Here is a 57,671-nt window from a genome sequence, read left to right on the forward strand (position 1 = left end):
GGCGTCGACAGCATCATGACGGCGGACAAGACGGGCCTGGAGGGCCAGAAGATCAAGGGCATCACCAACGTCGTGACAGGCGGCCTGGGGCTGGCGGCGCTCGCCGCGGGCTCGCCGCTGCTCGCCCTGGGCCTGGGCGTCGCGGGCGTGGGCATCAACGCCATCACCGAGCTCATCACCGACGACCAGCACCAGATCGCCAACCTGAAAATCAACGATCCCAACTACCGGCCCTCGCTGGAGGAGGCCGCTCCCCCCCAGCCCGACCCTGACGCCTGGAAGGAGTCGGACGAGCTGCCTTTTGACCCCATGATCGGAAATCTCTGGTAAACAGGCTTTACCACCTGTTCTGGAGATAAGACCATGTTTAAGCCTTTGGGGTTCCTGTTGCTCACGGCCGGCCTGCTGCTCTCGGGCTGCGGCGTTCCCGAGGAGGCCGTCGAGGGGCCTTCCGCCACCCCAGAGGCTCCCGCGGACGCCGAGGCCGAAGGCGACTACACGGCCTCGGCCGCGGCCATCTGGGAGAGCGTCCAGACGCCGGGGTACACGCCCTACACGCAGGTCTGTAGCGGGGTGATTGGCGCCGAGTGCGCGGTGCCGGGGGAGAAGTGCACCTGGTTCTCCGCCAACTACTCCTGGGGCCCCTACTCCGTCTCCAAGGTGTGTCGGCCGGTCAATGGCACGTACCGGGCCATCGAGACGGTGAGCCAGAACTGCGTCAGCGGCGGCCACACGGCGTGCCCGGATGGCGAGACCGCGGGCAAGCCCTGCGGGCACAAGGGCAGCTACTGCATCCGCCAGTGCTACACGTACCCCGGCCCCGCCATCACCGTGCGCGCCTACTGCCAGTGAGCCGGCCGCAGCGCGGACACGAGGACGAACCGCCCTACCAGCTCGATGGGCAGGGCGGACGCCGCCTCGTTGTAGAAGCTGCCCGTGAAGACCGCCGTCAGCCCGAGCGACGGGAACACGAAGAGGTACTGTCCGCCGTTGCCTCGCGCGAAGAGAGCCTCCACGGGTGTGCCACCCACGGTGAAGGTGTTGAGCCACCAGAGGTAGCCATACCGGGAGTCCCCCAGCGTCCGCGCGCTCGTGGTGGACTCCTGGAGCCACGCCGCCGGGAGGAGCTGCCGTCCTCCCCACTGGCCGCCGTTCAGCAGGAGCTGGCCCACCTTCGCGAAGTCGCGCGGGCGCAGGCGCAGGTGCCCGCCCGTGTCGGTGCGTCCCCCGTCCGCCGCCTGCCAGTCGAACCGGGTGATGCCCAGCGGCCCGAAGAGCGCACGGCGTGAGAACTCGGGGAAGGGCATCCCCGCCGCGTCCTCGGTCAGCGCGCCCAGGACCACCACGCCGCCCGTGCAATACACGGTGGACTGGCCCGGTCCCTCGGCCATCGGAAGGTCGAGGACGAACTTCACCCAGTCCTTTGAGTCATACATCCGCTCTTCCTGGCCCGGAGAGTCCGGGTTCCAGTCGTCGCACGCCCACCCGCCGCGCATCTCGAGCAAATCCCTGACGGTGATGCGCTCCTTGCGCTCGTCCGCGTTCCGGAAGGGCGCGTAGCGCTGAAGCAACGGCAGGACACGCGTTCCGGTGCCCGGAAGCAGCCCCTGCGCCAGGGCTGCCCCCACCAGCAGCGAGGTGATGCTCTTCGTGGCGGAGCGCAGGTCATGCGGCGTGTCGCGGTGAAAGCCGTTCCAGTACCGCTCGTAGACGAGCTTGCCGTGGCGGGCGATGAGCAAGGCATCGGGGGCTGGGTATTCCTTCGCCGCGATGCGCCGCTCCAGCTCCAGCAGCGGCTCCCGCGCCATGCCCTCCTCTTCCAACGAGGCGACCGGCCACCCATCGTCGAGCAGGCCAGGCGGGCTCCCCGGACCGTCCATCTGGAGGTGCCCACACGATGCGAGCGCGGCCACGGCCAGGAGCCGGGGCAGAAGCAGAGGCCACAGGTTCGACAGAAGCCGCATGGAACCCGGCCATACCACGTGCGGAAGTGTCCATTCATCCGAGGTCCGCCCTGGGCGGAGTGGCGAGGCCGCTCCGCGCGGCTTTACACTCGCCACGTCCGGCAGCCTGCCGGCAAGGGGGGAGCATGACATCTCGTGAAGGGTTCTCGCGTCGTGGGGCAGTGGCCATGTGGACGGCGGTGGCGGCGCTCCTGGGCGTTCCGGTCACCAGCTCCGCCCAGGAGGTGCTGTCCGTCGAAGACCGCATCCGCCTGCTGAAGACCATGAAGGACTGCTGGCAGACCGCCTCGACCACCCAGGCCGCGGGCTCCGCGGATGCCAGTACGTCCGCGCAGGCGGATGGGGCCTTCAAGAAGTTGATCAACGCCAAGGCCTCGCTCGATGTGGGCGGCGCGTTCAAGGCCCGGATGCGGGCGGAGTTCGCGCCCCTGACGGGCAACGCCGCCGCCGAGGCGGCCATCGAAGCGTGTTACCGCATGGCCTCGGGGGGGGACTCCCTGGGCTTGAATTCGGCCCGCCGGCCGCCCGAGCCTGTCGTGGTGAAGGCCAAGGCCCTCCGGCCTGCCGCGGTGAAGCCCCTGGCCCCGCCCCCCGAGTGGACCTGCCGCGCGCCCGCCGTCTTCCTCTCCGCGACGTGTGAGCGGGGTGGACTGGGCGGCAATGACCAGGACGTCATCGAAACCCAGGGCGTGGTCCGTGGCTGGAAGGAGGAAGGGGTGCGCCACCGGACGTCCTGCGCGCACGCGGTGCCCAGCACGGGCTCGGTCACGGCCCGGAGTGAGTGCCATGCGAAGGAGGGCACGCTGCGGATGCTGCTGGAGAACGCGGTCGAGGGCAAAGGCGGCCACAGCAGCCAGAAGGCGTGCGCCCACGGCGAGCAATGTCTGACATCTCTGGCCTTTCGCATCGACGAGGGGGGCGCCGACGTGCGCATCTCCCCGGAAGCCGCGGGGCGGTATGAGCTTCAGGTCGATTCCGTCGAGTGCTCCGACAGACCGGCGCTGGAGGACTCCGGAAAGGTCCACCTGAAAGCCCAGTTCCTGGGCAAGGGCATCCCGCTCACCCCCGGCGCCCGTTTCCCGCTGAACAGCCCGGGACTGGTGGATGTCCGATTTCATGGCAGGACCAAATACGAACTCAAGTTCGCGAAGGAGGCCTTCACGGGAACCACCCGCTGCGAGGTGAGTCTGTCCTTGCAGCCGCGCCGGTAACGTTGCCCCCTCAACGGGCCGCGCGCCGGAATTCCCTTACTTTCCATTCAAAGCCAACGCCTGACAGGGGGGCGGTCCTCAACCTGGCAGGTTGTCCGCCGCATGGCCAACGTGCTAGGTTGTGCTGGAGGGGGTCCAAACGGGGGCTCCCGAGGGAAATCGCAACTCCCCCGGGGCCCTTCCGACAATGGACTCAAGGACGAGGTGCGTTGATTTCGTCCGTTCCTTCGCCGTACCATCGCAACCGATTCACAGAAACCGGGGGATTCCGTGAAAAAGCCAAAGATGTCGGCGCTGCGTTGTCTGATTGCCGTGGCATTAGGCGGCGCGGTGTTAGCGGGGACGGTGGCCTATGCCCAGAAGCGGGAGTGCTGGGAGTGCAGACCCTGCGGCTGTTCGCCAGATGGGACCAGTATCCTCTGCTGCGGTGCCTCCAGCTGCTAGGCCGGAGCGCCCATGCGACGGAATCTCGCTCGAATCCTCCTGGTGCTGGCCATCTTCGCCGGCACCGCGGTCACGGCCGCCAAGGCGTTCACTTGGTTCCAGCCTGCCCAGGCGCTGAAGCCTCCCGCGGCAACGCATTCCTTGCCGGAAGCACCGGAGGCGCCGCTGAGCACCGCGGAGCTGCCCTCCACGAGCGCCCTGTCCCAAGCGGCGCTCCCCTCGCAAGAGGTTCCCGCGGCCCATCTGATCCGTTTCACCGGAGCCGCGGTCCGGGCCATCCCCGCCGCCCTTGTCCAGACGCCAGACGAAGTGCGGAGCCAGCCCACCGAGCCTGACTCGCGGCCTCCCGGACACGGACTTCCCGCCTCGGGCATGCTGTGCGCGCTCAAGGATGGCTCGCTGAACTGCGGGGCCTGCCGCAGTGACAGCGATTGCCCGGCCGGCACCGGCTGCGTGGCCAACCGCGAGACGCGCCGCTTCGAATGTCTGGCTTCCGAGTGCGAGGAGGATCCGCACTGCTTTCCGGGCCAGGTCTGCCGTCCCGTGACGACGGGCGCCTCGGGCCCGGTCATCCGCCGGTGTGTCCCCGCCGGGATGCGCCAGGAGGGCGAGCCGTGCGACGGGCTCTTCATCTCCCAGGAGGGCGCATGCCGCGAGGGCCTGTCCTGCCACCGGGGCGTGTGCAGCCGCCCCTGCCGGCTCGACGATGCGGCGAGCTGTCCCGAGGGCCATGCCTGCGAGGAGGGGCTCAACGGTCCCGCCTGCTTCCCCGACTGCCGCTCGCGAGGGTGCGCCGCGGGCCAGCGGTGCAAGCAATTGAATGAATCCGACTACCAATGCCTTTCCCACACCACGGGCACCTGCCCCGAGACGCCGTGCGGCGAAGGGGAGCGCTGCAACATGCGCCTGTCCCAGGACACGGGGGTCTTCTGGTGCGCCGCCTTGTGCAACCCTCTCCGCGCGGACAGTTGCCCCACCGGGCAGGTGTGCGGCGTGGGCGGCCCCACCGTCAGCACCTGCTACCGCCAGTGTGACCCGGCGGTGCTCGACGCCTGCGGCGATGGGTGGCAGTGCACCACGGTCACCGAGGACATGACGCAGTGGGGCTGCCGCCCCTCCGCGCCCTAAGCCAGGCTCAGCGGGGCCCCCCGTTCACGAGGGCATCCCACGTTTCCGGAGGGAGCCCCTGGAGAAGTGTTAGTCGAGGACGCCGAGGGTCTCGTCGCGGGTCACCGCCTCGCCCTGGACGGTGTAGCCCGAGTACCAGGAGGTATCCTTGGTGCCGAGCTTGTCCTGCATCAGGTGCGCGTGAGGGCCGGTGGCCTGGCCGGTGCCTCCCTCGTTGCCCACCTGGCAGCGGTCGCACGTGCGGTTTTTCGAGTCGGCGGTCTTGATGAAGTGCTTCTGGGTGAACTTCCAGCCATCCGCCCAGGTGTGGCTCGCCATGTTCGCGTTCTCGTAGCCGTTCCCGTTGCAGACCACGCCCGTGGTTTTGATCGTCACGGTCCAGGAGACCGAGCCCACCACGCCCGTTTCGGCCCCCCAGTAGTTGCAGCGGCCACTGGAGACGTCGATGGCGCCGTGGTACCCGCCGCTTGGGTAGTACGTGGTAGCCGTAATGGTACCGGGGAAGGGGGACTTGACCGTGTGCGCCGTCACCGTGGCCGGAATGAGCGCCAGGGAAGCCAGTGCCACCAGGACCGTCTTGCTCGTGTGATGCATTGTTGCTCCTTTCATCGAGCCTGCTGTAACCGCTGTTTCTCCCTCAGAATCAGGCTCCACTCCTGAAGGCCCATGCCGAGTGCTTGCGTCCACGCGTCGATCTCCGTCACCAGGCGGGGATCGACGCCGCGCAGCCGCTGGAGCTCGGGCACCGCGGCCGTGAACCCCAGCTGGGCGATGCTCTGCAGCAGCGCTTTGCGCACCGAGGAATCCTGCTCGCCGCGATACATGGCGAGGAGCGACTCCTGGGTGCTGGCCATCTGCGCCGAGGGCACTCCGCCCAGCGCGGTGACCGCCGCCGCGCGAACGTCCGCGTCACCGCTTCGCAGCAGTGACTGGAGCCGGCGCGCCGAGCCGTCGCTGATCGCTTCGGTCGAGAGGCTGCCGAGGATCTTCGCGGTTACCTTCGGATCCGTGGAGGCGGCGGCCGCCGCCACCGCCAGGTCCGCGGCCGGGCCGTGGTGGCCCGAGTAGACGAACTGGTTGTCCTCGATGAGGTTGGCTGCGGCCTCCCTGCGCACCTCGGGCGAGGCGTCCCTCACCAGACGCTCATACATGTCGCCCGTGCTCTCCGTGGCGCTGGTCCGCCGCATGGCGCGGATCGCGGCGGCGCGAACCTGCGGATCGCGATCCTCCAGGGCCCGCTTCGCCACGGCCTGCATGGCACTGGGGTCCACCCCGCGCTCGGTCCGCGCGACGAGGGCCGCCGCCAGGTGCTCGGCCATGACGGGCTCCGTCTCCCGCTCGAATGCCGCCCGCAGCTCGCTGTCGGGCAAGGTGACGGCGGACTCGCGCAGGAGCGTGCGCAGGTAGCGCTTGTACGCCTCCGACCCCGAGCCGAGCCCCCGCCGGATCTGGTCCATCAAGCCTTGCACCGAGCACGTCTCCCCCTGGTGGACGGGGGCCGGGCCCTGGGAGGCCGCCTGTGCGAAGGCCGGCGGGGCCAGCAGAGGGCACAGCATGAGGGCCAGCAGGCCGGGCGCGCGCAAGTGGAAGGAGGTGGAGCGGGTCATGGCGGGCTCGCGGGCTCAGTCGTGGCGGTCAAGACAGTGGTGAGGATCCTGATCGGGCAGGCTGTTCCACAGCCGCACGAAGTCCAGGGTGCCGCTGGCGTAGAGCCGCTCGAAGGCCTGGTAATCCGGCTGGAAGCGCGGGTCCGTCATGGCCATGTTCGCCATGACTGGGAGCGCGTCCCTGCCCGCGGCGCGCGCCGCGAAGCGGAACAGCGCCCAGCGCACGCACACGTCCTGCTCGGTCACGAAGGAGCGGCCGAACAGCTCCAGCACCTGGGCCTTGTCCTGGGACAGGGAGAGGTTGTGCACCGCCGCCTCCCGGCCGTCCTCGCCGCCCTCGGTGGCGAGGATCCGCGTGTACCGCTCGGTGGCCTCGGCGTCGAGGACGGGCGCCGCGTGCATGGGCATCGACAGCGCCAGGTAGCGGATCTGCTCGTCCGGCGACTCGGCGCCGATGGTGAGCAGCGTGTCCATATAAGGCGCGAGGCTGCCGCTCTGGTGGAAGTCCCGCTTCATGACCCGCGCGATGGTGCGGGTGGCGGCCCAGCCCGCCTCGCCTGAGACCGGATCCTTGGCGAAGTCCGCCAACCGCGTGAGCGCCGCGGGCTCGAGCCGCTTCTGGGTGTCCAGGGCCGACAGGAAGCCCGCGCGCTGATTGGGCGCGAGACTGCCGTCCAACGCCATGTCCGTGAGCCGCGCCGCGACCTGGGGCAGTTGGAGGGCCTCGGAGTCCCGGAGGGCCGACAGGTACACCTTGAAGTCCTTGGGCCCGGCCTCGCGGGCCCAGTCCATCACCTGATGGGCGCGGCCCGCATCATTCCCGATCAGCTCCGTGAGCCGCTCCTTCAGGTAATCCCGGACGAGCGGCTCGCGCGCGGCCAGCAGCGGCTCGGCCCACTCGCGGAAGTTCTCGATCGTCACGTGGCCGTCGAAGCGGTCCAGCTCCGGCCAGCACGTCGTGGCTTCGAACCTCCGAGGGGCTGCGGCGGCCTCCTGCTCCGCGCCTCCGGGGCCGGTCAGCCCGGCAGCGGCGCCCTGCCGGGAGGGCCCCGGGTTCGGGCTGCCCGGCGCGGCCGCCGGATGCGTCTCCCCCCTGCCCTCCGCCTCAGGAGGGCTGACGATCCGCGCGCCCCCCGCGAGCAGGACCACAGCGCCCAGGACCGTGGCACCGAGGATGAAGCGCCGGCGCGAAGGGCGCTGGGTGGGGGAGGTGGAGCGAGGCAGAGCGTCTGGAAGCATGGGGTCCGGGACCAAGGGGGTTCCACCTCTGTAGAGCCCCCGGCACCGAAGCCGTCCCAACGAAATGCTAGAAAACCGTTAACCGGGGAGGCCTCACCCGGCGGAGGCCTCGGGCAGGCTCTCCTCCAGCGTGGCGTCCGGGATGTTCAGCGGCGGGGCGATGTAGACAGGCCACTCGTTTCAGGCCCACGCCGGCAGCACGTGGGCGCCGGTAGCGCACGCCCCCGTACTACGAAGGCTCTGCTCAACACCCTGCCCGAGAGCATCGAGGAACTGCGCCGACAGGCGCGCAGAGAATTCCCACACCGGCCTGTCCCTTCACTCGACACGCTGAAGCTCAGGGGCCGGAGGCTCATCGCTCAGCGGCGTTTCGTGGGGGAATCAGCCCATCGACCGTGAGGAGCCGGGGCAAGCTGGGGTTCAAGAGCCGGTGCAGGAAGAGCCCCACGCCCGCGCTGCCCGCTCCAAAATCACAGCTAATGCGGAACAAGTCTTGCGAGGCAAAGGCAAACCCATTTTTCCGGGTCATGCGGTGCGGAAGAATGGCCTCCGCCAAGTGGAACGCATTGTTCAGGTACCGCTCGTCGCCCAGGAACAGGTACATGTCCAAGAGGAATTCGCCGTATCCGGCCAGCCCATACTCCCACCACAGCTTGTTGGTATGGCGCTCGCTGACGGTATTGGCACAGCGGTCGGCGAACTTGCGCAGCCGCTCGTCGCCCGTGGCCCGGTAGCCACGGAGCAGGGCTGTTCCCACTCCCGCCGAGCCGTGCCGCATGTGAGGGGATTTGGGCGCGGACAGAGGCGCGTTGACCCGGGGGAACCAAAGGACAGAGCCCTCCAGTTGCTCGCAGTTCGCCATCTCGAAGTCCAAGCCCTTGATGGCGGCATCCAGGAACCGCTCCTCCTTGCAGGCGGCGTGCAAACCGAGGAGGAACAGCGCGACGCCGCTGTTCCCGTGGCCAAAGCCCAGCGGCATCGTCCCGTTGAGTTCCCAGTAGGCCCCCTGTGCATTCTCGAGCTTGGTCCGCAGCATGTGCTCGCCTGCGTCCATGGCTCGCTTCAGGTACCGGTCCGCTCCGGTCCGGTGCCAGAAGGCCAAATTGGCCAGCCCCCAGCCGGAGGTGCCCCAAAAGAGGTCCGGGTGCTCATAGATGAGCGGCGAACCCACGGCGGCCTCCATGGCAGCCTCTGCCTGCGCCTGAAGCCCGAAGTCCAGGAATGCCCACGCGACGCCCGACAGCCCGCTGAACAACCCGGGGGGATAATCCGAGGGCTTGAAGTGGTTCACCATCCAGTCGAGCACGGGCCGAGGCACTTCTCCCATGGCCCTTTGGAGGAAGTAGGCCGTGCCCGTCGCACCGTACGAGAGGTGAAGCGGATTGGACCAATAGAGCTCAGGCCGTGTCGGCCAGAGCCGGTCATCCCGGTTGTAGTCGGCACTGTCGAGGATGAAGGTCTTCAGCCCTTCCACGGTCTTCGCAATCTCTTCGCGCAATTCCGCGGTGGGGGCGGGGCGGCTGGGAGGGGCGTCGCCTAGAATGACAAAGGGGCGGGTGCTCGATGGAACCCGGCAGGTCTCCAGGACCTTCAGCACGCGATCCAAGTCCCACCGCCGCTGCCGCTCGGGCTCCAGCAGCCCCACGGTGATGTCGTAGAGCTCGCCTGGCAACTCATAGTCCGCGAGCGTTTGCCGATAGGAGGCCAGGATTCCCTCCCGGTTCAGATCGAGCCCAGGAGCGCTAAAGGACACCATGTCCAGGATGAGCGCGCCCATGGCGTAATGGTCGTCAGCGGGATGCGGCCGGCCATTCTCTCTCTGCTCGGGAGAGGTGTAGCCCGGGGTCCAGTTCTCGATGGGCGCCTCGGTGCGATCCAGCTCGTAGGCGAACTCAAGATCGATGAACTTCACCTCGTGGGAGGCCGTGAACATGACGTTGTTGCGGGTGATGTCCCTCAGAACAACGTCATGCGCATGAACCGTCTTCAGCCCTGCGATGATCTTCCGGATGGTGTCCCGGATTCGAGTGAAGAGGTGCGAGGGGAGCAGCTCCGTCGAGCCATGGAAGAACCCCATGGAGTAGCCCCACAGCGACTCGGCCGAGAGCTGCTCTTGGACCAGGAACAGGTGCTCCCATTCCTTGAAGAGGGCGACGAAGTTCGCCGTGTAGCCGGTGGGCCCCAGCTTCGAGAGGATCCGGCCTTCCTTTTGGAGAAGGCGGAAGCCCTCCTCGTCCTCGTCGGTGCCGCCGAGGACAGGGCGTGCCTCGCGGATGATGATGTTGCTTCCGGTCTGCGTGTCCACGCCCCGGTAGATGCCTCCCGCCCCATGGAACTTCATGGCCGCCTGGACGCGGTATCGGTTCTGGAGCGGCACGCCGGCACCTTGCTTCGGGCGCTCGACGGGCTTCCAGTCCGAGAAGGGATCCGTGATCCAAGGCGGTAGCTTGAAGTACCCCTTGCGCTCGTCGGAGACCCACTTTCCCTCAGGCGAGCGGATGACGGCCGTCCGCCGCCCGGAGGGGTGGAGCACGTCGTACCCGTAGTGCTCGCCGTAGCGGTAGTAGACGACCTTGCTTGCCTTGTAGGGCCGGTCCGTCAGCAAGAAGGGCCCTTTCATTCCCTGGGTCGCCTCGTCCAAGAGCGCCAGGAGCCGCACGAACGACTCCTGACTGCTGGGATAGATGGCCACGAACTTGCCCGCGCCCGTGCGCGGCATGTTCTTGTGAGAAGACAGCTGGAGCATGCGGCGATCCGCACAGAACTTGAAGGCGACCTTCTCCCTGGCGAGGAGCGGCACGGTCCTTCGCAGCAACTCCAGATCGCTCAGCTCGGAAGCCGCCAGGTGGATCTTCCACCCCTCGGCGAGGCGAGGCGCGTCCGGGCCGAGTCTGCAATACGTCCAGTAGCCGCCAACCTGGACCCTCCAGCTGTCATCGAGATGGGGACGGACCTGCTCGAGGTACTCAGGGGAGGAGACGTAGGACTCGATGCTTTCGTAATAATCGTCGTCGAGCAGCGAGTAGAGGAAGTCGGGGCGGTCACTGAACATGCAAGCGCGGAGATCTTTCCCTCCTGTCACCAGGAGACGCGCAGGGTGCTGGAAAAGGACCGAAGGGCTCTTCTGGCCTCTCGCCAGCAGGCGCCCGGAGGACTTCTCCAGCACCCCACTAGGCTGAACCAGCGGCTAGGTCTTGCTGCGGTGCGACGCGCAGCTCGCCGTCGACGTACAGCTCACCGACGAGGTGCAAGCGTCGCCCGGGGCCTCGCCGATTTCGTCTTCCAGATACTGCAGCGCGAGAACCAGTTCCATGATTGAGCTCCTGGGGTGGGGGTTCACATCGGGCCTGGAAACTGCCTTGACCGCCCGTGCGATCAAGTTGCCCATTTGGCACTCTACTAGTAAAATTTTGACCGAAAAAGAAGGTTTTGAGGAGAAAGCTTTTGTTCGCGACTTCGGGTCGGCGGTGGGATTGGCACTGACATGAGAACAGCCGCCGAGTGGCGTGCAAGCCTGGCCCATGTACCGCAGACCCTGCGGCTCGTTTGGGGGAGCGCGCCCGGAGAAACAGCCGCGCTTGCGGGATTGACGCTGGCGGTGGCGGTGCTTCCCGTCACGGTGGCGTGGCTCGGCAAACAGATTGTCGACGCGGTGGTCACGGGTTCCCGGGAGGCTACCCTTCGCTGGGTTCTGGCAGAGCTGGGGGCCGTGGCGGCCCTGGTGCTTGCGCAGCGGCTCCTTGGGCTCGTCCGGAGCGGGCTTGGCTCGCGTGTCTCCTTGGACGTCAACGTCTCCATCCTTCAGAAGGCACGCTCGCTGGAGTTGCACCAATTCGAGGATCCCCACGTTCAGGATCAGCTCACGCGCGCCCGGCGGGAAGCCTCGTCCCGTCCCGTGTCCGTGGTCAGCCGGACCTTCGGCATCCTCGAGAGCCTGGTCAGTCTGCTGGGCTTCGCGGCACTGCTGATCAGCCTGTCCCCATGGGCGGTGTGCGCGCTGCTGCTCTCGTCGATGCCCGCCACGTTGGCGGAGATGCGCTTCTCGGCGCGGATCTTCCAGATGAAGAGCGGCCGGGCCCAGGACAACCGGCGGCTGTTCTATTTCGAGTACCTGTTGACTGCGGCGGAGCACGCCAAGGAGATCCGGATCTTCCGGCTCGGGGACACGCTGCTGTCGCGTTACCGGACGCTGGGCGAGCGCTTCTACGAGGAGGATCGCCAGGTGGCGCGCCGCCGCGCGCTCTGGGGATTCCTGCTTTCGCTGGTGGGCACTGGCGCCTTCTATGGCAGCTACGGGGTGACGGCGCTGGCTGCGGCCGATGGGCGCATCTCGCTGGGCGAGATGACCTTGTACCTCGCGGCCTTCCGGATGGGACAACAGGCGTTCCAAGCCCTGTTGGGTGCCGTGGGCGGCATGTACGAGGACAGCCTCTACATGTCAAACCTGTTTGGCTTCTTGGCCATCCCTTCCAGCCAGACCCAGGCCCGTCTGCTGACCGCGTCCGCGGCGCCTGGTGCCGAACAAGGCATCCGCTTCGAATCGGTGGGATTCCGGTACCCAGACTCGGAGGCATGGGCCCTCAAGGAACTCAACCTGTTCATTCCCGCCAGCCAGAGCCTGGCGCTGGTGGGGCACAACGGTGCAGGCAAGAGCACGTTCATCAAATTGCTGACGCGTCTGTATCGCCCGACCCAGGGGAGAATCCTCCTGGACGGCCGCGACCTCAACGAGTGGGAGGAAGAGACGCTGCGTCAGCGCATCGGCGTCATCTTCCAAGACTACAACGAGTTCCAGTTCGCCGTGCGTGAGAACGTGGGGTTTGGAAGCATTGACCACGTCGAGGATACGGCGCGGGTTCAGCGGGCCATCGAAAAGGGCGGGGCCGCAGAGTTTGTCACACAGCTCTCCAAGGGGCTCAACACCCAGTTGGGGCGCTGGTTCAAGGATGGCACGGATCTGTCGGGAGGACAGTGGCAGAAGCTGGCCATCTCTCGGGCCTTCATGCGCGAGGAGGCTGACATCTTCATTCTCGATGAGCCCACCGCCTCGCTGGATGCGGAGTCCGAGAAGGCTGTGTTCGAGCGTTTCCGCCATCTGGCGGCTGGCCGCACGGCCATTCTCATCTCACACCGGTTTCCCACGGTGCGTCTGGCCGACAAGATCGTCGTACTCGAAGGAGGACAGATCATCGAGCAGGGAGGCCACGAGGAGCTGCTTTCGTCGGGCGGACGCTATGCCAAGCTGTTCACGCTCCAGGCGGAAGGCTATCGCTAACACGGCTTGACGGGCGAACCGGGGAGGCCTCACCCGGAGGAGGCCTCGCGCAGGCTCTCCTCCACGCCGTGGAGCAGCTCCTCCAGCGTGGCGTCCGGGATGTTCAGCGGCGGGGCGATGTAGACCGTGTCCCCCAGCGGCCTCAGGTACAGCCCCCGCTTCAGCGCCGCCTCGTACACACGCCAGCCCTTGCCGGACAGGTACCCGCCCCCGCCCAGGTCCACCGCGCCCACCATGCCCTGGGCCCTCGGCCGCACCACGCCCGGCACCCGCTCCGCCATGGCCTCGAAGGCCGCCTTCACCCGGGGCGCCTTGCGCGCCACCTGCCCCAGCACGTCCTCGTCCCGGTACACCGCCAGCACCTCGCGCGCCACGGCGGCCCCCAGCGGGTTCCCGCAGTACGAGTGCCCGTAGTACAGCGCCCGCTCCCGCCCGCCCAGGAAGCCCGAGAACACCCGCTCCGTGGCCAGCGTGGCCGCGAAGGGCAGCAGCCCCCCGCTCAGCGCCTTCGCCAGGCACAGCAGGTCCGGCACCACCCCCGCCAGCTCACACGCGAAGCGCGCCCCCGCGCGCCCCAGCCCCGTGAACACCTCGTCGGCGATGAGGAACGTGTCCACCGCCCGCGTCGCCTCGCGCACCGCCCGCACGAACGCCGGCGCGTACACCTGCATCCCCGCCGCCCCCTGCACCACCGGCTCCAGGATGACGCCCGCCACCTCGTCCGGGGACGCCTTCAGCGCCCGCTCCACCTCCGCGAACGCCCGCTCCCACCCGCCTGCTTCCGCCGGCGAGGGCACGTGCACCACGTCGAACAGCAGCGGCCCGAACACCTCGCGGAACTCGGGCATGCCGCCCACGCTGGTGGCCCCCACCGTCTCTCCGTGGAAGGCCCCCGACAGGGTGATGAAGCGCGTGCGCCGGGGCCGCCCGTTCTGCGCCCAGTACTGCGCCGCCATCTTGATGGCCACCTCCACCGCCGTGCTCCCGTTGTCCACGTAGAACACCCGCGAGAGCCGCTCCCCCGCGGGCAGCGCCTCCTGCCCCGCCCCCGGCGCCAGCGCCACCAGCTCCGAGGCCAGCCGCGCCGCGGGCGCGTGGGTGATGCCCGCGAGCGACACGTGCCCCAGCACCCCCACCTGCTCCACCAGCGCCTGCACCAGCCGCGGGTGCCGGTGCCCCAGCGTGGACACCCACCAGGAGCTGTTCGCGTCGAGGTAGCGCCGGCCGTCCGCATCCGTCAGGTAGGCCCCCTCGGCCCCTACCACCACCAGGGGATTCGTGGCCTGGATGTAGGTCCCCATCGCGGTGTAGGGGTGCCACACGTGCCGCTTGTCCAGCGCGACGATGGCCTCCCGGTTCAGCTCCTCGCGTTTCACGCTCGCACCCTCTTTCCAGCCGGGTTGACGCATCGCACCGGCCCCGCGGCGCGCGTTCTGCCCCGGCCTCTGCCCGCTCGCAACCCCTCCAGGCTCAGGCCCCTTCCCTTTCCTGGCGTCTGGTATCTTGTGGAATAATCCCGGTCCGTTTCCTCAGGAGCCGATGTCCCCATGACTCAACGCAGCCCCTCGGCAGCGTCCCTCTCTCAGGCCATGGAGACCGAATACGCCCGGCGCATCGCCCTGGCCACCCCCACGGACACCGCCCGGGGGCTGTTCTTCAACGGGGTGCTGTCGGCCGTCATCACCTTCGGCGGTGAGCCCGCGCTGAAACAGTGCCACGCCCGGCTCAACGACAAGCGCTTCGAGCGGCGCTTCATCGACTTCTCCAGCTACCCCGTCTCGGACTTCCTGCGCCTGTCGCTCGCCGCCTCGCAGATTCTCACCTCGCAGTTCGGCAGCCCGGAGACGACCCAGCGCCGCCTGGGCATGCAGGCCACGCGCGACTTCCTCAGCTCCATGGCGGGGCGCACCGTGCTGCTGCTCTCGGGCGACTCGCCCAAGCGCCTGCTGGACAAGATTCCCAACGCCTACCGCTCCGCGGTGAGCTACGGCGAGCGCACCGTGACGATGATGGGCGACAAGGCCGCGCGCGTCGTCTTCTCGCGCGACTTCATGCTCCCGCACTACAACGAGGGCGTGCTGAGCGCCGTGCTGGAGTCCGTCAACGCCCGCAACCCCCGCGTCCTCTCGCGCGCCACGGGCCCGATGGACTCCGAGTACGAGCTGGCCTGGGACTGAGCGCGGGCCCGCCGGGCTGGATGGAACTCGGCACCCGGGGCCGGTCCGCGTTAAAACCGTCCCCGTGCTCGATCCATCCATCCGCGTTCAGGTGCTCGACTCCATCACCGACGTGCCCGCCGCGCAGTGGGATGCGCTGGCGGGTGCCGATGCGCCCCCCTTCATCCGGCACGCATGGCTGGCCGCCATGGAGGAGAGCGGCAGCGCCCAGGAGGAGACGGGCTGGGCGCCCCACCACCTCACGCTGTGGCGCGGGAACACGCTCGTGGCGGCCTCCCCCGCCTACTTCAAGTTCCACAGCATGGGCGAGTACATCTACGACTTCGCCTGGGCCCAGGTGGCCCAGCGCATGGGCGTGCCGTACTACCCGAAGCTGCTCATCGGCGCCCCGCTCTCCCCCGCCACCGCGCCGCGCTTCCTCGTGGCCGAGGGCGAGAACGTGAGCGATGCGCGCCACGCCATCATGGAGGCCGCCATCGAGAGCGCGCGCGAGGAGGGCTGCTCCTCCGTCCACGTGCTCTACCCCACCGAGGAGGAGGCGGACTTCCTGGAGCGCACCGGCATGGCCCGCCGGCTCACGCTGCAGTTCCACTGGAAAAACCCCGGCTACCAGAGCTACGAGGACTACCTGGCGCGCTTCACCTCCAAGCGCCGCAACCAGTTCAAGCGCGAGCGCGGCGCCGCGGCCGAGCAGGGCATCACCCTGCGCACCGTGCCGGGCAGCGAGCTGGGCCCCGAGCACGCCCGGCGCGCCCATGGCTTCTACGCCGCCACGTGCGAGCGCCACGCCTGGGGCCAGGTGCAGCTCACCCCGGACTTCTTCGCCCGCGTGTTCCGCGCCATGCCCGAGGCCATGGAGATGGTGGAGGCGGTGCGCGGGGGCAAGGTGGTGGCCGGGGCCTTCAACGCGGTGACGAAGGAGCGGCTCTACGGGCGGTACTGGGGCTGCCTCGAGGAGCACCCCTTCCTGCACTTCAACGTCTGCCTGTACCACTCGGTGGAGGAGAGCATCCGCGCGGGGCGCAAGGTGTTCGAGCCCGGCGCGGGCGGCGAGCACAAGGTGGCGCGCGGCTTCGAGCCCACCGCCGTGCACAGCGCCCACCTGCTCTTCGATTCCCGGCTGGACCGCACCATCCGGGACGCCCTCCGCCGCGAGCGCGCCCACCTGGCGCTCGCCGTGGAGGAGGCCGAGCGGCTCGCCGGCCTCAAGCCCTGGCCCCTGGAGGGTGTGTAAGAAGGTCTCCACCTCGCGGGGGGCCGGCGTACGAACGAAGTTGTCAAATGGGGGAAGACCTTTAGAGTCGGGCCGTATGAAAGCCCCCGAGACCGAAGAGGATTTCGTCCAGTGGTATGAGGACTGCTGGGCGGATCGCGACGAGGTGGAGTACCCGAAGCTGTTCGGGGCCATCAGCGAAGAGGTGTTCACGCTGGACCAGACGGACGCCCTGCAGGCCTGGCTCGAGAGCGACCTGTCCCAGGTGAAGGAGCTGGACCCGAACTGGGGCCCCATGGGCGTGCGCGTGGCGCCCCCGACCGAGCAGTACCCCTACTGGACCTACGTGACGAGCGGCCTGTCCAACCCCTTCACCGTGGCCCCTGGCGCGGAGGTGGACGAGGCGGCCCCCAGCGGCATCGGCTACGAGATGGTCATCCACACCGCCGAGGAGGCGCAGTGGCCGGTGCTCCGGCTGCTGGACATGATGGCCTACAACCTGGTGTGCCTGCGCGCCTTCGCCCTCAACCACCGCTACCCGGTGGAGGGCTCGCTCACCGGCGGCGAGACGAAGCTCAACGGCTTCGTCTTCGTGCGGGACACCTCGCGCCCCGCCGAGTTCACCCTGCCCTCGGGCAAGGTGCAGCTGCTCACGCTGGTGGGCACCACGCGCAACGAGATGGCCTTCAGCCGCTCCAACGGCATGGACAAGCTGATGGCCAAGCTCCATGAGGCGGGCGCCGGCCTCGTCACCCGCCCGGAGCGCGAGGAGGTGAAGCTGTAGCAGCCCCTCCGCGCGGGGTGCGGTCCTCGCGTCCCGCGCGGATGAGCGCCCCGCCGCCCACGAGCAGCAGCACGCCGAAAGCCAGGAAGCCCAGGTCCCACGCCAGCGCGTGCGGCCCGGGCTTCACGTGGTGCACGCCGAGGAGCTGGTGGTCGATGAGCCCCTCCACGGTGTTGAACAGGCCCCAGCCCGCGAGCAGCGCGCCCAGGAGCGTGCGCGTGGACCAGGGCACATCCGCGCGCTGGCCCGCGCGCCACAGCAGCCCCAGGCCCCCCGCCGTCATCAGCCAGGTGAAGGCGTGGAAGAGGCCATCCCAGAACATGTTCACCTTGGCGCGCACCAGATCATCCGGCGGCAGGATGCTGGAGAGCATGTTGTGCCACTGCAAGAGCTGGTGCAGGACGATGCCGTCCACGAAGCCCCCCAGCCCCACCCCCAGCAGCACCCCGGCGGACACCAGCGGCCCCTGTCTCAAGCCGCTCATCGCGGCTCCTCCGGAAGGCGCGCCGGCGCTGACGCACTGCTTCCAGCGCGGTGCGCCAGAAACACAATGCACAGGATGAGGGCGAAGGGCAGGGCCGTGATGGCCAGCCGTCCCCAGAAGTGTTCGTCGAAAATGCCCGCCTCCACCGCGGGACGGCAGGTGGGGCACGCGGCTGCGACGCGCCCCGTCAACGCCAGACTCACCCCGGCCACCTTGGAAAGTCCTCTCATGCGGCCACCATAATGGCCGCCCCTCCGCTCCGGCGGAGAAGGGACGCCGGAATGAAACAATCATCGGAATGACAACGTTGTCTTGTTTTTCATACATTGACCGTATTCCGGGGTGAGACTAGAGACACGGCTTCCTTTCCAAGAGGACCTCACGCCATGACTCGAACGTTCCCCACGCTCTCCACCCTGACGGCGCTGTGCGCCGGACTGGCCACCGCGCACGGCCTGCCCGCCGAGGCGGCCCCTGCCGCGGCCTCCGTGTCCGCGATGGACGTGTCCCCGGAGCTCCTCTCGGTGATGCGCCGGGACTTGAAGGTCTCCGAGGCGCAGCTGAGCCGCCGGCTCGCCTTCGAGGCGAAGGCCCCCGCCCTGGAGAAGACGCTGCGTGAGGAGCTGGGCGATTCGTTCGGCGGTGCGTGGCTGAACGCGGACGGCACCCAGCTCATCGTCGGCGTGACCGACGAGGCCGGCGCCGAGCGCGTCCGCCGCGCGGGCGCCGAGCCCCGCCGCGTGGCCCGGAGCCAGGCGCACCTGGATGCGGTGATGGCGGAGCTGAACGCCAACGCCAAGAACGCCGGCCCGTCCATCCACTTCTGGCAGGTGGACGTGGCCACCAACAGCGTCGTGGTCCACGCCGACAGCGGCTCGGGCATGTCGAAGCTGCGCAACGAGGCCTTCGTGGCCCAGAGCCGCGGCGCCAAGGACGGCACCATCCGCATCGTGGAGTCCACCCAGGCGCCCCAGCTCGCCTACGACGTGCGCGGCGGAGATCCCTACTACTTCAGCAACGCGCGCTGTTCGGTCGGCTTCTCGGTGAACGGCGGCTTCGTCACCGCCGGCCACTGCGGCGGCGCGGGCACCGCCACCACCGGCCACAACGGCGTGGCGATGGGCACCATCCGCGCCTCCACCTTCCCCACCAACGACTGGGCCTGGGTGGCCACCAACGGCTCGTGGACGCCGCAGCCCTGGGTCTACAGCTACAACAACGCGAACGTCACCGTGGCGGGCTCGCAGGAGGCCGGCATCGGCGCCTCCATCTGCCGCTCCGGCTACACCACGGGCTGGCGCTGCGGCACGCTCGTGGCCAAGAACATCACCGTCAACTACTCCAACGGCCCCGTCTACGGCATGTCGCACACCAACGCGTGCGCCAACCCCGGTGACTCGGGTGGCTCGGTCATCTCCGGCACCCAGGCACAGGGCGTCACCTCCGGCATCGCCGGCGGCTGCGAGTCCTCCAGCCCCCAGACGTTCTTCCAGCCCATCAACCCCATCCTGAGCACCTACGGCCTCACGCTCCGCACGGGCGGTGGCAGCAGCGGCGGCAAGGGGTTCGTCTCGCGCCTCAACGGCAAGTGCATCGACGTGCCCAACTCCAACTTCTCCGACGGCGTGCAGCTCCAGATGTGGGACTGCAACGGCACCAACGCCCAGAAGTTCACCTGGGTGGGCAGCACGCTGCAGATCGGCGGCAAGTGCGTGGACGTCGCCAACGCCTCCACGGCCAACGGCACGGCCATCCAGCTCGTCAGCTGCAATGGCAACCGCGCCCAGGACTTCGTGCTCAGCGGCGCGGGTGACCTGGTGAGCTACCTGGCCAACAAGTGCGTGGACATCGTGGGGGTCAACTCGGCCAGCGGCGCCAAGCTGCACCTCTGGGATTGCAACGGCGCGGCCAACCAGAAGTGGGATTACCGCTAATCCCTCTCACCTGAAGTAACGAGGGGCGTGGCCGCGAGGGCCGCGCCCCTTTTTTTTGGGTCCTAGACGGCGCGGACCCGGGTGGGCAGGACGCGCGCGAGCAGCGAGGGCGGCGCGCCCTTCCAGCGCATCGCGGGCTTCTCGACGAAGTGCCAGGACAGCGCCGCCAGCCCCGCTACGAGCGGCACGGAGAGCGCCACGTTCACCCAGCCCGACGTCCGGCCGCCCAGCAGGGCCGTGACGAGCTGCTGCACCGGAAAGGCATAGATGTAGACGCCGTAGGAGATGTCCCCGAAGCGCGACAGGTCCACCCGAAACCCGGGCCGGAACGCCAGGTACATCACCAGGTACGCCCCACAGCTTCCCACGGCGAGCCGCATTCCCACGCCCCACCAGGCCGTGGCCCCGAGCACCACCAGGCACCCCAGCGCCGCCCACGGGCTCAGCCGCACCCGGTCCCGCCACAGGTACAGCACCAGCCCGGAGCCGAAGTAGAGCGACAGCTCCTGCCACCAGCCCAGCCGGGGCCCCACGTACGGGATGAGGGGCGCCACCGCCGCGAGTCCCCACCCCGCCAGGGCCCACCCCCGCCGCAGCAGCCCCACCATGCCCAGCCCCGCCACCAGCAGGTAGAAGCCCACCTCGTACTTCAGCGTCCACAGCGAGCCATTCACCGCGCGCGGATAGGCATTGCCCTCGAAGACGCCCGGCAACTCCCACTGGGACTGGTACAGGGTGAAGTTGCGCCACACGTACGCGTACGTGTCCGGAGACCGGAGGTACCCTTCCAGCGGCAGCTCCGTCAGGACCGGGCCCAGCACGAAGGCGCTCGCCAGCAGCACCACCGCCAGCCCGGGGAAGATGCGCAGCATGCGCGCCCACAGGTAGTGCGCCTGGCTGGGGCTGCGCTCCTGGCTGCGCGTGATGAGCAGCCCGCTGATGATGAGGAAGACCGCCACGCACAGGCGCCCCAGGGACATCTGCCCGTGGCTGAAGTCTTCCAACGGCTCGCGCGTGCCCAATCCCTCTGCCAGCGGAAACGCGTGAGAGAAAATGACGCCCGTGGCGGCCACCAACCGGATGAAGTCCAGATTGTTGCGCGGGCTGTCCAGACACTGCTTCAGCGTGGGGGGGGAAGAGGACGGCATGGAGAGGGGTGGCATTCTGAACGCACTGCCCCGTCCGCACCAAGCAGACAGGGAGCCAGCCTCCTCTCCCTGATTCAGAGGACGGTGGCTCCCGGAAGTCTTTCCAAAGGAATCAACTGCTTACAGCGTCGGGACCCCCAGGTCCTGCACGCCGCCCAGGCCCGCGCCCCTGGCGCCACCGCCCAGCAGGCCCAGCTGCTGGGCGCCCTGCGCCAGTTGCGTGAAGGTCTCCATCACCTTCGAGAGCTGCTGGATGAGGTCGGAGAACCCATCGCCCCCAGCCCCCTGGGACGCGCCCGCGCCACCCAGGCCGCCCAGGCCGCCGCCCGCGCCACCCAGGCCGCCCATGCCACCGCCCAGGCCTCCTCCCCCGCCACCGCCACAGCCGCCACCCGCGCCGCCACCGCCTGCACCCGCGGCCTCACCGCCCGGCGGCACCCCGTTCTGCTGCTTGAGCATCTCGATGAGCTGGGCGATCAGCTCCGACAAGCCCTTGGCGCCCCCCGCCTCTCCGGGGCCGCCCACGCCGGGGGCGCTCCCGCCCGACAGGTCCACGAGGTTGCGCTTGCCCTGGAGGCCCGGACCGCCGCTGAAGCCGTCCTGCACCGCCAGCGGCTGCTGCGCCTTCGTCAGCCCGGACGGACCTCCCACGGCGCTCGTGCCGAACCCGGCCGGGCCCTGGGAAGTGGGGGCGACGGGAGGGGCAATGGGCATCTTGAAGGAGGCAGGAGCGATGGCGGACATGGGAGCGATTCCTTTGGGTCAGCGGGGAGGAGGTTGGCGCTGCGGAACGCTGCACACAGAAGCACCAACCATGCCACCCTGGAGGCAACCGTGGGATATGTGCGCAAACCCTTGAAGGGCTTGGAACTCCCGGTCCCGGGCGGGGGCGGAGGCCGCCCTCTCCGCCCGGAATACCGCCTCGAGGCCTGATGACAGCAGTCCCAGGTGGTGACTGCCGTCACCCGCCTCAGGCCCCCGCTAGGGCAGGAACTTCCACGGCCGCGTCGTGGCCGCCCGGAAGCAGTGGACGCTGGCGGTGGTGCTGCTGCCGACCTCCTGCACCACGCCCGCGCTGTAGCCCTTGCCCTGGCACCACGCGCTGACCTCCAGCCGGGACTCGGTGGCGCTGAAGTTGCCCGCCGTGCTGGCGGGGCCGAGCTGGCTCCGGGGCACCTCCTGCACGAGCCCCGCGTTGAAGCACCCCACCCACGGGCGCGAGGTCATCTCGAAAATCTGTCCCGTGGTCCACCCGAGGCTGCTGCACCAGCGGCGCACCGCCGCGGCGCAGTGCGTGGTCTGCGCGGCCCGCTCGTCCGTGCAGCCGTCATGCTTGCGCGCCAGCTCCTCGAACGTCACCCCCAGGCTCACGTGCTGGATGGGGGCGCACGCCACGGACACCTCCGTGGCATTGGCCGAAGCGGGCACGCCCACGAGCGAGATGGGGGGCTGGTTGCTGACCACCTGGCGCAGCGTCTCCCAGAAGTTGGTGGCCGAGGCGAGCGCGTCATCCGCCCCGCGCTGCGCGCAGACGCGGTGCATGGACTGCGCGCACGCCAGCGAGCCCAGCGCCGCGAAGCTGTTGCAGCCGGGGTGCTGCTGGCTCATCACGAACTGGCCCGCGGTGGGCTCCTCCTGAATCGCGTCCTCCTTGCAGTCCGCGCCCAGCGCGCTCATGCAGACGCTGCGGTTGGAGCGGGCGTGGGTGAAGAACTGCACCTCGTCGATGAAGCCCTTGAAGGAGCCCTCGCCCTGGGCCGGGCAGCTCTGCGTGTCCAGGGCGTTGCCGGCGCCGATCGACATCTGGCCGGTGCCCAGCCGGAAGGTTCCCGGCGCGTTGGGCAGCGTGCGCCCCGTAGCCACGCCGTTGATGTACTCGCCGAACTGGCCGGTGACGCCATCCCACGTGTAGGCCACGTGCGACCAGCGGCCGGTGGGCAGCGGCGGGCTGCCCCCCAGCCGGACGCGGGTGCCGTTGATGACGAAGGACATCTGCACGCTGTGGTTCGCCTCGTAGATGAGGTCCAGCCCGCCCTGCTTCTGCAGCAGGTAGCGGTAGGGATTGCCGGTGCAGCCCTGGTTGATGGCCGCGTCCGGACGGACGGCGAGCTGCACGGTGAAGCCCCGGACGGGGGCGCCCACGCCCGGCACGGTGTTGCTCGCGTCCGTGAAGTTCACCGTGGCGGCGCCGCCCCCGGGCAGCACCAGCGCCCGGCCCTTGGCGTGCGGCTCCCACAGCGAGCCCGTCGTGGGCTGGGTGGGCGCGTTCGTGTCGGAGACCTGGGCGGTGCCCTTGAGCGTCGCGGTGAAGAAGCGGCCCGCGATGTCCGGCGTGCGCGTCAAGTCATAATCCCCCGCGCGGGTCACCAGCTCGTTCATGGGCAGGGAGAGCAGCTGGAAGGGATTGGCGATCTCCCCGAGGTCCACCTCGTTGTAATCGCCCGTGTTGCTGCCGAAGAGGGCCAGCACGTCGTGCGTCTTGGTGACGGGCAGGAAGCGCGCGGCGTTGCTCGAGCCCGGAGGGAAGTTCTGGGCGCCGGGGCGCTCCTGCTCGAAGTTCCACATGGGCCCCGAGTAGAAGAGGTGGGCCATGTCCATGCGGTTGGTGTTGATGCTGCCGTCGATGTGCTGGGCGATCCACCCCGTCTCCGAGCCGATGAGGCTGACGGCCTCGCGGCGCGCGCCGTCGGTGTAGCGCACGGCGATGTAGAGGAGGTTGCGCCCCTCGTGGTCCACCCAGGCGTAGGCACCGCGAATGAGGGCGCCGGAGGTGGTGTCCCCAAACTCCTCGCCGGTGGCGGCCTTCATGCGCTGCCAGGAGAGCGGATAGCGCTTCAGGCCCGGCGTGGTGTCGTTGAACATCATCGAGAGAGGGCGCGGGACGCTCCAACCCGTGGGCGCGCAGGGCGTGGGGTTGTACGAGTACATCATGTAGTCGATGCCGCCGGTGTTGGCCGGCGCGCCCTGGAAGATGAGCAGGCGGCCATCGGAGGTCATCGTCGGCTCGATGCCCCGGAGGTTCGCGCCCGTGGTGGTCTTCAGCGTCTCCAGGGCGCCCGTGGTGAACGAGGCCACCTCCGCCTGCGGGGTGAACGGCTGGTTCACGCGCACGTCGATGGGCCGGCGGCGGAAGATGTTGTCGCCGTTGAACATCTTCGAGTCGACGATGTAGGGCTGATAGACGGCCACGCCGTTGCTGAGGGTGTAGGGCTGTGCGGGGTTGGTGAAGCAGAACGCGAGGGCGTTCTCGCCGTTCTTCACCTCGGTGGTGACGCCGGCGGAGAAGGCCGCCGAGAAGCTGGGCTTGCCCTCGGCGTCATAGGTGATGGCCTCGGGGCGGAACACGCGGGCGCGCCACTTGGTGGTGGTCGTCGCGTGGTCCTCGCCGTTGTTGCCGATGAAGATGCGCCCATCCACGGTGGAGGAGTGCCCATTGGCGCCAAAGGGCGTGGAGATGCGCGTGTTCACCAGCGAGGGACGGGTGGCCGCGGACGCCTCCTGCGGGGCAAGAAGACACCCCACCAGCGAGAGGAACAGTCCTGAGAACCACCGGGGGGGACGATGCGGGAGTGCCATGAATCCTCCTAGAGCTGTAAAACAGGATACACGATATTTCCAAGACCAACCGGTCCTGACACTGCGCAGGGGTACACCTTTCCCGAGCCATGCGTGGGCCTCTGACAGCGGCTTCTGCTGAAAGCCTCGCGCCTATAGTGGAGGGCCCGGGTTCCTTCGGGCGCGGCGGGAGGGCTGTGGATGGCTTCGACGGACGCATCGCAGGGAGACCCGACCCGGCTGCCACCGGGCACGCGCGTGGGGCCCTGGGAACTCCGGGAGTGGCGGGGCCGGGGCTCCTACGGAACGGTCTACCGCGCCGTGCGCCGGGGAAACTCAGACGTGACGGAGGTGGCGCTCAAGCTGGCGTCCCATTCCGAGGACCCACGGTTCGCGCGGGAGGTGGCCCTGCTCAGCCGCCTGCGCCATCCCAGCGTTCCGCGCCTGTTTGATCAAGGCAAGTGGCTGAACGCGGCGGGGCGCGCCCATCCCTACCTCGTCATGGAGTGGGTGGACGGCGTCTCCCTGTATGCCTGGGCCGTGCGCCACGCGCCCACGTCCCGGCAGGTGCTCCGGGTGCTGTCACAGGTGGCCAGCGCCCTCGCCCAGACGGTCGAGGTAGGGGCGGTGCACCGGGATGTTAAAGGCGACAACATCCTCGTCCAAGGAGGGGCGGAGGGCCACGCCTTCCTCATGGACTATGGCTCCGGGTACTACGCCGGGGCCGAGCGGCTGACACCGCCACTGTTCCCACCGGCAACGCCGCGCTACCGCAGCCCCGAGGCCTGGGCCTATGCCCAGCGCGCGGGCCTGGACGCGGAGCGCCCTTACGAGGTGCAACCCGCAGATGACGTGTTCGCGTTGGGGGTCAGCGCCTACCGGCTGGTAACGGGCACCTATCCCCCGCCCACGGAGCCCTGGGACGCAGCCTCCCAGGCCTGGAACCAGGACGGAGTGGGGCCTCGGTCTCCTCGGGAACTCAATCCCCGGGTAGACCCGCTCTTGAGCGCCCTCATCTTGAGAATGCTTTCCCCAAGGCCCTGGCACCGGGCCACCGCGAGGGAGCTGACAGAGGTCCTGGACGAAGCCGTCCGGCAAGCGGGAGCCGAAGCGGATCAACCCCTCTTCGCGAAAGCCCGGAACGAGCATCCCGCTTGGCCGTCCCAAACGATGAAGATGATGCCGGGGTTCGCTCTCCCTGATGTCCGGATGCCGGATGAGCGGGAGGCGCCCAAGAAAGCCCGAAGATTCGGGAGCCGTTGGTGGCTCGCGCTGGCCGCTGGCGTTCCCGTGGCAATGGGCGTGGGCTGGCTGCTGCAACCGTGGCTCCTTCCGGCGGAGCACGCCGTTGCAGTCACCGCAAAGCGGGGAGCTAGCAGCGTGGCCGCGGCGGATACGGCCCTGATGGTGCCCCCCACCTCTGGGGTGCCCTCCGGACGAGAGGGAATCACCTTGGAACTCCCTCACAAACCCTTTCCTGGGCAGGAACGGCCGGACAGCGCGGGCAAATGCCCTCGCAAGACCCAAATCGCCATCAACAACGGGTGCTGGGTAGAATTGAAGGTTGCGCCTGACGCCTGTGAAGATGGCTACCTGTACAAGGGCGGCTGCTACATGCCCGCGTTCCGTCCAGCGACTGCGCCAACCTCTCATCCTGTTTCCCCCCTCCCCCAAGCTCCCTAACCTCCTCAAAGCCTCGATGCTCCCCTCTTCGAAGCCTACTTACTTAGGCCTACAGAAGCCTGTACCTTCTAGAAGCCCCAACAAGTTGGACAAAACTCTATTCAGGTTAACCAAGCCCAACTCGCCTGATTTTCACCTTATAAAGGTCTATCCCTTCTAAGAGGGTGCTGAGCTGAGGCCGTCAGCCACAACATGCAGCTCCCCCCAGCGGGCGACTAAGCACAAGATCTGGGCTCCGGCTTCCTGAGAGACGCCTGCTTGCCTGCTTCTGATCAGCACCCTCCAAGCTCGGCGCCTGAATTCGAGATAGCGGGCACCAGCTGACCGCCCCCCTGACACCCCAAACTCGGCTTGGTGGATAAAAATTGGATAGCCTAGGGCTTGCCCCTGTGGACAAAGTGGATTAAGGTCAGCTCGGAGGTTGGATATGGGTGCCGAATCTGAGAAGCGCCAAGCAACCGAGGATGCTGCCGTCAAAGGAAAGAGGGATCGGAGCCCCAATTATCCGCCCATTGGCTTTCCGACGGCGCTGGAGCTAACTCGGAAAATTTATGACAAAGAGGGACGATCTGACGTCCCACCAGATATCGCCGTCAAGCACCTTGGTTACACGTCGATGAACGGACGGGCCAAGCGGGTACTTTCAGCGTTGAAGGCTTACGGCCTTTTTTCGGAGCAATCGGGGCAGCTCAAGATTTCCGAACACGGTCGCGCAGCCATGGTGTTCCCAGAGGGGAGTCCAGAAAGACAGGCGGCGCTCCGCGAACTTGTTATGCGTCCGCCCATTTTTCAGACCTTGCTAGTAAGGTTTGGCGAGCATCTTCCTTCAGACGATAGTTTTAAGGCCAGGCTCATCACTGAGTTCGACTTTATGGACGATGCGGCTGAAGTATGCCTCCGCGCATTCAAAGAGTCGCTTCAGTTCAGTAGGTCCCTTGAACCAAGCCCTATCTCCCCTGCTCCCTCTACAAACGCCCCTTCCCCACCCATCGACCTGCTCCGCGTAGCCGCTACTCCTGAACCTGAGGTAAATATAGAGGATGCGCCTCAAAAGCAGAAAGCAAGCTGGCGAACGGTTTTCCCTGTAGGGAAAAACGTCACGGTGGAGATCACCGCGACAGCTCCACTCAAGGCCAAGCAGTACGACCTGCTCATCAAGCACGTCAACCTACTCAAGGAAGCAGCCGCAGCAGATGAAGCGGATGCTGAAGAGGTTACTGAGTAGTCGGAAAAATTCGGCCGGTCCGAGCCGCTAACTCGGTACCGGCCGATACGCCCGAGCCAACATGGTCGAACGCTGTGTGCATGTACGACTATAGTTGGGTGCTCCTCGGGATTCAACCCCAAGCTCGGAGGCGTGAGCACCGCCCCGAGCGGAGCAACTAACCATCGTGCCTACACGGCTACGTTGCACCTCGTGCAATCGCCCATTCTCGTGCATCAAGCAGTTCCGGCATTGGCGTAGTGGTCGTCTCATCCGGGCGAGTGACTACGGCCGCACGTGCTTTCCAATTCCGAATTGCCGCTGTCGGAGGTAATCAAAAACCGGAGTGAGTGGTGGCTCCTTCATTTCCAGAAGGAGCCGCCTCTTCTTCATTTAGGCGAAGAACAAACCAGCGCCAAATGAACCTCGGCGCTCGGCGTCAACAGAACGTCCCACTCCTACGCTCTCATTTGAGAGCGCCTCCCAATTGGGCGCTTACATTAATAGAGGTGTACCAACTCAGACTGTCTGCCGGGCCTGCGATGAGCGCTGCGTGGCAGAAGGTTTTTGGCCTGAGAGCGTAACGACTTTCAGTTCTTCGGAGGATTCTAGCTGTGTCGCGCTCTCGCAAGCAGTGGTGGCTCACAGTGGCGGAGCAGCGCGAGTGGCTCACCTTCGGTTTGGCTCACGCTGAAATGCCCTTTGAAGTCGTCGTGGCGGCACTTCAGGATCTCGAGCGGCAATTTGCACGGGAGGCACGAACTCCCGCCGAACGCCTGCACCTGAAGCGGCTAACGGCGCTGACGGCTGTCCACGAGGCTTTCAGCCACATGCGCCCCTGGCAGGACTTCGGCCTATGGCTGCGCAGAATCAGGAGGCTTGGCTTTCCGACGCACTGGGACCGCTTCCACGTCTCGACGCTCTACGTGCAAGCCTTGCCCTCCTTTCGAGGGCAAGCGGAAGCCGCCTTCTCCATGCTGGCAGACACGGAGCGCCGGGTGCGGCGATTGCCCCAGCATCGGCCCTCGCGCCAACAAATGCTGGACGGCATTGCTCACGCGCGGCGCGAGGCCGCCCGATACGGTATAGAGCCCCTCCAGGAGAGGTACCACGCAGGGAAGCACATGCACCGAAATGTCAAACCGGTTCTTTGACCTGAAGATCGACGCATACGTGCCGGGACGTTGGTATCTGGCGGAGCCTGCGCACCTCAACGGACAGGAAGTGGACGACATCTGGGCGTTCATCCAAGGCAAGCCCGTCGAGCTTCGCGAGCGGCTGCACATTCCCCTCTTCAAGCCTGGCAAACCGTTGGACATCGAGTTTGCTGGAGCGGGGCAAACTCCCATCGTCAGCGCGCGAGCTGCTGCCGTGCTCCGTGACATGGCTGCCAGCGATGTTCAGCTCTTCCCGGTCGAGGTCGAAGGACAATCCGAACCGTACTTCCTGCTGAATGTGGCACGGGAGATCCGGTGCATCGACGATGCAGCCTGTGAGGAGGCCCGGCGCTGGACACCCGAAGATGGCCGGCCAGACCGGGTAGGGCAGTACCATGTCGTTTCAGGTCTGCGCATCGACCCGTCGAAAACAGGCGATGCCCGCGTGTTCCGCCTATGGGGTTACCACCCACCGATCATCGTCCACGAAACCATCAAGCAAGCCCTGGAGCGGACCGGTATCGAGGGCGGGCGGTTCGATGAGGTCTGATCATGTCCTGGCATACGGTGAGGCGCACGCGCAAAGATTGGTGGCAGAGGGTTGCCAACCGCCGCGATGACCTGATGGTCAAGCTCTACAAGGCGAACGCGCCCTACACGGAGTTAAAGCGCGCTGTGTTGGACCAGGAGAAGGAACTGCTACGCGAAGCGGAGACTCCCCGCGAGCGCCTGCACATCCAGCAGCTCACCGCGAAGTTGCTCATCACCGAAGCGTACGGAGAGGACGCCGGGTGGGATGAGTTCGGCCCCCTTTTGCGCCGATGTGAGCGGCTCGGATACGCGGACATCACCCATCGGGTGCATGTGGCCTGTCTCTACGTTCAATCCTTGCACCGCTTCTCCACCAAAGCCCGGCAAGCGTTCGACATGTTGGCCGACGTGGAGCGAAGGCTCAAACGCATCCCGAAAAGTCACTCCTTGCGCAAGGAAGGGATGCAGAGCATCGCTCACGCCCGGGCGGTAGCGGCAGCAGCCGGCTTCACTCCTGCCACGTAGTCGCCGCCCGACTCAGTGAGCCTTGGTGCTTGCCTCTTCCCGCGGCACGCCGAGCTTCTCGCCAAACCGCTGAAGGGTCTCCAGCCGGATCCGAAGCTGGGCCGCCACCGGGCTCCCGGGCTCCAGCTTCGCCAGCTTCTCCGCCAGGCCATTCGCCACGTCGGCCAGTTGCTTGCGCACCTCAGCGAGGTACTTCTGCTCCGCTTCCAGCGCGCTCGGGGGGGCCGTCCGCGGAGGGCCACCCTTCGTCCCCACGCTCGGAGCAGGGGAAACGGCGGAGGGATGGGCACTTGCAGACGAACCAACTTGCATGGGCGGCCTCGAAGGTCTGGAAGGATGAATTGTTAACAACTTCCTCGTCACTCAGCGCAGGGGGATTAGAAGCCAAGCCGCGCGGACACGTCCCTCGCAAAGCACCGCAGTGTCCGCCGCTTGATGATTTCCCCCGTCCCTCCCGGGGGACACTTCTGCCCATTTCGGGTCTTCGGTAAGGCCGGATCCTTTCCCTGGGCAAGGAGCTGGCATGTCGGGTCCGCTGAGCACGCAGGAGCTGGAGAAGATCGACGCGTACTGGCGCGCCGCCAACTACCTCTCCGTCGGGCAGATCTACCTCAAGAACAACCCGCTCCTGGAGCGCCCCCTCACCCTCGAGGACATCAAGCCCCGCCTGCTGGGCCACTTCGGCACCACGCCCGGGCTCAACTTCATCTACGTCCACCTCAACCGCATCATCCGCCTGCACCAGGCCAACATGATGTATCTGATTGGCCCCGGCCATGGCGCCCCCGGCATCATCGCCAACACCTTCCTCGAAGGCTCCTACACGGAGACCTATCCCAACATCGAGCGCAACGCCGATGGCCTGAAGCGCCTGTTCCGCCAGTTCTCCTGGCCCTATGGCGTCCCCAGCCATGACGCCCCCGAAGTCCCCGGCTCCATCAGCGAGGGCGGCGAGCTCGGCTACTCCCTGCTCCACGCCTACGGCGCCGCCTTCGACAACCCGGACCTCATCGTCGCCTGTGTCGTCGGCGATGGAGAGGCCGAGACGGGCCCGCTGGCCGCGAGCTGGCATTCCAACAAGTTCCTCAACCCCGCCACCGATGGCGCGGTGCTGCCCATCCTGCACCTCAACGGCTACAAGATCGCCAACCCCACGCTGCTCGCGCGCATCGACCCCGACGAGCTGGAGGCCCTCTTCCGGGGCTACGGCTACAACCCCTATTTCCTCGAAGGGGATGATCCGAAGACGATGCACCAGCAGATGGCCGCCGTGCTCGACACGCTCTATGCCGAGATCCGCGCCATCCAGCACAATGCCCGCGAGCAGAAGGACGCGTCACGCCCGCGCTGGCCCATGCTCATCCTCAAGACGCCCAAGGGGTGGACCTGCCCCCGCACCGTCGATGGCAAGCCCGTGGAGGGCACCTGGCGCGCCCACCAGGTTCCCCTCTCGGAGGTCCACTCCAACCCGGAGCACCTGCGGCTCCTCGAAGAGTGGCTGCGCAGCTACCGGCCCCAGGAGCTCTTCGACGGGAACGGCACCTTCCGCGAGGAGCTGGCGGACATCGCCCCCAAGGGCCGCCTGCGCATGGGCGCCAACATCCACGCCAATGGCGGCAAGCTCCTCGTGCCCCTCGTCCTGCCCAACTTCCGCGACTACGCGGTGCCCTTCGAGACGCCGGGCTCCGTCCAGGTGAGCGCCACCCAGGTGCTCGGCGGCTACCTGCGCGACGTCATGCGCAAGAACCTCGGGACGAAGAACTTCCGCATGTTCGCCCCGGACGAGAACGCCTCCAACCGCCTCCAGGCCGTCTACGAGGCCAGCGGCAAGCGGTGGAACGCCCGCTACGAGGACGTGGACGAGTCCCTCTCCACCGAGGGCCGGGTGATGGAGGTGCTCAGCGAGCACCTCTGCCAGGGCTGGCTCGAGGGCTACCTGCTCACCGGACGCCACGGCTTCTTCTCCTGCTACGAGGCGTTCATCCACCTCATCGACTCGATGTTCAACCAGCATGCCAAGTGGATCAAATCCGCCAAGGAGCTGCCGTGGCGCGCGGACATCGCCTCGCTGAACTACCTGCTCAGCTCCCACGTCTGGCGCCAGGACCACAACGGCTTCTCCCACCAGGACCCGGGCTTCATCGACCATGTGGCCAACAAGAAGGCCGACACGGTGCGCATCTACCTGCCCCCGGATGCCAACACGCTCCTGTCCGTCACCGACCACTGCCTGCGCACGAAGAACTACGTGAACCTCATCATCGCCGGCAAGCAGGCCGCCCCCGTGTGGCTCGACCGCGAGAGCGCCGTGCGCCACTGCGCGGCCGGCATCGGCACCTGGGACTGGGCGAGCCACGGCAAGGGTGAGCCCGACGTCGTCATGGCCTGCGCCGGGGATGTGCCCACCCTGGAGACCCTGGCCGCGGTGACCGTGCTGCGCGAGTGGGCGCCCGAGCTGAAGGTGCGCGTCGTCAACGTCGTGGACCTGTTCACGCTGGAGCCCGTGGGAGAGCATCCCCATGGGCTCAACCACGAGGACTTCAACCGCCTGTTCACCGTGGATAAGCCCGTCATCTTCGCGTTCCACGGCTACCCGACCATCGTGCACAAGCTCACCTACAAGCGGGCCAACCACGGGAACATCCACGTCCACGGCTACAAGGAGGAGGGCACCACCACCACGCCCTTCGACATGACCGTGCTCAACGGCATGGACCGCTACACGCTCGCGCTCGATGCCATCCGACAGGCGCCCGCCGTGCGCCACCGGCTTGATGCGGCCGAGCAGCGCTACTCGGAGGTCAGCCAGCGCCACAAGCTCTACGTCTCCGAGCACGGCGAGGACATGCCCGAAGTCAAAGGCTGGAAGTGGACCGCGCGATGAGCGGCGCCCTGCTCGTCATCAACAGCGGCTCGTCCTCGCTGAAGTTCGGCCTCTATGCCGCGCGCGGCGAGGCCTTGCACTTCAAGGGCTCCGCTGTGCACATCGGAAGTGCGCACGGCAAGCTGACGATCCGGGATGGCGCGGGCCAGCAGGTGTTCACGGAGGAGGTCTCCCATCCGTCGCAGGAGGTGGCCTTCCGCGAGGCCGTCTCCCGCCTGGAGCGGTTCCATCCGGAGGCGCCCGTGGCCATCGGCCACCGCCTCGTCCATGGCGGCCCTCACCTGCGCCAGCACCAGGCGCTCACCCCCGAGGTGCTCCAGGCGCTGGAGGACGCCACCCACTTCGCGCCCCTCCACATTCCGCCCGCCCTGGAGCTGATCCACGCGGTGCGGAAGCGCTACCCCGGCGTGCCGCAGTTCGCGTGCTTCGACACGGCGTTTCACGCCACGCTGCCGGAGGAGGCCTCGGCCTATGCCCTGCCCCGCGCGTACCGCGAGCAGGGCGTGCAGCGCTATGGCTTCCATGGGCTGTCCTACGAGTCCATCGTGGAGCAGCTCCGGCCGGAGGTGCCCGCGCGCACCGTCGTGGCGCACCTGGGCAGTGGGGCCAGCTTCGCCGCGCTCGAACACGGCACCTCCGTGGACACCTCCATGGGCCTCACGCCCACCGGCGGCATCCCCATGGCCACCCGCACGGGCGATCTGGATCCGGGCGTGCTGCTCTGGCTCCTGCGCTCCGCCCGGCTGGACGTGGACGCGCTGGAGTCCCTGGTGAACCATGACGCGGGGCTCAAGGGCCTCTCGGGCGGTTCTCCGGACATGCAGGCGCTGACGGAAGCCGCCGCCTCGGGGGACACCGCCGCGGCCCTGGCGATCTCCGTCTTCACCCGGAGCGTCGCCAAGACGGTGGGCGCCTATGCGGCCGTTCTCGGCGGCCTGGACCTGCTCGTGTTCACGGGGGGCGTGGGCGAGAACAGCCACGAGGTCCGGCAACAGGTCTGCGCGAGGCTGGGCCACCTGGGCATCGCGCTGGATGACGCGCGCCCTCCGCCCGCGGGCTCGCGCTGCGCGGTGCGCGTCCTCCCCAGCGACGAGGAAGGCCGCATTGCCCACCACGTGCGCCGGTTGCTCCACCTCTGACGACTTACACGTTTTGATGGTATTCCTTGGAGATACCTCTCTCTGGTCAGCGACCCCTGTTCAGGAGCCTCTCCATGCGCCGCCTTCTGTCTTCGCTCGTCCTCTCCTCGCTCCTTGGCTGCGGGGGTGAGCTCACCTCCGGGGAGTTGGGCACCTCGGACGCCGCCCTCGCGGCCCCCGTGCTCGCCAGCCCTCCGCAGGCCACGGTGGACTTGGCCATCGCCGCGCCCCTGGGCTGGTTCGGCGTCAACGCCTCCGGGGAGCGCTACTGCTCCAACTGCAACGGCCAGTCCATCCTCCTCGCCATCGCGTCCTTCAAGGGGAACACGGGCGCGGACGCGCGGCTGCTCCAGCAGATCCGCTACGTCATCGGCAACAACCGCGACCCGTTCGGCAACGGCGGCTACATGGCCCAGCACGAGCGGATGATGACGGGCATGTTCGCCATCGCCAAGGGCACCCCGCGCGTCTGGAACCAGCTCACCGCCGCCGAGAAGACGAAGGTGGACCTCATCATGAAGGCCACGCTGGTGGGCTCGGCCTACACCACCTCCGACACCAGCTACCTGAACGGCGCCGTGCCCACCGGCATCGACGGCGACACCAACCTCAACCGCGGCTGGAACCCCAACTACCAGGAGGGCATGGTGGGCGCGATGCTCGTCTCCACGCTCTACCTGGGAGGCCGCACCGCCACCGACACGTTCCTCAATGGCTATCAGCACGCCGCGTTCGTCTCCCAGCTCAACGCCGCGGGCCTCACCCACCTGGCCGCCGTGTTCAACACGAACGTGAGCCACCCGGCCTCCGGCGCCCCCAGCGCCACGAAGATTCAGAACGCCATCAAGAACTACCGCTACAAGGGGCTCGCGCTCGACCAGCTCTTCGACATCTACGTGCTCTTGGCCAACAACACCTTCAGCACCCCCGTCGACTGTGGCCTCAACAATGGCGCCGGCGTGCTCCTGAGCACGGGCGAGCGCTCCGGCTACCTCACCGCCGGCTGCGCGGAGCTGCCCAACAAGGGCAAGGTGGGCCAGCTCAAGGAGTTCCGCTCCAACGACGCCAACGGCGAGCGCAGCGCCACCTTCTATGCCTATGACGGCTTCAAGCCGGACCTCATCAACCACGCGGTGCTCATGGCCTACGGCGCCATGCCCGCGGGCGCCACCACCACCGCCGTGGTGAATCGCATCGCGGTGGGCGCCACGGACCTGTTCTTCAAGGTGGGCAAGGGCTACCGCAACTACGCCAAGGGCAAGGACTACGGGCTCTACCAGCTCCCGGCCAGCGGCATCGGCAACGGCTTCGAGTTCAACCGTCCGCTCTGGGAGAAGGTCATCGCCCCGGCCCACGGGCTCTGAGGCCCGCGGGCCCGCGGCCGCCTCACGCCAGGCGGCCGTACACCGTGCCCCGCAGGTCCATGCCCAGCCCGTGCGGGCCCGCGATGTCCACGTGCGCGCCCAGCTCGTGCTTCTGCGCGGACCACGTCTTGCCGCCGTCCTCGCTCACGTGCACCGTGGGCTCCACGCCCTTGCTGGGGTCCGTGTTGCGCGTCAGCACCCGCACGCGCGCGCCCTCCACGGTCAGCCGCAGCGGCTCCCGGCCCACGGGCAGCGCCGACAGCCAGCGCACCTCCCCGCCCCGCCGCTCGCCCAGCCGCGCCTGGAGGCCCTCGGCCGCCACCACGTACGCGCCGTCCACGTCCACCAGCCGCGCCCCACCCGCGGACTCCCGGCTCCACGTGGCGCCGCCATCCCGCGTGAGCATCAGGCCCTTGCCCAGCACCGCCGGGCCCTGCTCCGTGCGCCGCAGCCGCTCCGCGTGGGGGTTGCGCTCGCCCTCCAGCTCCACCTCTTCCCAGGTGGCGCCGCCATCCAGCGTCCGGCCCAGGAAGTACGCCCCCAGCACCCAGAGTTCCTGCGCGCTCACCGCCAGCACTTGCACGGCGCTCGGCGCGGGCACCGGGCCGCGCACGCCCCACTGGCGGCCGCCGTCCGTGGACACGAGCAGGTGGTAGTCCGAGCCGGAGCCCGAGGCCTTCAGCGTGGCCCCCAGCGCCGCGCACAGCGGCCCGTGGCCCTCCAGCGCCTGAATCCAGCCGGGGCCCTCGTAGACGCGCTCCAGCCCCTGGGCCGTGGCCCGGTACACGTGCGCGCGGCGGGCCCTCATGCGGTCCTGCAGCGCGCCGGCCGTGGGCTCCGCCACCGCGCTCACCAGCCCGAAGCCGTCCCGGCTGGCGGCCACGGCCCCTGCCCGCAGCCCCTCCGCCAGCGCTCCCCGCTTCTCCCAGAGTGTCTCCGCCACGCTCTATCCTCTCGCCTGGAGCCGTTCGCCGGTTCGAGGATGCCAGCCCCCCCCGTCTCAGGGAAGCCGCAAGCTCGGCAGCGGCAGGAGCGGCGGCAGCGGCAACTTCGGCAGCTTGAAGTTCTTGCGGAAGTCGTCCAGCGCCTGGCCGATCTGCTTGAAGGACTCCTCGCCGATGCGGGCCACGTCCTCCGGCTTCAGCCGGCCCAGCCCGTCCGCGATCTGCTTCACGCCGTCCTTGTTCAGCAAGTCGCGGAACTCAGGGGTGGAGGCGATCTTCACCAGGTCCTGCGCGGGCAGCTCGAACAGGCCCGACTTCACGTACGCGTCCGCGTGCGTGTCCTGGGCGAACTGGCGGAAGGCCTCCGGGTCGCGCTCGAGCTGCGCGAACGCCGCCGGATCCTCCATCCGCTTCGTCTCCGTGGCGTCCTGGAGCGCCTTGAGCGTCCGGTCGCGCCACTTCAGCCCCTCGGGGGACAAGTCCTTCGGCCCCAGGCTGGCGAACTTCTCGGCGTACTTGTTACCGGAGTTCAGGTAGTAGTCCGGCGGCTTCTGGCCCGGGTTGCGCCGCACGAAGTCGTCGTGGCGCTGCCGGGAGTAGTCCAGCTGCCCGGTGCGGACCTCGGCGGGGACGTCCTTCGCCCCGCGCGCCTGGGCCGTGCCGCCCGCGCTGCCCCGCGCCAGCTTCGGCGCGGACTCGAAACCATCGTTGGTGCCTACAGGTGAGGACTGCCGGGAGGCTGCTCCGCGCGCTTGGGGTTGAGACGCTTCCTTGGAACCCGTGGACTTGGGGGTCTCCAGTTCGCCCTGCTTGGGTCGGACGGGACCGCCGTTGCCGTTGACGCGCATGGGAAAAACTCCTCACTCTATGTTCGGCCCACCTCGTGAAGGCATGGGCGGTTGATCCTCGACTCCCATTGTCTCACCGGCCGGGGGGAAGTTGCCTGGGATCACCCCGAAAAGTGCGCGCTGGGGTGAACTGGACCCGCCGTGCGCGTGTCCTACACTGTAGGCAAGGCCCGGAAACACCCGGAAAGGTGGCTTGCGAAACCGTCCGGGGGGGGTGAACCTCGCGGGGGCAAGCTGCCGAAGGGGGCGGATGTGCGACGGGTGCTGGTGCTCGAGGACGACAACGATCTCAGGTCCCTTCTGTGCGACATGCTGCTGCTCTCTGGCGCGGAGTCCTGCGTGAGCGCGCGCTCCTTCGAGGAGCTGGGCCGGCAGCGCGAGCAGGTGGCCGGGTGCGTGCTGGCGCTGCTGGACGTGAACCTGGGCGCAGGGAGGCCCAGCGGGCTGGACGCCTACCACTGGCTGCGGGAGAACGGCTTCACGGGGCGCACCGTCTTCCTCACGGGCCATGCCCGCTCCCACCCCGGGCTGGATGAGGCGCGGCGGCTGGCGGACGCGCGCGTCATGACCAAGCCCGTCGGCGCGAAGGACGTGATGGCGCTGGTGAGGGAGCTGGATGTCCCCAGCCGGCCCTAGGCCCCTGGCGTTCTGGGCCACGCGCGAGCACCCGGTCCGGGCCTGGTGGTCGGCCGTCTGGGCCACCGGCCTGACAGTGCTCGCCGAGACGGCCTACGCCTTCATCGACGCGCGGACCTTCCCGGGGGCCTGGCTGCTGCCCGAGCTCCGGGGGCTGCACGTGCTCGTGGCCCTGGGGCTCCTGGGGCTGCTCTTCGCCCACCGGCGGCACCCCCAGCGCGGGCTGGGCGTGGGCGTCTTCGTGGCGGTGGTGCTGCCCTACCTGGGCCTCTTCGCCGTGGCCGAGGTGGCCATGGACGCGGCCATGACCGCCTCCGGGCAGGTGTGGCTGCCGCTCACGGGCCACCGCCTGCTCATGGTGGGCATCGGGCTGGTGGCCCCCACGGGGCTGGCGCTGGGCAGCGTGCTCATTGGCCTCTTCGCCCTGGAGGGCGTGCTGCTCTGGTACGGCCTGGGGCTGCACACGCGCCTGGGCATGCCCTGGGAGCCGTGGATTACCCTCGTCTGGGGCGCCGTGGCCTTCGGGCTGCTCGCCTTCCGCGTGCGCACCCAGCGCATCGAGGAGCGGCTGAACCAGGCGCGCACCGAGGCGGAGTCCCTGCAGCAACTGGCGCGGCTGCTGCTCGTGCTGCGCGACGCGGCCAACACCCCGCTCCAGTCCCTGGAGCTGGGCCTCTCCCTGCTCCAGCAGCGCGTGCCCCAGGAGGCCGCCCTGCTCGGCACCCTGGAGCGGGCCCTGGTGAAGCTGCGCACCCTCACCCAGCGCATGGGCGTGGCGGACCCCCTGCTGGACTGGGAGACGCAGGGCGAGTCCTTCGATGTGGACACCGTCCTGCGCGGCCTGGAGGAGTCCCTGGCGCGCGAGCTGGAGCGGCGGCGCCAGTAAACGGCCGCGTCTTGGATTAGAACGGTGCCGCCCATGCACCCCACGCTCATCACCGCGCTGGCCTTCGAGCCACTGGACCTGCCCCTCACCGAGCCCTTCGCCATCGCCACCGGCGCCCAGCACGTGGCCCACAACGTGCTCGTGCGCCTCACCCTCGCCGATGGCACCACCGGCCTGGGCGAGGCCGCCCCCTTCCCCGCCGTGAGCGGCGAGACGCAGGCGGGCACCCTCGCCGCGCTCCAGTCCGTGCGCGAGCACCTGCTCGGGAAGGACGTGCGCGCCTGGCGCCCCCTGTCCGCGCAGCTCGCCGAGGCGCTCCCGAAGGCGCCCGCGGCCCTCTGCGCCCTGGAGACGGCGCTGCTCGATGCCCTGGCCCGCCACCACCGCGTGCCCCTATGGGTGTTCTTCGGCGGGGCCGGCACCGCGCTGGACATCGACATGACGGTGACGGCCGGGGACCGCGCCCACGCCATCGCCTCCGCCCGGGCCATCCTCGCCCGCGGCATCACCACCCTGAAGGTGAAGGTCGGCGCGGGCGACCCCGGGCAGGACGTGGAGCGGCTCGTTGCCATCCGCGAGGTGGCCCCCCAGGCGCGCCTCTTCGCCGACGCCAACGGCGGCTACACCGTGGCCCAGGCGCGCGCTTTCCTCGCGGGGCTGGAGCGGGCCCAGGTGCCCCTGTCCCTCTTCGAGCAGCCCGTGGCGCCCGAGGACTTCGAGGGTCTGGCGAGCCTCGCCCACGGCTCGCGCATCCCCATCTGCGCCGACGAGTCTGCCCGCTCCGCGGCGGATGTGCTGCGCCTGGTGCGCGAGCGCGCCGCGCACGGCATCAACCTCAAGACGATGAAGTGCGGCGTGGTGGAGTCCCTGACGATGTGGAACCTGGCCCGCGCCGCAGGCCTGGAGCTGATGATTGGCGGCATGGTGGAGAGCGTGCTCTCCATGAGCCTGTCCGCCCACTTCGCGGCCGGCCTGGGCGGCTTTCACTACGCGGACCTGGACACCCCCCTGTTCATCGCCCAGCACCCCTTCCGGGGCGGCTACCAGCAGGAGGCCTCCCGCGTGAGCATCGCCTCGGCCACCGCGGGCCATGGGGTGGAGCTGGCCTGAGCGGGGCTCCCCGGCAGCCCCCCGCCGTTCCGTGGTAGTGTGCCGCCCGCATGGGGGCGCACACAGGGGGATTCGAGATCATCCGTGCCACCCAACCGTGGCAGGTGCAGCAGGCCCGGACCCTCGTGCTCGAGTACGCCGCCGCGCTCGGCATCCACCTGGACTTCCAGGACTTCACCCAGGAGATGCGCGGGTTCCCCGCGGACTACGCCCCGCCCGGGGGCTGCCTGTTCCTCGCCACCGGGGACCATGGCCCCGTGGGGTGCGCCGCCCTGCGCCCCCTGGCGCCGGGCCTCTGCGAGATGAAGCGGCTGTACGTGCGCGTCCGGCACCGCGGCCAGGGGCTGGGCCAGCGCCTGGCGCGCGCCATCCTCGAGGAGGCCCGGACCCTGCGCTATGCCGCCATGCGGCTGGACACGCTGCCCACCATGCACGCGGCCATCGGCCTCTGCCAGGGCCTCGGCTTCCAGCCCCTCGTGCCCGCCCTCGCGGGCCCCACGCGCCTCTTCGAGCTGAAGCTCTGAGGCCCTGAAACGGCAAGGGCGCGCGGCCTCCCGGAGGAAGCCGCGCGCCCGGACCTGCTCAGGGAGGGCCCCCGGAGGAGCCCTCCCCGTTTTGACTTAGCGCTTCTGGCCCACGGGGTTGTTGGGGCAGCCGGGGTTCGGCAGGGGCGCGTGGTGGCCCTCGGCGTTACCCGTCAGCGACTTGGCGTAGATGCCGCCATCCCAGCTTCCGTTCGAGAAGAAGATGCGCGCGTCGGGCGCCAGCACCGTGCCGTGGATGCCGTAGGCGCTGGCGGTGATGCTCGTGGCGTCCACGTAGTTGAACAGCACGTTGTTGCCCGCGTACTCGCGGCCGCCCTTGAGGGTGACCGACGGGCCGCGCACGTTGACGACCGCCACGGACGTGGTGGACACGCCGCGGATGATGAGCTGGGTGGCGCGCGACAGGTCCGCCGCGCTCACCTCGAACACCTCCAGGCCCGACTCGACGTTGGTGCCCTGCAGGGTGAGGACGTTCCAGGGCGGAGCCTGGGTCTCACCCGTGGCGGGCAGGCCGGCCAGCTGGTTGGACAGCGCGCGCAGCTGGGCGCCGCGGGCCGCGAAGTCCACCGGGGTGGCCTTCGAGGCGCTGCCGCCCTGCAGGTAGTCCACGTGGCTGGCGCTGTAGGTGCCGCCGTACAGCGCGGTGCCCCACACGCTGCCGTTGCTCAGCGTCAGGTTGCCACCGGCGATGATCTTCGGGGAGGCGTCGGACTCCGGCAGCTTCCAGCCCACCGAGAAGTTCGTCATGGAGATGTTGCCACCCGCGGCCACCCGGCCCTCCAGGTCCGTTCCCTCGGTGTAGTCGCCCGTGAGGAACAGGTTGTAGTCGTTGAGCGGCAGCTCCACGCACTCCGGGGGCTCCGGCGGCGCGCACACCAGGTTCACCGTCGCCGAGGCGCTGTTGTTGTTCTCGTTGGACTCCGCCTCACGGCCCTGGCCGTTGCCCAGGTCGTCGGCCACCACGAACACGCTGACCGCGGTGCCCGTCTGCGAGGCGATCTCCAGGGTGACCGTCGCCTCGGCGCCCGCGGCGAGCGGACCCTGGACGGTGGTGACACCCAGCAGCGCGCCGCCCGTGGCCGGGTTGCTCCGGTAGAAGGCCACCGGCAGACCCGCGGCCACGGAGGCCGGACCCGCGTTGCGCACCGTGGCGGTGAGCCGCAGGATGGCGTTCCCATCCGAACCCGTGGCGCAGGCCGCCGCCACGTTCGCCGCCGTCAGGTCCGGCGACGGAGGAGGCTCCGGGGGAGCGCAGTACAGGCTCACCGAGGCGGTGGCCGTGTTGTTCGTCTCGTCGGACTCCGCCTCGCGGCCCTGGCCGTTGCCGTAGTCGTCCGCGGACACGGTCACCGAGACCGCGCCCTGGGACTGGGAGGCAATCTGCAGGGTGACCGTCGCCTCGGCGCCCGCTGCCAGCTCACCCGCGACCGTGGTGACGCCCAGCACCGTGCCACCGCGGTAGAAGGTGACCGGCAGGCCCGCCGCCACCGCCTTGTTGCCCTGGTTGCGCACCGTCGCGGTGAGCGTCACCACGTTGTTGCCCTCGGAGCCGGCCGCGCAGGCCGCCGTCAGGTTCGCGGCCGTCAGGTCCGGCGCCGGAGGAGGAGGCGTGTAGCACGACAGGCTCACCGGAGCCGAGGCCGTGTTGTTCGTCTCGTTGGACTCCGTCTCGCGGCCCTGGCCGTTGCCGAAGTCATCCACCACCGCGTACACGGTGACGTCGCCCGCGGACTGGGGAGCAATCTCCACGGAGACGAGGGTGTCCTCGCCCGCGCCCAGGGGACCCGGGATGGTGGTGACGCCCAGCAGCACGCCGCCGGCGCCCGGAGCGCCCCGGTAGAAGGCCACCGGCACGCCCGCGGCGACCGCCTTGTTGCCCGCGTTGCGCACCACGGTGGACAGGCTCACCACGGTGCTGCTGCCCTCGCCACCGCCCACGCACACCGCCGTCACGCCCGTGGCCGTCAGGTCCGGCGCCGCGGGAGGCTCGGGAGGCGCGCAGTACAGGCTCACGCTGGCCGAGGTGGCGTTGTTGTTCTCGTTGGACTCCGCCTCACGGCCCTGGCCGTTGCCGAAGTCATCGGCCACCGCGTACACGGTGACGTTGCCCGCCGCCTGGGGAGCGATCTGCACGGAGGCCACCGCCTGGGCGCCCGCCGCCAGCGGCTCCGGCAGCGTCGTCACGGCCAGCAGCGTGCCGCCCGCGGCCGGGTTGCCACGGTAGAAGGCCACCGGCAGGCCCGCGGACGTGGCCGCGTTGCCCGCGTTGCTCACCACCGCCGAGATCGTCACGATGCTGGAGTTCTCGGAGTTGGTCTCGCACACGGCCGCCACGTTCGTGGCCGTCACGTCCGGCGCCTTGGGCGGCTCGGGAGGCGCGCAGTACAGGCTCACCGCCCCCGAAGCCGTGTTGTTCGTCTCGTTGGACTCCGCCTCGCGGCCCTGGCCGTTGCCGAAGTCATCCACCACCGCGTACACGGTGACGTTGCCGGCCGACTGGGGAGCAATTTCGATGGAGACCAGGGTGTCCTCGCCCGCACCCACAGGGCCCGGGATGAGGGTGACGCCCAGCAGCGCGCCGCCCGACAGAGGATTGCCCAGGTAGAACGCCACCGGCGTGCCCGCGGCGGCAGGCGCGTTGCCCGCGTTGCGGACCACGGTGGAGACGCTCACGGTGGTGCTGCCACCCTCGCCACCGCCCACGCACACCGCCGTCACACCCTGAGCCACCAGGTCCGGCGCCGCCGGGGGCGTGCAGCCCAGGGCGACCGCCGCCGACAGGCCGTTGTTGTTCTCGCGGCACTCCAGCTCGCGGCCCTGGCCGCCGCCGTTGTCATCCGCCACCGCCCACACCACGACATCGGCGGACGTCATGCGCGGCGGAATCGTCACGGACACGGACGCGTCGTGGCTGGGGGCCAGCACGCCGTTGATGGTGGTGACGCCCAGCAGCTCCCCGCCCGTGGCCGGGTTGCCCTGGTAGAAGGCCACCGGCAGGCCCGCGGAGATGGCCGCATCGCCCTGGTTGCGCACCGTGGCGGTGAGGCGCACGAGCTTGCCGTTGCTCTCGGAATCCGCCTCACACGCGGACGTCACCGCCGTGGTGATGAGGTCCGGCGCCGCGTAGGCGCTCTTGGTGCCCGTGCCCTGGCTGTTGGAGCGGAAGGTGTTCAGGCCGCTCACCTGCCAGTTGGCCTTCGGGGCCTTCGGAATCGTCCCGTCGTCGTTGACGCCGGTGACCGAGTAGGCGTGCTGGTTCCAGATGCGGCGGGTGTTCACCCAGCCATCCTTCTTGTCGCGGAAGACGCGCAGGCCGATGGCGTTGGCGTTGTAGGTGTTGCCCACCACGAGGATCTCCGCGCTGTCATCCCCGTCCACGTCGGCGATGATCGGGTTCTCGTACGCGGTGCCCGAGCTGTTGGGCACATCGAAGCGCACCGTACCCGTGGCCCCGTCGTAGATGCGCAGCCGGAGCTCGTCCGCGTAGACGACCTCCGCCTTGCCGTCACCCTCGAAGTCGAAGGTGGAGGAGCCCGTGCGGTTGGAGCTCGCGTCCGTGACCGGCTTGGACCAGAGCACCGTGCCGTTCGTGTCGAACACGGTGTAGAACGACTTGCCCGCGACGCCGACCTCGGCCTTGCCGTCGTTGTCGAAGTCCGCGATGTTCGGCGCGCCGCCCTGGCCGCCACCAGGCAACGGCTTGGACCACAGCAGGGCGCAGTTGTCGTCCATCAGCACCACGTTGCCGGCCGTCACCACCACCACTTCGCCGTACGGATCCGAGTCGAAGTTGGCCACACCCGGCAGGCCGTAATAGACGCTGCGGTTGATGCACTTCACCGCGCCGTCATGCCGGTAGATGACGCGGTCGGCGACCAGCTCCAGCTTGCCGTCCAGGTCGATGTCCGCCGCGATGGAGAGCGCGCCCGAGCCAGGAATGCCGCTGGCGCCTTCCGAGCCCTTCCACTTGAGCGCGCCCGTGTTGGTGTACACGGTGGCCCCGTCGATGATCTCCACCTTGCCGTCGCCGTCCAGATCCGCCAGCGACGGGCCGCCCCAGTCGTTGCTCGACTCGCGCGCGGTGCGGAACTTGAACGTGCCGTCGTTCTCGAAGCAGATGATGCCGGCGGCGTTCTCGGGCACGGTGCACAGCTCCACCTTGCCGTCGCCGTCGATGTCACCCGCCGCGATGTTGGACGCGCCGCGGATCCGGTACAGCGGATCCGTCACCGTCCACAGCTCGCTGCCGTCCGCGCCGCTGACCGCCCGGATGACGCCGTTCGAGGTGTAGTTGCTGTTCTCGAACGAGTTGAACACCACGTCCGGAACGCCGTCGCCGTTCACCTCGACGACCACCGGCGTCATCATCACCTGCTTGTGATTGGGCAGGATGGAGCTGCCGCTCCACTGCCACTCCAGCTCCGGCTCGAAGTTGGGGGTGAACGGCGGCTGGACTTCACAGACGCCTCCTTCCCCCACCGCAGCGCCCGTCTGGCGTGCCTGGCTTTCGTCCTCTTTCATCAAGCTGCACGACGCCAGCGTGGCGAACGTGAGCATGCTCACGCCACGCCGCGCCTTGCTGCCCCATCGACTGATCCGGCCTCTTTGCTTGTTGCTGCGCATCGCTTCATCCCCCTGGCGGGTAGGAGTCACGGAAGGTCCGCTTTTTTGTTATTGGCGGATTTTTACCATATTACTAAATTGCCCGACAAGTGCTATCTCTTCAAGCGTCTCTGTCGAAATGATCTGAAACCGACAGTGCTCCGGTCTGGCCCGAGACAGAGCGCATTGCCCACATGCCCCCCTCGCCTCCCACCCCTCAGGCGCCGCTGTCGCTGATCCTCGATACCAACGTCGTGCTCGATCTGCTGCTCTTCAATGATCCTCTTGCGCGGGGCCTGAGTGAAGCCCTCTCAGTGGACAAACTGATCGCCTGGGCGGACCGGGACACGCTGACGGAGCTGGAGCGCGTGCTCACCTTTCGTGACTTCCCCCGCGAGGGTGTGAACCGTCACGCCCTGCTCGAGCGCTACCGGGGGCTGGTGCGCCTGGCGCCCGAGGCCACGGCGCCGGTGGCGGGGGTGCCGCGCTGCCGGGACCGGAGTGACCAGAAGTTCCTGGAGCTGGCGGCCCGCACGGGGGCGCACTGGCTGGTGAGCAAGGACCGCCAAGTGCTGTCGCTCGCCGATCGGCGGGGCCTGCCGTTCGAAATTCTCAGCCTCCGGCAGGCCTCCGCGCGGCTCGCGGGCTTCAGCGGCTGAGGAGCACGCCGGCCTGGCTGTTGCCGCCGGTGAAGGCGTCCATCAAGCCATCGCCGTTGAAGTCCCCCACCGCCAGGGACTGGCCGCCCGCCACGGTGGCCCAGGCCACGGGGCCGCCGAAGCCCCCCGCGCCATTGCCCCGCCACACCACCACGCCCTCGGCGCTGCTCGCGAGGGCCGTCGCCGCGACATCCAGCCGCCCATCCCCATCCAGATCGGCGATGGCGACGCCCTCCATCGTGCCGAGGCTGGCGGTGGACAGCGCGACGGTGGGCGTGAAGTTGCCGTTGCCCTGGCCCTTCAGGACGCGCACCTGGTGGTTGGTGGTGTTGCCCGGAATGCCGCACGCCACCGCCAGGTCCAGCTTCCCGTCCTGGTCCAGGTCTCCGGCCGCCAGGCTCACGCAGGCGGAGCCCAGGTTCACCACCTTCGCGGGCCCCGTGAAGTTGCCCGTCCCGTTGCCCAGCAGCACGCCCAGGCCGTTGGAGGCGCTGGCGTTGGCGAAGGCGGCATCCAGCCGGCCATCCCCATTGAAGTCCGCGGTGATGAGGGAGCGCGGCGAGCCGCCCGAGGACGGCGCGGGGACGAGGGCACCGAAGGTGCCGCTGCCATCGTTGAGGTGCACTCCCACCGACGAGCCGCTGCCCACCACGATGTCCAGGTCCCCATCCTGCTCCAAGTCCACGAGCGCCAGGGACCGCGCCGAGCTGGAGGCGCGCGTGGAGGTGCTCTCCACACCTCCGGTCCCATTGCCCTGGTGGATGTAGATGAGGCTGGAGCCGCTGCTGGCCACCAGCATGTCGGGCTTCCCATCCCGGTTCACGTCGCCCACCACCACCGACTGGGAGCTGCTGCCCACCGGGTGCGCGTGCAGCTCCGGGAAGTTCCCGGTGCCATCGTTCAACAGCAGGCTCATGAACAAGGTGGTGGTGTTGACGGTGAGCAGGTCCGGCTTCCCGTCCCGGTTCACGTCCGCCACCAGGGCGCCGCGCGCATCCGCCGTGGTGGAGGAGGTCAGGACGGAGAAGCCCCGGGTGCCCATGGCCGGGGAGCCCGTGCCCCGCAGCACGCTGACGCGATGGGGAGAGCTGTTGGCCGTGCTCAGGGTGGCCACCAGGTCCTGCCGCCCGTCCCCATCCAGATCCACGCCCGTGAGGCTGCTCAGGCCCGTGCCCACGGCGAGCGTGGGCCCCAAGAGCATCGGGCCGTAGGGGCTGCCTGCCGCCACGGGCTTGCCCAGCAGCAAGGCGATGCTGGGGCCCAGGTTGCTGCCCACCGCCACATCGGGCCAGCCATCCGCGTTGAAGTCGCCCACCGCCACGCCGCGGGGCTGCCGGAACTCCTGTTGGGCCCCCACGTTGGCCGACGTGTTGAGGGCCGTCGCGAAGGTGCCGTTGCCCTGCCCCAGCAGCACGCTGACCGAGTCATCGCCGTAGTTGGCCACGGCCAGGTCCATCTTGTTGTCCCGGTTGAAGTCGGCGGCGGCCAGGGCGCGAGCCCCGGGCCTCGCCGCGAACACGCCGAGCGCGGTGAACACCCGGCCGCCGTCGTTGCGCAGCGAGGTGACGTTGCCGGACGTGTTGTTGGCGGTGGCGATGTCGGGCCGCCCATCCCCATTGAAGTCCGCCACCACGAGCGCATAGGGGGCCGGCGCGGTGTTGAGGGTCTTGCTCTCCCCGAAGGTGCCGTCGCCGTTGCCGAAGAACACCCTCACGTTGTTCGCCCCCGTGTTGACGGCGGCGATGTCCAGGTGCCCATCCAGGTCGAAGTCCGCGGTGGCCACCGCCCGCGTCGAGGAGCCCGAGGACAGGGTGGAGATGTCATACCCGCCCGAGCCGTTGGCGAGCAGCAGGCTCACGCTGCCCGAGCCCAGGTTCGCGGTCACCAGGTCCACGCGGCCATCCGCGTTGAAGTCCCCGCTCGCCACGCCCTGGGGATTCACCGCGCCCGTGCCGAGCGGCACCGTGGTGAAGGCGGTGAACATTCCATTGCCGAGCCCGCGCGCGATGTCGACCGCCGAGGCCCCCTCGGAGGTGACCACCAGGTCCGGCCGGCCGTCCCCGTCGAGGTCCGGCGTCGTGGACGCCGACGGCTTGGTGGACACCGTGAGCTGGAGGGCCGCGTCGAGGGAGCCCTCGCAGCGGTCCGCCCGCGTGTTGAGCACCACGGACAGGCCCGCGCCGCCCAGCGCGGCCACCACGTCGGGCCGGCCGCTGAGGTCCGCGTCCACCACCACCACCGCCGAGTTCGGCCCGCCCGCGGGGACGCTCAGGGGCGAGGAGGAAAGGGAGCCATCGTTCTGGCCCTTCAGGACGAGCACGTTGCCGCCCACGCCCGCCACCAGCACGTCCGGCTGCCCGTTGCCATCCAGGTCCTCCACGGCCACGCCCGAGGGCGTGCCCCCGGTGTTCACCGCCGGCAGCACGGAGAAGGTGCCATCGGGGTTGCCCTGCGCCACGCTCACCAGGCCCTGCGTGCCCCGGGCCGCCACCACGTCCAGCCGGCCATCCCGGTTCAGCTCCGCCACCGCGAGCGCCACCGTGCCCGGCCCCACGCCCAGCGGCGAGGCCGCCCCGAAGGTGCCCGCGCCCGTGCCCAGCATCACCTGCACGTCCCCGGCGGGGTCTCCGAACAGCAGATCCAACCGGTCATCCTGGTTGAAGTCCCCGGCGGCCAGGGCCGCGGGCGTGCCGCCCACGCTCCTCACCGCGGGGGCCGCGAAGCCCGTGGCCGTGGCGAGAGAGATTTCCAGCGTGCCCGCGTCCGTGACGCCCGCCCAGTCCAGCCGGCCATCCCGGTTGAAGTCGCCCACCGTGAGCCCCCGCGTCACGCCCGAGAGCGTGGCCGCAAGGCCCGGCGTGCCCAGGGCGCTCACGCCCCCCGGCACGAGGAAGACCTTGTGCGTGGGAGAGGCCACCAGCACGTCCGGCCTGCCGTCGCGGTTGAGGTCCGCCACGAGCAGCGCCCCGGCGCCCTCGCCCGTGCCCAGGCTGACGGCGGTGGGGGCGCCGAAGGTGCCCGCGCCCGTGCCCTTGAGCACCTGAAGCTCGCTCGAGGTGGCGCTGCCGGCCACCACGTCCATCCGGCCATCCCCATCCACGTCCAGGCGCCCCAGCACCTGCGCGCCGCTGCCCGCGGGCACCAGGCCCGGCGGCTCGAAGCGCAGCCCATTGCGCAGGTTCACGCCCGCCAGGAGGGTGCTGGAGGGCAGCGCGCCCGAGACCTGCGCGGTGAGGCGCAGCCGGGTCGTCACATCGGCGAGCGCCACGTCCGCGGTGCTGTTCCAGAGGAACGTGTGCGTGAGGCCCGTGGGGGAGGTGGCCAGCCCCTGCAGGCCCGAGCCGGTGAGCGAGCCCGCCTGGGTGACGCGCTTGAAGACCCCCTCGGACTCGTACTCGATGAGGACATCGGCCCGCGCCGACTGCGGCTGGGCGAGGGTGTACTCGACCACCACGCAGCCGGAGGCGGGGTTCACGGGCAGGTGCGGGTTGGAGATCTGCGCGCCCGGCCGCAGGAAGGTGACGAGCACGGTGCCCACCTTGCCCTCGCCGGTGACGTTCACCGGCTTCACCCCGGAGGACGTCGAGCGGAGCTCGGACAGGAGCTGGCCATTGGCATCCGTGGTGCCCGAGGGCACGGTGAAGGTGTTCTGCGCGCCCCCCGCGCTGAACGTCAGGGACAGGCCCGGGATGCGGTTGCCGGCCGCGTCCTCGGCGGTGGCCGTCAGGAAGGTCTGCGCGATGCCATCCGCCTCCAGCTCCAGGGGCGAGGCCGTCAGCGTGAGCAGCGCCAGGCCGCCCGGCACGAAGGTGACGTCCTGGGACGCCAGCGCCAGCGTGCCCACCTGCGCCTGCACCGTCTTCACCTCCGCGCGCGAGGACTTCAGCCGGGCGGTGAACTCGCCCGTCGCGCTGGAGACGCCGCTCTCGGGCGCCAGCGTGTTGCCCAGCCCCGAGACGGTCAGGGCCACGGGCTCGCCCACCACCGCGTTGCCGTAGGCATCGCGCACCTTCACGAGCAGGGTGGCCTCGGTGGTGTTGTCCGCGGGAATGGGCGTGGTGGGCGACACGGTGAGCGAGGAGGTGAGGACCACGGGCGCGCCGGCGGTGACCGAGAAGGGCTCACTCACCGCCGGAACCAGTCCCGCCGAGGTGGCGCGCAGCCGGTAGCCCGTGCCCGCCTTCTGGACGTTCACGTCCCCGAAGGTGGCCAGGCCACTGGCGGGCGCCTGGCTCGTGGTGCCCCCCAGCGTGGCGCCATTGCCCGCCTCCAGGGCGAGCGCCACCGCGCCGGTGGCCGACGTCACCGCGTTGCCGTGGGCATCGAGCACCTGGACGGCGATGTCCAGGAGCGCGCCCGCGGGGACGCTGGACGGCGGCTGGGTGGCGAAGACGAGCTTCTGGGCAGGGCCCGCGATGAACACCACCTGGGGGCGCTGGGGGACGGCGGCGCCATTCAAGGCCGCCTGGACTTCCTTGGTCTCGGCCTTGGTGGAGCGCAGCGTCGTGGTGAACCGCCCGTCCGGGCCCGTGGTGCCCGAGGCAGCCTGCAGGGTGTTGTCCGAGCCCGAGACGGCCACCGTCACCGCCTGGCCGGGCACCGGGTTGTTCAAGCCATCCCGGGCGGTGACCGTCAGGGTGGTGGAGTCCACGTCATCGGCCACCACGGGGCTCTTGCTGACCTCCACCGTCGTCTTGTCGAGCGAGGGCTCCAGGGGACCGATGTCGAAGGGCTCGCTCTGCACCGCGGGCAGGCTCCCCGCGCTGGCGCTCAGCCGGTAGCCCGTGCCGGGCTGCACGATGCTCAGGTTATCGAAGGCGGCCACACTGTCGGCCGTCATCTTCTCGGCCGTGCCCTGGAGGATGGCGCCGTTGGTGGCCACCAGCCCCAGCGTCACCGTGAGCGCCGGAAACACCACGGGGTTGTCGTTCGCGTCGAACACCTGGACGCGCACCGGGGGCGAGAGCACCTGCCCCGCGGGCGTCGCGGGAGGCGGCTGCGTCGCGAAGGCCAGCTTCGCGGCCGGCCCGGGCACGAACATCACCTCGGGGTGAGGCGTCAACACCGTCCCCGCGAGCGTGGCCTCCACCGTCTTCACCTCGGCCTTCGTGGAGCGCAGCTCGGCGGTGACCTTGCCATCCGCGCCGCTGGTGCCGCCCGGGGCCGAGAGGACATTGCCCGTCCCCGTGACGCTCAGCCCCACCGCATGGCCGGCCAGGGGATTGTTGAACGCATCCCTCACGGTGACCGTCACGGTGGTGAAGTCCACGCCATCAGCCACCACGGAGTTCTTGCTCACCACCACCGTCGTCTTGCTCAGGTCGGGCTGCGTGGAGACGACGGCGAAGGGCTCGCTCTGCACTGCGGGCAGGCTCCCCGCGCTGGCGCTCAGCCGGTAGTCCGTGCCGGTCTGCTGGATGCTCAGGTCATCGAAGGAGGCCACGCCCGTGGCCGCCGTCCGCGATGCGGTGCCCTGGAGCGTGGCGCCGTTCGTGGCCACCAGCGCCACCGTCACCTCCAGGCCCGAGGCCTGCACCGCGTTGCCCTGCGCGTCGAACGCCTGCACCTGCACGGCGGGCGAGAACACCTGCCCCGCGGGCACCGTGACGGGCGGCTGCGTCAGGAACGCCAGCCGCGCGGGCGGCCCCGGAATGAACATCACCGCCGGGGGCGAGGGCAGCGCCGTGCCGGCCAGGGTGGCCGTCACGGTCTTCGGCTCGGCCTTGGTGGAGCGCAGCTCCGTGGTGAACGTGCCGTCCACGCCCGTCACGCCCTCGGCGGGAGAGAACACGTTGAGCGTGCCCGAGGCGGAGAACCCAATCCTCTGCCCCGCCACGGGGTTGCCGAATTCATCGCGCGCGGTGAGGGTGATGGAGGTGAAGTCCTCGCCATCGGCCACCACGGTGGTCTTCGACGGCTCGACCACCACGGTGGTCTTCGACGGGTCGGCCACCCCCGCGGTGATGTCGAAGGGCGCGCTGTCCACGGCGGCATACCCCGGCGCGCTGGCGCGCAGCAGGTACCCCGTGCCCGCCCGCTTCACGTCCAGGTCCGCGAACGCCGCCGTGCCCGCGGCCGTCGTCTGCGAGAGGGTGCCGCTCAGCACCGCGCCGCCCGCCGCGGGCTCCAGGCTCAGCGTCACCGCCACCGGCCCGGCCGGCACGTTGCCCGTGCTGTCCTGCACCCGGACCTGCACCGGCGGGGCGAACACCGCCCCCGCGCGCGAGGTGGCCGGCGGCTGGGTGAGGAACGAGAGCCCCGCGGCCCCCGGAACGAACGTCACCTCGGGCCGCTGCGTGAGCGTCACCTGCTCGTTGCCCGTGCCCACGGTGACGGTGAGCACCTTCGTCTCCGCGCGCGTGGAGGCGATGCTGCCCTCGGCCACGCCTGTTTCACCCGAGGCGGGCGGCTGGGCCAGGAGGTTGTCCGTGCCCGTCGCGGTGAAGGCCACCGCCTGCGCGCTCAAGGGCTGGCCCGAACTGTCCCGCACCGTGACGATGACGCGCGCGATGCTCACGCCGTCCGCGACGATGCCCGTGGCGGGCTGCACCTCCACGGTGGAGAGCGCCGCATCCGGCCCCCGTCTCAGCTCCCCCGCATTGACCGGAGGGTGGCCGTCGATACAGGCGGTGGCCAGGGATACCATCAACAGCGCGAGTGACAGACGCGTGGGCACAGGGGCAATCCTTCGAACGACGGCACGGAGAACAGCGTCGCCTCGGCAGATACGAGCCCCGAGATATAAAAGATTCACAAATGAACGTGAAGTTCCGCGCCCTTGCGAAACAGGCAGACTGCCGAGGGGCTGGCCCTCCCGCCTGGGTCTTTCCTACCCTCTGAGAAAACCGGCCGCGTGTCTGGAAACACGTGCGAAGCCCAACACGCGCCATTACAGGCCCCTGAAACACAGCGGGCCCTCCATCTCGCGACGGAAGGCCCCTGAATACCGGGAGACGGCCGCTCAGCTCTTGTACTTCACGGTGCAGCCGTACGGCTCGGAGGTGGCGGTCGGCACGGCCTTGCCCGTGGTGAGCGCATCCAGCGCCGTCTTCACGTAGTTCACGTCCGTGTCCTTCTTGCCGCGCGGGTCATCGTCGATGGCGCCCGCGTAGCGCAGCACGCCCTTCTCATCGATGACGTACATGTGCGGGGTGGTCTTCGCGTTGTAGGCGTGGCCCACCTTGCCGTCGGTGTCCAGGAGGACCGGGTAGGTGAAGCCCTCGGTCTTCTTCCAGGAGGCGGACTTGTCCGCCGTGTTGCTGGAGGTGGAGTCCACCGCCAGCCACACCACCTTGTTGGCGTCATAGCCCTTCAGGGTGGTCTCCATGGTGTTGGCGCCGTAGTGGCGCTGGACGAAGGGGCAGCCGGGGTTGGTCCACTCGAGCACCACCAGCTTGCCCTTGTACTGGGCCAGCGAGTGCTCCTTGCCGGCCTCGTCCTTCAGCTTGAAGTCGGGGGCGGGCTTGCCCACCTCCGCGGTGTCGGCGGCCAGGGCGGGGGCGGCCAGACCGAGGGCGGTGGTGAGCGCGAACGCAGTGAGGGCACGCTTCATGGCTTCATCTCCTTGGGATGCTTGGGCTTCGAGGCTCGGGTGTGAAAGGTGGGGAGGCCCAGCGGCGCCAGCCACCCTCATGTCGCATCACGGCGGTGTCCGGCCGCACGCTCCACGGCCTGGATAACAAGGTCCTGCGTGAGCAATTCCGGAAGAACCACCGGCTGGTCCTGCGCCGAGGGGCTGATGACCAGGTACATGGGCACGCCGGCCCGGCCATGCGCGGCCAGCTGGGCCGAGATGCGTGCATCCCGCCGCGTCCAGTCCGCCACGAAGAAGGCCACCTGGTGCTGCGCGAAGGCGGCGCGCACGTCCTCGCGCGCCAGCACCGTGCGCTCGTTGAACTTGCAGGTGAGGCACCAGTCGGCGGTGAAGTCGATGAAGACGGGCTGGCCGGCCTGGAGCGCCGAAGCCACCGCGGCCTCCTCCCAGGGCTGCGCATGCGCCGCGGTGGAGGCCTGGCGCCCGGCGGCCGCCTCCTCGAAGCGCAGCGCGAAGCCGCCAATGCCCAGCAGCAGCGCCAGCGCCACGCCGCGCCCCACCCACTTCCACGTGCCTTCCGTGGCCTGCGAGCGCCCATACAGCCACGCGCCCAGGGCCACCGCCACGAGGAACGCGAGCAGCCGCGCCATGCCGTCCACCCCGGCCAGCCCCCCCATCACCCACAGGAGCCACACCGTGGTACCCAGCAGCGCGAAGCCCAGGAGCTGCTTGCCCACCTCCATCCACGCGCCCGGCTTCGGCAGCCGCTTGGCCAGCCCCGGCACCATCACCAGCACGCAGAAGGGCAGCGCCAGCCCGAGCCCCAGCGCGAGGAAGGTGGCCACCACCGTGAGCGGCCCCGCCGCGAAGGCAAAGCCCACCGCGGTGCCGAGCAGGGGCGCCGAGCACGGCGTGGCGAGCACCACCGCCAGCACGCCCTCGCCCGCGCTGCGCGCCAGGCCGCTCGTGGCATCCACCTTGCCCGCGATGGCCGTGCCATCCGCGCCCAGGTGGTAGACGCCAAAGAGGTTGAGCGCGAACGCCACCAGCACCGCGCTCACCCCCGCGACGAAGAGCGGCTCCTGGAACTGGAAGCCCCAGCCCACGCTCGCCCCGCCGGCGCGCACCGCCAGCACCACCGCGGCCAGCACGCCCATCGAGCCGACGATGCCGCCCGTGTACGCCAGGGCGTGCATGCCCACGTGCCGGCGGTCCTCCTGGACCAGGCGCGTGAAGCCATACGCCTTGAGCGCCAGCACCGGGAAGACGCACGGCATGAGGTTGAGGATGGCGCCGCCCAGGAAGGCGAACAGCAGCGCCACGCCCAGGGACAGCGGGGACTCGGCCGGCGCAGCCGCCACCGGGGCGGCCCCCAGCTTCGGGAAGGCAGGCGTGGGCGCGGGCGCCGCGGCCACGGCCTCCGGCGGGGCGGGCACCATGGGCGCCATCGCCAGGTTCACCTCCAAGGACTGGAACCCCGCCTGGGCGGTGCCCAGCCGCAGCACGCCCTTGAGCCGGGGGGCCTCGGTGGGCGGCTCACCCGGCTCGGCCTTGCCCTCCAGGCGGTACCGGCCCGGGGCCTGCTGCGTGAGGGCCACCTTGGCGATTCCCGGCAGGCGCTCGGACACGAAGAAGTCCCCCTCCACGCCGGGCACGGGCGGCTGCCCCTCGCGCGCCGCCACGGTGAGGGTCCCCGCGAAGGGCTGCCCGGCCTGAAGCGTGGGCGCATCCAGGGTGAGCGAGGCGGTGTGGACCGCGGCCTCCTCCCCGAGCGGCACCTGGGCCTGGAAGGCATCGAAGGCGGCCGTGGCCTCCACGTCCCGCAGCGTCTCGGGCCCCACGGGCACCGAGCGGGTGAGCACCATCTCCGCGGGGATGCACCGCTCGGCGCACACCAGCGCATCCACCGCGGCCGACAGCGTGAGGGCCCCCTCGGCCTGGGCCGAGGCGCGCGCCTCCGCGAAGAGAATCACCTCGTGGTGGTAGCCATGGGTGACGATGAAGTTGTCCGGGGTGCGGAAGGTGGCGGGGAAGGGCCAGCGCAGCTCGCCCACGGTGGTGCCCGGCGTGTCCCACGACACCTCGGTGGACAGCCCCGAGTCCCCGGGGTTCTTCCAGTAGATGTGCCAGTCCGGGTCCATCCGGAACCGCACGCCCACCCGGAACGCGTCCCCCGGCTTCACCTGGGTAGCATCCACCAGCAGCGCCGCCTCGACCCGGGGCTCCCCCTCGTCGGGCGCACCGCTGCGCACGGCCGAGGCGGGCAGCTCCGCCCACGCCACCGCACTGCCTGCCCACAGGAGCACCCCAGCCCACATCGCTCGACACCGCCGCGTCATGCGCCTCCCGTTAATCCAACCGCGTGCTGCATGCCACCTGGAGTGAGGCCCTCATCAACCCCGGCAAGCGGGCGGGCATTCCTCATGACAGTGGTGACGGCTGTGGGCGCGGAGTTTCAGGCGCGGCGGAACGGCGGGCGCTTCAGTGCTCCACCTTCTTCTTGGAGGCGGCGGGCAGGCGCATGACCTGGCTGACGGAGGTCCGGGCGCCCTCGGCCTTGGCGCGGCGCACCAGGAGCGCGGGCAGCTCCGCCACGCGGCGCTCCACGGCCAGGCGCAGGTCGGCCAGCCGCTCCAGGTGGCGGCGGGCGGGCACGTCCTCCACGTTGAGCCGGACCAACTCGCGCAGGGCGGACTCGGCCTGGGCAAGGGCCCGCCCGGCGGCCTCCACATCGCGCCGGGAGAGCGACTTCCAGGCAGCCCCCTCGGCGGCCACTAGGTCCAACTCCGTGTTCACCGCGCTCACGCGCCGCCCCTGCACGCTGTCGGAGGCGACGCGAACCAGGGGGATGGAGGGCCTGCGCGTGTCGCCGTTCTCCACATAGGAGGCGGTCAGGGCGAAGTTCCAGTCGGCCCCCGCCAGGCGCCCGGTGAAGAGGGCACGGCGCAGACAGGCCTGGGACACGGCCCCGAGCAGCACGCTCATGGCATCGCCCTCCAGGCGCGTGGAGTAGCGGTGGCGGCAGCGCAGCTCGGTGAAGCCCGTGGGCAGCACGTGAATGCGCGCATCCGAGGCCACCTCGCCGAAGAGCTCGGTCACCATGCCGGCCACGGTGGTGGGCAGCGCCTCGGCGTCATCCGCGTGGGCGAAGCCGGTGCCGGACGGGGCGCTGAGCGCCTCGAGAATCTCCGGGATGTAGTGGCGGCCCAGGCCGAGCGCGTGGAGGGTGACGCTGGAGTCGGCCACCTTGGCGCCCAGCGTCTTGAAGTCCACCACGGCGGCGGGGCCCACGGAGGGCTCGCCATCGGTGAGCAGCAGGAGCTTGCGGCGCGCGCCGGGGATGAGGACGCGGTGAAGCGAGGAGGCGCCCAGCTCCACGGCCTCGTGGAGCGCGGTGCCTGAGCCCGTCTCCAGGGAGGAGAGCCGCTCGGAGAGCTCCGTCTTGGCATCGGGCTCCATGGCGCGCACGGGCAGGAGCTGTTCGGGGACACCGTCGAAGGCGAGCAGGCCGATGTAGTCGCGCGGCCCGGCCTGGGCCACGAGCGACTGGGCCGCATCGATGGCGGCCACCAGGGGGGCGCCGCGCATGGACGCGCTGCGATCGATGAGGAGGTTCACGGCGACGGGGGCACGGGGGGTGCTCTCCTCGGCCTCCAGGGAGACCAGCAAGAGGACTTCCCGGCCCTGCTCGCCGTCCCGCTCCATCGCCCAGGCCATCTGCTTCATCGAACTTCCTTACGAAGGTGAGAAAGGAGGCCATTGTGCCGCGTTCCCAGCCCGGAGGGCAGGTGGCCACCGACATTTCAGCCCACGCCCTTCCTTCCGGGCCGTTGAGCTGTCCCACCCATCACCCCACCCCAAATCCCCGGGCCATGGAGAGAACCCCGTTGATGTGAGGAGGTGATCTGCCCCGAAAAAGCGGACCGCCACCCATTCCAAGAGCAGCGCCGCGACAGCCACCCCGAGGGCGCCGGGGATGCCCTCACCAGCCCCGCTCTCGCCATCGAATTGGAGCGCCAGCCGTAGGCCCCTACTCGGCGGCGTTCCAGCCGCCCCAGTCCTCTTCCCCGTGGACCCATTGCCGGCCCCCGGCGTTCACGCTCACCTGCGGGTCTCCGTCTTCCGGGGCCTCGTCATCCCGGACCACGCGCCCCCACTCCACATCTTCCATGTATGACGTGTCGTCGTGCCGCATGCCGCACCCCTCGCGTTGACGGATTTACGTCCACGATGGGCATGGCCTCCCGCGTTGTAAACCGTTGCCCCTCCCACGGTGTGGGAGGCGGGGCTGCCTGGCCGCCTGCCCCAGAGCAAAGGGCGGCGCCACCGCCCCGCCCCGCCGGGAATCCCCTCCCGCGCCCCGGGTTTACAGCCCCTCCCCGGGGGACCGGGGGCCCCCACGTGCCGGCCCCGGAACACCGGGTGCAAGGGGCGCTTGATTCATGAATCAACCCTGTTAGCTTGGAGGCGTTATGCCGCTTCGCGGCATCGGGAAGTCCCCTCTTGTCCCGGGCTTCGCGCACACTGGAACCCCATGAGTCCCATCATCACAGGTTTGCTCCTCACGATAGCTCTCTCCGTCTTCGTCATGATCATGGCGGGCCGTGCCGGCGTCCTGCTCGCGATGAAGGGGGAGAACCGGCTGGACAACATCCCCTTCCGCGCCATGCAGCTGCTCCGCTTCGGCCTGGGCCAGAAGCGCATGGTGGATCCGGAGGAGTTCACGCCGGGCTTGATGCACATCTTCATCTACGCGGCGTTCATGGTGCTGGCCGTGCGCACCCTGATGCTGTTCGCCATGGGCTTCAGCACCACGGCGCTGGAGGTGCTCACGGATCTGTCGGATCCGTTCTGGGCGGACCAGCCCCTGTTGCTCGGGCTCTACAAGGTCTACCTGCTGGTGAAGGACGTGGTGGCGACGCTGGCGTTGCTGGGCGTGGCCTACTTCGTCTTCTTCCGCGCCAAGGTGAAGCCGGACCGGGTGACGCCCTCGTGGGAGGCCTACCTCATCCTGGGCTTCATCGGCGCGCTGATGGTGACGGAGTTCCTCTTCGGCGGCAGCCACATGGTGGCCCAGAACGGCGGCTTCGTGTGGTGGGAGCCCACCACGAGCGTGGTCGGCCTGGGCATGTTCGCGCTCGGCCCCACGGCCGCCCACGTGGTGGGCGTGGCCGGGTTCTGGACCCACCTGGTCATCATCCTCGCGTTCCTGAACTTCCTGCCCCTGGGCAAGCACTTCCACATCATCACCGGCCTG

The 57,671-nt window shown here is 69.2% G+C and carries 44 protein-coding genes and 1 pseudogene (1 of these 45 running past the window's edge); 24 read left to right on the top strand and 21 right to left on the bottom strand.

Going from position 1 to position 57,671, the window contains the following annotated elements; translation table 11 throughout:
• Positions 1 to 330 (top strand): annotated as a pseudogene (locus KY661_RS31260) (hypothetical protein); the annotation flags it as partial.
• Between the two features lie 33 nt (positions 331 to 363).
• Positions 364 to 852, top strand: a complete 489-nt coding sequence (locus KY661_RS31265; RefSeq protein WP_225413690.1) for a hypothetical protein — start codon at positions 364 to 366, stop codon at positions 850 to 852.
• Here KY661_RS31265 and KY661_RS31270 read toward each other — a convergent pair.
• Entirely contained in the window at positions 840 to 1,964 is a 1,125-nt protein-coding gene (locus KY661_RS31270) for a serine hydrolase domain-containing protein (RefSeq protein ID WP_225413691.1), read from the bottom strand. The two genes, KY661_RS31265 and KY661_RS31270, sit on opposite strands and share 13 nt — an antisense overlap.
• 125 nt (positions 1,965 to 2,089) lie before the next feature.
• On the opposite strand from KY661_RS31270, the gene KY661_RS31275 reads away from it, so the two are divergent.
• The gene (locus KY661_RS31275) at positions 2,090 to 3,175 is read left to right on the top strand and encodes a hypothetical protein (protein ID WP_225413692.1); all 1,086 of its coding nucleotides are present in this window, start codon (positions 2,090 to 2,092) and stop codon (positions 3,173 to 3,175) included.
• Positions 3,176 to 3,631: 456 nt separating this feature from the next.
• Complete coding sequence (locus tag KY661_RS31280; protein ID WP_225413693.1) at positions 3,632 to 4,747, top strand: hypothetical protein; 1,116 nt, start codon at positions 3,632 to 3,634, stop codon at positions 4,745 to 4,747.
• Positions 4,748 to 4,816: 69 nt separating this feature from the next.
• Here KY661_RS31280 and KY661_RS31285 read toward each other — a convergent pair whose 3' ends face one another.
• The 5 genes from KY661_RS31285 to KY661_RS37420 all read right to left on the bottom strand — a co-directional run bounded on the left by KY661_RS31285 (position 4,817) and on the right by KY661_RS37420 (position 10,906).
• Complete coding sequence (locus KY661_RS31285; protein WP_075010667.1) at positions 4,817 to 5,341, bottom strand: hypothetical protein; 525 nt, start codon at positions 5,339 to 5,341, stop codon at positions 4,817 to 4,819.
• An 11-nt stretch (positions 5,342 to 5,352) separates the two neighbouring features.
• Positions 5,353 to 6,354: a HEAT repeat domain-containing protein gene (locus KY661_RS31290; RefSeq protein WP_225413694.1), complete on the bottom strand. Its 1,002-nt coding sequence runs from the start codon at positions 6,352 to 6,354 to the stop codon at positions 5,353 to 5,355.
• 15 nt (positions 6,355 to 6,369) lie between these two features.
• A complete protein-coding gene (locus tag KY661_RS31295; RefSeq protein WP_225413695.1) occupies positions 6,370 to 7,593 on the bottom strand; it encodes a hypothetical protein in 1,224 nt (407 codons plus the stop codon).
• A gap of 352 nt (positions 7,594 to 7,945) precedes the next feature.
• Complete coding sequence (lanKC, locus tag KY661_RS31300; protein ID WP_225413696.1) at positions 7,946 to 10,645, bottom strand: class III lanthionine synthetase LanKC; 2,700 nt, start codon at positions 10,643 to 10,645, stop codon at positions 7,946 to 7,948.
• A 135-nt stretch (positions 10,646 to 10,780) separates the two neighbouring features.
• Entirely contained in the window at positions 10,781 to 10,906 is a 126-nt protein-coding gene (locus tag KY661_RS37420; RefSeq protein WP_263437515.1) for a hypothetical protein, read from the bottom strand.
• On the opposite strand from KY661_RS37420, the gene KY661_RS31305 reads away from it, so the two are divergent.
• Both KY661_RS31305 and KY661_RS31310 read left to right on the top strand, forming a co-directional pair.
• Positions 10,905 to 11,081: a hypothetical protein gene (locus tag KY661_RS31305; RefSeq protein ID WP_225413697.1), complete on the top strand. Its 177-nt coding sequence runs from the start codon at positions 10,905 to 10,907 to the stop codon at positions 11,079 to 11,081. The two genes, KY661_RS37420 and KY661_RS31305, sit on opposite strands and share 2 nt — an antisense overlap.
• Positions 11,078 to 12,868: an ABC transporter ATP-binding protein gene (locus KY661_RS31310; protein WP_225413698.1), complete on the top strand. Its 1,791-nt coding sequence runs from the start codon at positions 11,078 to 11,080 to the stop codon at positions 12,866 to 12,868. Before KY661_RS31305 ends, KY661_RS31310 begins: the two co-directional genes overlap by 4 nt.
• A 29-nt stretch (positions 12,869 to 12,897) precedes the next feature.
• On the opposite strand, the gene bioA is transcribed toward KY661_RS31310, so the two are convergent.
• Entirely contained in the window at positions 12,898 to 14,229 is a 1,332-nt protein-coding gene (gene bioA / locus KY661_RS31315) for an adenosylmethionine--8-amino-7-oxononanoate transaminase (RefSeq protein ID WP_225413755.1), read from the bottom strand.
• Between the two features lie 186 nt (positions 14,230 to 14,415).
• Here bioA and KY661_RS31320 point away from each other — a divergent pair, with 186 nt between their 5' ends.
• The 3 genes from KY661_RS31320 (at position 14,416) to KY661_RS31330 (ending at position 17,042) form a co-directional block, all read left to right on the top strand.
• Positions 14,416 to 15,045, top strand: coding sequence for a DUF2378 family protein (locus tag KY661_RS31320; RefSeq protein ID WP_225413699.1), 630 nt, complete (start codon positions 14,416 to 14,418; stop codon positions 15,043 to 15,045).
• A 64-nt stretch (positions 15,046 to 15,109) separates the two neighbouring features.
• Entirely contained in the window at positions 15,110 to 16,279 is a 1,170-nt protein-coding gene (locus tag KY661_RS31325) for a GNAT family N-acetyltransferase (protein WP_225413700.1), read from the top strand.
• A 76-nt stretch (positions 16,280 to 16,355) separates the two neighbouring features.
• Positions 16,356 to 17,042, top strand: coding sequence for a suppressor of fused domain protein (locus tag KY661_RS31330; protein ID WP_225413701.1), 687 nt, complete (start codon positions 16,356 to 16,358; stop codon positions 17,040 to 17,042).
• Here the strand turns inward: KY661_RS31330 and KY661_RS31335 are convergent.
• Together KY661_RS31335 and KY661_RS31340 are read right to left on the bottom strand one after the other, a co-directional pair.
• Positions 17,008 to 17,526 (bottom strand): DUF2243 domain-containing protein, encoded by a 519-nt coding sequence (locus tag KY661_RS31335; protein WP_075010662.1) that lies wholly within the window; start codon positions 17,524 to 17,526, stop codon positions 17,008 to 17,010. The genes KY661_RS31330 and KY661_RS31335 overlap by 35 nt on opposite strands.
• On the bottom strand, positions 17,523 to 17,756 hold the full coding sequence (locus KY661_RS31340) for a hypothetical protein (RefSeq protein WP_225413702.1): 234 nt from the start codon (positions 17,754 to 17,756) through the stop codon (positions 17,523 to 17,525). The genes KY661_RS31335 and KY661_RS31340 overlap by 4 nt, the downstream gene beginning before the upstream one ends.
• Before the next feature lie 156 nt (positions 17,757 to 17,912).
• On the opposite strand from KY661_RS31340, the gene KY661_RS31345 reads away from it, so the two are divergent.
• Positions 17,913 to 19,460 (top strand): S1 family peptidase, encoded by a 1,548-nt coding sequence (locus KY661_RS31345; protein WP_225413703.1) that lies wholly within the window; start codon positions 17,913 to 17,915, stop codon positions 19,458 to 19,460.
• Positions 19,461 to 19,522: 62 nt separating this feature from the next.
• Here KY661_RS31345 and KY661_RS31350 read toward each other — a convergent pair whose 3' ends face one another.
• The 3 genes from KY661_RS31350 to KY661_RS31360 form a co-directional block, all read right to left on the bottom strand.
• Entirely contained in the window at positions 19,523 to 20,608 is a 1,086-nt protein-coding gene (locus KY661_RS31350) for an acyltransferase family protein (RefSeq protein ID WP_225413704.1), read from the bottom strand.
• A gap of 120 nt (positions 20,609 to 20,728) precedes the next feature.
• Complete coding sequence (locus KY661_RS31355; RefSeq protein ID WP_225413705.1) at positions 20,729 to 21,352, bottom strand: hypothetical protein; 624 nt, start codon at positions 21,350 to 21,352, stop codon at positions 20,729 to 20,731.
• Positions 21,353 to 21,589: 237 nt separating this feature from the next.
• Positions 21,590 to 24,184, bottom strand: a complete 2,595-nt coding sequence (locus tag KY661_RS31360) for a LamG domain-containing protein (RefSeq protein ID WP_225413706.1) — start codon at positions 24,182 to 24,184, stop codon at positions 21,590 to 21,592.
• Positions 24,185 to 24,364: 180 nt separating this feature from the next.
• Between KY661_RS31360 and KY661_RS31365 the strand changes: the two genes are divergently transcribed.
• The 5 genes from KY661_RS31365 (at position 24,365) to KY661_RS31385 (ending at position 29,263) form a co-directional block, all read left to right on the top strand.
• Entirely contained in the window at positions 24,365 to 25,846 is a 1,482-nt protein-coding gene (locus KY661_RS31365; protein ID WP_225413707.1) for a serine/threonine-protein kinase, read from the top strand.
• Positions 25,847 to 26,273: 427 nt separating this feature from the next.
• Positions 26,274 to 27,071, top strand: coding sequence for a thioredoxin domain-containing protein (locus KY661_RS31370; RefSeq protein WP_225413708.1), 798 nt, complete (start codon positions 26,274 to 26,276; stop codon positions 27,069 to 27,071).
• A gap of 593 nt (positions 27,072 to 27,664) precedes the next feature.
• Positions 27,665 to 28,204: a hypothetical protein gene (locus KY661_RS31375; protein WP_225413709.1), complete on the top strand. Its 540-nt coding sequence runs from the start codon at positions 27,665 to 27,667 to the stop codon at positions 28,202 to 28,204.
• Positions 28,185 to 28,757 carry an imm11 family protein gene (locus KY661_RS31380; RefSeq protein WP_225413710.1) on the top strand — a complete coding sequence of 191 codons (573 nt, stop codon included), beginning with the start codon at positions 28,185 to 28,187 and terminating at the stop codon, positions 28,755 to 28,757. The genes KY661_RS31375 and KY661_RS31380 overlap by 20 nt, the downstream gene beginning before the upstream one ends.
• A gap of 2 nt (positions 28,758 to 28,759) precedes the next feature.
• Positions 28,760 to 29,263: a hypothetical protein gene (locus KY661_RS31385; protein WP_225413711.1), complete on the top strand. Its 504-nt coding sequence runs from the start codon at positions 28,760 to 28,762 to the stop codon at positions 29,261 to 29,263.
• 12 nt (positions 29,264 to 29,275) lie between these two features.
• On the opposite strand, the gene KY661_RS31390 is transcribed toward KY661_RS31385, so the two are convergent.
• Positions 29,276 to 29,443, bottom strand: a complete 168-nt coding sequence (locus tag KY661_RS31390) for a hypothetical protein (protein ID WP_225413712.1) — start codon at positions 29,441 to 29,443, stop codon at positions 29,276 to 29,278.
• A 343-nt stretch (positions 29,444 to 29,786) separates the two neighbouring features.
• On the opposite strand from KY661_RS31390, the gene KY661_RS31395 reads away from it, so the two are divergent.
• From KY661_RS31395 to KY661_RS31405, 3 genes are all read left to right on the top strand, one after another.
• Complete coding sequence (locus KY661_RS31395; protein WP_225413713.1) at positions 29,787 to 32,147, top strand: phosphoketolase family protein; 2,361 nt, start codon at positions 29,787 to 29,789, stop codon at positions 32,145 to 32,147.
• On the top strand, positions 32,144 to 33,286 hold the full coding sequence (locus KY661_RS31400) for an acetate/propionate family kinase (protein ID WP_225413714.1): 1,143 nt from the start codon (positions 32,144 to 32,146) through the stop codon (positions 33,284 to 33,286). The genes KY661_RS31395 and KY661_RS31400 overlap by 4 nt, the downstream gene beginning before the upstream one ends.
• Positions 33,287 to 33,360: 74 nt before the next feature.
• Entirely contained in the window at positions 33,361 to 34,650 is a 1,290-nt protein-coding gene (locus KY661_RS31405; protein ID WP_225413715.1) for a lyase, read from the top strand.
• Between the two features lie 22 nt (positions 34,651 to 34,672).
• On the opposite strand, the gene KY661_RS31410 is transcribed toward KY661_RS31405, so the two are convergent.
• Both KY661_RS31410 and KY661_RS31415 read right to left on the bottom strand, forming a co-directional pair.
• A complete protein-coding gene (locus KY661_RS31410; RefSeq protein ID WP_225413716.1) occupies positions 34,673 to 35,593 on the bottom strand; it encodes a WD40/YVTN/BNR-like repeat-containing protein in 921 nt (306 codons plus the stop codon).
• A gap of 57 nt (positions 35,594 to 35,650) precedes the next feature.
• The gene (locus KY661_RS31415; protein ID WP_225413717.1) at positions 35,651 to 36,442 is read right to left on the bottom strand and encodes a hypothetical protein; all 792 of its coding nucleotides are present in this window, start codon (positions 36,440 to 36,442) and stop codon (positions 35,651 to 35,653) included.
• Positions 36,443 to 36,694: 252 nt separating this feature from the next.
• Here KY661_RS31415 and KY661_RS31420 point away from each other — a divergent pair, with 252 nt between their 5' ends.
• Genes KY661_RS31420 through KY661_RS31435 form a run of 4 tightly spaced genes read left to right on the top strand, consistent with a single transcriptional unit; the run spans position 36,695 to position 39,598 of the window.
• A complete protein-coding gene (locus tag KY661_RS31420) occupies positions 36,695 to 37,078 on the top strand; it encodes a response regulator (protein WP_225413718.1) in 384 nt (127 codons plus the stop codon).
• Positions 37,059 to 37,964, top strand: a complete 906-nt coding sequence (locus KY661_RS31425) for an ATP-binding protein (RefSeq protein ID WP_225413719.1) — start codon at positions 37,059 to 37,061, stop codon at positions 37,962 to 37,964. The genes KY661_RS31420 and KY661_RS31425 overlap by 20 nt, the downstream gene beginning before the upstream one ends.
• Before the next feature lie 33 nt (positions 37,965 to 37,997).
• Positions 37,998 to 39,074 (top strand): dipeptide epimerase, encoded by a 1,077-nt coding sequence (locus KY661_RS31430; protein WP_225413756.1) that lies wholly within the window; start codon positions 37,998 to 38,000, stop codon positions 39,072 to 39,074.
• 50 nt (positions 39,075 to 39,124) lie between these two features.
• Positions 39,125 to 39,598 carry a GNAT family N-acetyltransferase gene (locus KY661_RS31435; protein ID WP_225413720.1) on the top strand — a complete coding sequence of 158 codons (474 nt, stop codon included), beginning with the start codon at positions 39,125 to 39,127 and terminating at the stop codon, positions 39,596 to 39,598.
• A 96-nt stretch (positions 39,599 to 39,694) separates the two neighbouring features.
• Here KY661_RS31435 and KY661_RS31440 read toward each other — a convergent pair whose 3' ends face one another.
• Positions 39,695 to 44,242: a choice-of-anchor A family protein gene (locus KY661_RS31440; protein WP_450097585.1), complete on the bottom strand. Its 4,548-nt coding sequence runs from the start codon at positions 44,240 to 44,242 to the stop codon at positions 39,695 to 39,697.
• A 173-nt stretch (positions 44,243 to 44,415) separates the two neighbouring features.
• Between KY661_RS31440 and KY661_RS31445 the strand changes: the two genes are divergently transcribed.
• Complete coding sequence (locus KY661_RS31445; RefSeq protein WP_075010642.1) at positions 44,416 to 44,880, top strand: putative toxin-antitoxin system toxin component, PIN family; 465 nt, start codon at positions 44,416 to 44,418, stop codon at positions 44,878 to 44,880.
• Here the strand turns inward: KY661_RS31445 and KY661_RS31450 are convergent.
• The 5 genes from KY661_RS31450 to KY661_RS31470 all read right to left on the bottom strand — a co-directional run bounded on the left by KY661_RS31450 (position 44,870) and on the right by KY661_RS31470 (position 56,609).
• The gene (locus tag KY661_RS31450) at positions 44,870 to 51,556 is read right to left on the bottom strand and encodes an FG-GAP-like repeat-containing protein (protein WP_225413721.1); all 6,687 of its coding nucleotides are present in this window, start codon (positions 51,554 to 51,556) and stop codon (positions 44,870 to 44,872) included. The genes KY661_RS31445 and KY661_RS31450 overlap by 11 nt on opposite strands.
• 285 nt (positions 51,557 to 51,841) lie before the next feature.
• Entirely contained in the window at positions 51,842 to 52,432 is a 591-nt protein-coding gene (locus KY661_RS31455) for a thioredoxin family protein (protein WP_225413722.1), read from the bottom strand.
• Between the two features lie 77 nt (positions 52,433 to 52,509).
• Positions 52,510 to 54,753 (bottom strand): protein-disulfide reductase DsbD family protein, encoded by a 2,244-nt coding sequence (locus tag KY661_RS31460; protein ID WP_225413723.1) that lies wholly within the window; start codon positions 54,751 to 54,753, stop codon positions 52,510 to 52,512.
• A gap of 142 nt (positions 54,754 to 54,895) precedes the next feature.
• Positions 54,896 to 56,140: a vWA domain-containing protein gene (locus tag KY661_RS31465; protein WP_225413724.1), complete on the bottom strand. Its 1,245-nt coding sequence runs from the start codon at positions 56,138 to 56,140 to the stop codon at positions 54,896 to 54,898.
• Positions 56,141 to 56,444: 304 nt separating this feature from the next.
• Positions 56,445 to 56,609 carry a hypothetical protein gene (locus KY661_RS31470; RefSeq protein WP_225413725.1) on the bottom strand — a complete coding sequence of 55 codons (165 nt, stop codon included), beginning with the start codon at positions 56,607 to 56,609 and terminating at the stop codon, positions 56,445 to 56,447.
• A gap of 339 nt (positions 56,610 to 56,948) precedes the next feature.
• Between KY661_RS31470 and KY661_RS31475 the strand changes: the two genes are divergently transcribed.
• Positions 56,949 to 57,671 carry the 5' portion of a (Fe-S)-binding protein gene (locus KY661_RS31475; protein ID WP_225413726.1) on the top strand. It continues 1,437 nt past the right edge of the window, so only the first 723 of its 2,160 coding nucleotides appear in the window; it begins with the start codon at positions 56,949 to 56,951; its stop codon lies off the right edge, out of view.

This window comes from Allostigmatella hybrida, assembly GCF_020103775.1.
GTDB lineage: Bacteria > Myxococcota > Myxococcia > Myxococcales > Myxococcaceae > Hyalangium > Hyalangium aurantiaca.

Excerpts from the sequence above, each read along its gene's own strand:
- KY661_RS31455 (WP_225413722.1), bottom strand. The coding sequence starts at position 52,432 with ATGAAGCGTGCCCTCACTGCGTTCGCGCTCACCACCGCCCTCGGTCTG.
- KY661_RS31405 (WP_225413715.1), top strand. The coding sequence starts at position 33,361 with ATGCGCCGCCTTCTGTCTTCGCTCGTCCTCTCCTCGCTCCTTGGCTGC.
- KY661_RS31435 (WP_225413720.1), top strand. The coding sequence starts at position 39,125 with ATGGGGGCGCACACAGGGGGATTCGAGATCATCCGTGCCACCCAACCG.
- KY661_RS31285 (WP_075010667.1), bottom strand. The coding sequence starts at position 5,341 with ATGCATCACACGAGCAAGACGGTCCTGGTGGCACTGGCTTCCCTGGCG.
- KY661_RS31415 (WP_225413717.1), bottom strand. The coding sequence starts at position 36,442 with ATGCGCGTCAACGGCAACGGCGGTCCCGTCCGACCCAAGCAGGGCGAA.
- KY661_RS31350 (WP_225413704.1), bottom strand. The coding sequence starts at position 20,608 with ATGCCGTCCTCTTCCCCCCCCACGCTGAAGCAGTGTCTGGACAGCCCG.
- KY661_RS31400 (WP_225413714.1), top strand. The coding sequence starts at position 32,144 with ATGAGCGGCGCCCTGCTCGTCATCAACAGCGGCTCGTCCTCGCTGAAG.
- KY661_RS31470 (WP_225413725.1), bottom strand. The coding sequence starts at position 56,609 with ATGCGGCACGACGACACGTCATACATGGAAGATGTGGAGTGGGGGCGC.
- KY661_RS37420 (WP_263437515.1), bottom strand. The coding sequence starts at position 10,906 with ATGGAACTGGTTCTCGCGCTGCAGTATCTGGAAGACGAAATCGGCGAG.
- KY661_RS31330 (WP_225413701.1), top strand. The coding sequence starts at position 16,356 with ATGAAAGCCCCCGAGACCGAAGAGGATTTCGTCCAGTGGTATGAGGAC.
- KY661_RS31440 (WP_450097585.1), bottom strand. The coding sequence starts at position 44,242 with ATGCGCAGCAACAAGCAAAGAGGCCGGATCAGTCGATGGGGCAGCAAG.
- KY661_RS31385 (WP_225413711.1), top strand. The coding sequence starts at position 28,760 with ATGTCCTGGCATACGGTGAGGCGCACGCGCAAAGATTGGTGGCAGAGG.
- KY661_RS31340 (WP_225413702.1), bottom strand. The coding sequence starts at position 17,756 with ATGAGAGGACTTTCCAAGGTGGCCGGGGTGAGTCTGGCGTTGACGGGG.
- KY661_RS31280 (WP_225413693.1), top strand. The coding sequence starts at position 3,632 with ATGCGACGGAATCTCGCTCGAATCCTCCTGGTGCTGGCCATCTTCGCC.
- KY661_RS31425 (WP_225413719.1), top strand. The coding sequence starts at position 37,059 with ATGTCCCCAGCCGGCCCTAGGCCCCTGGCGTTCTGGGCCACGCGCGAG.
- KY661_RS31395 (WP_225413713.1), top strand. The coding sequence starts at position 29,787 with ATGTCGGGTCCGCTGAGCACGCAGGAGCTGGAGAAGATCGACGCGTAC.
- KY661_RS31460 (WP_225413723.1), bottom strand. The coding sequence starts at position 54,753 with ATGACGCGGCGGTGTCGAGCGATGTGGGCTGGGGTGCTCCTGTGGGCA.
- KY661_RS31265 (WP_225413690.1), top strand. The coding sequence starts at position 364 with ATGTTTAAGCCTTTGGGGTTCCTGTTGCTCACGGCCGGCCTGCTGCTC.
- KY661_RS31295 (WP_225413695.1), bottom strand. The coding sequence starts at position 7,593 with ATGCTTCCAGACGCTCTGCCTCGCTCCACCTCCCCCACCCAGCGCCCT.
- KY661_RS31270 (WP_225413691.1), bottom strand. The coding sequence starts at position 1,964 with ATGCGGCTTCTGTCGAACCTGTGGCCTCTGCTTCTGCCCCGGCTCCTG.
- KY661_RS31370 (WP_225413708.1), top strand. The coding sequence starts at position 26,274 with ATGGGTGCCGAATCTGAGAAGCGCCAAGCAACCGAGGATGCTGCCGTC.
- KY661_RS31445 (WP_075010642.1), top strand. The coding sequence starts at position 44,416 with ATGCCCCCCTCGCCTCCCACCCCTCAGGCGCCGCTGTCGCTGATCCTC.
- lanKC (WP_225413696.1), bottom strand. The coding sequence starts at position 10,645 with ATGTTCAGTGACCGCCCCGACTTCCTCTACTCGCTGCTCGACGACGAT.
- KY661_RS31355 (WP_225413705.1), bottom strand. The coding sequence starts at position 21,352 with ATGTCCGCCATCGCTCCTGCCTCCTTCAAGATGCCCATTGCCCCTCCC.
- KY661_RS31465 (WP_225413724.1), bottom strand. The coding sequence starts at position 56,140 with ATGAAGCAGATGGCCTGGGCGATGGAGCGGGACGGCGAGCAGGGCCGG.
- KY661_RS31290 (WP_225413694.1), bottom strand. The coding sequence starts at position 6,354 with ATGACCCGCTCCACCTCCTTCCACTTGCGCGCGCCCGGCCTGCTGGCC.
- KY661_RS31305 (WP_225413697.1), top strand. The coding sequence starts at position 10,905 with ATGATTGAGCTCCTGGGGTGGGGGTTCACATCGGGCCTGGAAACTGCC.
- KY661_RS31310 (WP_225413698.1), top strand. The coding sequence starts at position 11,078 with ATGAGAACAGCCGCCGAGTGGCGTGCAAGCCTGGCCCATGTACCGCAG.
- KY661_RS31360 (WP_225413706.1), bottom strand. The coding sequence starts at position 24,184 with ATGGCACTCCCGCATCGTCCCCCCCGGTGGTTCTCAGGACTGTTCCTC.
- KY661_RS31320 (WP_225413699.1), top strand. The coding sequence starts at position 14,416 with ATGACTCAACGCAGCCCCTCGGCAGCGTCCCTCTCTCAGGCCATGGAG.
- KY661_RS31275 (WP_225413692.1), top strand. The coding sequence starts at position 2,090 with ATGACATCTCGTGAAGGGTTCTCGCGTCGTGGGGCAGTGGCCATGTGG.
- KY661_RS31335 (WP_075010662.1), bottom strand. The coding sequence starts at position 17,526 with ATGAGCGGCTTGAGACAGGGGCCGCTGGTGTCCGCCGGGGTGCTGCTG.
- KY661_RS31430 (WP_225413756.1), top strand. The coding sequence starts at position 37,998 with ATGCACCCCACGCTCATCACCGCGCTGGCCTTCGAGCCACTGGACCTG.
- KY661_RS31345 (WP_225413703.1), top strand. The coding sequence starts at position 17,913 with ATGACTCGAACGTTCCCCACGCTCTCCACCCTGACGGCGCTGTGCGCC.
- KY661_RS31365 (WP_225413707.1), top strand. The coding sequence starts at position 24,365 with ATGGCTTCGACGGACGCATCGCAGGGAGACCCGACCCGGCTGCCACCG.
- KY661_RS31380 (WP_225413710.1), top strand. The coding sequence starts at position 28,185 with ATGTCAAACCGGTTCTTTGACCTGAAGATCGACGCATACGTGCCGGGA.